Here is a 57,671-nt window from a genome sequence, read left to right as displayed (position 1 = left end):
GACGATATGCAGTTTGTTGAAATTGAATTAGATCCAGGTGAAAGCACAATAGCTGAAGCTGGTGCAATGATGATGATGGATCAATATATACAGATGGAAACAATATTTGGTGATGGCTCTGAACAGACAGGAGGCTTCATGGGTAAACTTTTCGGTGCTGGAAAGAGACTTATTACTGGAGAGAGCTTATTCATGACTCTTTTCACAAATAGCGGTAACGGAATTCAACATGTTTCATTCGCTTCTCCTTATCCTGGAAAGATAATACCATTAGATTTATCTACCTTAGGACACAAAATCATTTGTCAAAAAGATGCTTTTTTATGTGCAGCTAAAGGGGTTTCAATCGGTATGGAATTCAGCAAAAAACTTGGTGCTGGTTTCTTCGGTGGCGAAGGATTTATCTTACAAAAATTAGAGGGAGATGGATTAGCTTTCATCCATGCTGGAGGAACAATTATAGAACGTGAACTAGCTCCAGGAGAATTGATAAAAGTTGATACTGGTTGTCTTGTTGCTATGACTTCTGACGTTAATTATAATATTGAATTCGTTGGTGGAGTTAAAAACTCATTATTTGGTGGAGAAGGATTCTTCTTTGCTACACTTAGTGGACCTGGAAAGGTTTGGATACAATCTCTTCCATTCAGTAAGCTTGCTGATAAAGTAATTGCAGCAATGCCACCAGCTAAATCAAACAACTAATAAAAACAGAGAACAGAGAATAAAGAACAGATAAGGAAGTTTTGCTTTTGCAAAAATCAACCTTATTTGTTCTTTTATCTTTATTCCTTTATATTTATATGTATTTCTTCATTTTAATAAATTCAAACTCTCCACCATTTGTTTTTTGCATATATTTCTCTACACATTGAAACCCTATCTTTTCATATAAATTTATTGCGCGTTTATTAAATGAAGCAACTGCTAACATAATATAACTCTTTTTGTAATTTAACTTTTCCATTGCAAATTTAATGCCTGCAATCACAAAATCAGCTCCAAGCTTTCTTCCTGTTAATTCAGGTTTGAGACCAAACCCAATCCACATGATTTCCTCTTCAAAGTAGAATGAATAAAAGCCAATCAATTCACTCTTATCATTTAGTACTGCAAAATAATGCCCGTCCCAACTATCCTCATTAAGAAACTCTATTAAATCTTCTTCATCAGCTGTCATATCATAGAATGAGTAAACCCCATTATATTTCCATTTGTACGCAATTTCATTAGCATATTCATTATTCATAGGAACAAAGTTATACTGCTTTGTTGATATATACTCGTTTTTCTCAACACTCAAAGTATCACATGCACACTGTATAACATCCCCTAAATTTTTAAGCCATTCTTTATTTTCATCTATATTTGCAAGTGTAGGAGATTTGCGAATTTCAATGGCTTTTTCTAATGTTCCAATCCAATCATAATCACAGCTATCAACAATCCATCTTGCTGCATTTGTTTTTCCAGCAATGTCAGATGTTTTAATCCAATAAATTGATTGACTTATTAAAAATAACCAATCTATAGAATGAACATCTTCATTAGTAATTTGTGCGTGTTTCCTAATTGTTTCTATCATGGAGTTTACTTGAGTTAACATTTCTTCATTACTTGGATATGGTAGTTCATTTCTTAAATCTTTTCCATAAATTAAATAACCGTTATTTATCAATCCTCTTAATGAAAATCCTGATGTCCCATATTTCCTCTTTAATCTATCCTTTGATGTACCCCAATATATTACATTAGATTCTATATCATTTTTTATTGCACTTCTTGAAATTATTTCTCCCTCTAAGACTGAAAAATACGGATGCTTTGCCTTCTTTAATCCATCTCTCCATAAAGAGAACTTTTGAAAATCATCTTCACTAATTATACTTTCAGTGATTATAAAAAAATCCAAATCACTATACCCACTATGAAAATCTTCATAAGTTGCTGAACCAAAACAATATGCAGATAATATACTATTATTCAAAATCACATTTGCCTTATCCACAAATTCTTCAAGACTTTTAATTATTTGAACCTCCATTTTCATTCCCCCCAATTCTTAATAAACTTTACTATTCAAACATCTATATACTCTTGATTATTATAGCATACTTAACTAATATTTAATTTAATGCAATTAAATGTAATCCCACTTGTTTTACAAAAGCACTGGTTGACCAAAGTTCAACCCAGCACCCTTGTCTAACAACCAATAATTTTAAAATTTCACGGAGTGAAATATCACTCATTTTCCATTATCAATTAGATATAAAAAAAGATGAGCTTTTGCTCATCTGAGTTTGTTGACAAAGTTACAATATATTGTTTTCACTCTGTCTTCTATCTTTAGAGTGTCAGGCGTTGAAAAAGCCCAAGGTCAAGGAACAAGAGGAGCGAGCAGCGCAGTGTACAAATAGTACTCGAGCAGCACAGCGAGTCTTACTGACGATGAGATTGGGCTTTTTCAACAGCCTGAGATGAGCTTTTGCTCATCTTCTTTTATATCTTAAGTATATCAATATTAGCTTCTCTTATTTCTTCAAAATCACAATCTAATGTTAAAAGATAATTAATACCATTGTATTCAGCACATGCCAAATGATATGCATCATTAACAGATAACATAAACTTCTTCATGAATTCTTTTGCAAGATCAATACTCTCTTTGTTAATTGTTACATATTTTAAATGCATCGCTTGTTCAATTTGAGTATGCATCTCTACAGCTTTTTCATAATACACTTTTAACAAATCTCTCTTCCAAGAGTTTTTAGCAATATTATAGAAATATTTGTTAAAAGGTATATAATGAAACTTCTCTAATCTTCTCTCTTTTATAATTCTTCTATCATTTTTATTAAAACATGCAATAATCAAATTAATATTAGGTCTTGTATTAATAGGTTCTGTTTTATCCCACTTGAATTTCAAATCATTTACAAACATTTTTTTCTGTATTTGATTAATAAATTCTGCAGTTACAATATCATTTACAAATAGCTTACATTCACTGGCAAGGAGTTTTTTAAAGGTTAAAATACATTCATTATTTTTTGGATCTTTATCGTATAGAAGAGATAATAGAAAACATGTGTCTACTAATATCTTAGTATGCCTATTAAACTTAATATTTTCAAAGGGATAATTAAATGTTTTCAAATATTCCTGTTTTCATTTTAACCAACATATATCTCTCCTAAAATATAGCTATATTACATTTTATTAAAAATATATTTTGTTATGCTGATATCCTAATATTATCCTGATTTTTCTATAAAATATTTTGAAGAAAGAGTTTAATAACCTCCGCTCCACCAATTAATGTACCTACCGTACTTCCTAAATTCACGAAAATAACAACTAAAAGTATTCTTGAAACTCTATTTTTCCATATCCCTTTGATTGAACCAACGTCATCAGATAAAGCCTCAAAATCACTTACATTTGGTTTTCGTTTATATGCTTCAACAATCCCCGCAAACCACCCCGCTGCCAACAACGGGTTCAAGGAACTAATCGGAGCCACTGCAAAAGCAGTCAAAATAGCTAAGGGATGTGCAAATGCTAGGACTCCTGCAATTGCTGATAAAGAACCATTCCATATTATCCAACTTAAAATTGATTCTAAACCATCACTTCTATTTGAATAAAGAGTATATACAATTAACGATATTATACCTATTGAGATTCCCCAACCAACAAACTTACCCCATTTTTTCTTCTCTGGCTTTATACATAGCTCATCAATGTTTGTTTCGATATCATTTTTAAGCTCTTTCTTTATACCCGGAACATGTGCAGCTCCTAAAACTGCAACAACCTTATCCCCTTCTGCTTCTTTAATTTTATGAGCTAAATACACATCTCGCTCATGTAATAATGGTGTTGCAAGATCTGGGAAAGATGTAGATAACTCATTTAAAACTGTTGTAAGCATATCTTCCGATTTCAGTTCTTGAAGATCTTCTTCACTAATATCTTCATCTCCAAAAGCACTCATAATAGCCTGAAACATTAATTTTATCTTTCCCCAAAATCCAATATTTCCCCATATTCTTGAAAATGTTGTTTGAATATCTCTATCAGCCAACACAAGGTTAGCGCCTATTTCATCTGCTGATTTGATTCCTTGAATCATCTCACCACCTGGTTCTATACCGAATTTATTAGCCATTTTTTTCTGATATGATGCTAAAAGAATGTTTACTAGAAACAGCAGTGATTTTCCACTTTTAATAACTTGAAATATATCAGTGTTTTTCCACTTATCTTTATCCTTTATAGTTTCATATCTATTCTCACATAATTCAACACATACTGAATCCGGATTTTCTGTTTCAATAACCGTTTTAACTTCTTCAACACTTTTCTTTGACACATGTGCAGTTGCTATTAGAATTATTTCTTTTTCACCATACTGCACTCTATGTATGTTCTCATTTTCCACTATATCACCTCTCGAATGAATAAAAATATTTTAAAATAATTATAACATAATGTTATTAAAATTACTCACAATTTTAAGTTAACCACATATATTGGTAATATAGTTATTGTCCCCTTAACTATATGTATTTCCCCCCATACAAATTTAGCCCTCAAAATAATAAAAGGATGATAGTTGCTATCATCCATTTTTTTTCGTTTTTTATTTTTGAGCGTAAATATCTACAATCTTTAATATCACATCTACAGCTTTTTCCATAGAATGTGTTGGAATATATTCATACTTACCATGGAAGTTATGTCCACCTGTAAATATGTTTGGTGTTGGTAGCCCCATGAAAGATAATCTTGCTCCATCAGTACCACCTCTAACTGGAAGTATCTTAGGTTCTACACCTACTTCCTCCATAGCTCTCTTAGCAAAGTCTACAATATGCATTACTGGCTCAATTTTCTCTTTCATGTTCATATATTGATCTTTTATATCAATTTTAACAGTACCTTCACCATATTGTTCATTGTACTTTTCTTCAAGTGATTTCATGAACTTCTTCATTTCTTCATACTTAACGCTATCATGCTCTCTAATTATATATGTAAGAGTACTCTCCTCAACTGATCCATTAAACGAAATCAAGTGATAGAATCCTTCATATCCTTCAGTATTCTCTGGTCTATCCTTCTCTGGTAACTCATCAACAAACTTATTAGCAATGAACGTTGAATTCACCATTTTATTCTTAGCACTACCTGGGTGTACATTTCTTCCTTTTATAGTAACTTTAACTCCTGCAGCATTGAAATTCTCATATTGTAATTCTCCAATGAAACCACCATCCATTGTGTAAGCAAATTCAGCCCCAAATTTATCAACATCAAAATGATCTGCTCCTCTTCCAACTTCTTCGTCTGGTGTAAATCCAACCATTATTTTACCATGCTTGATTTCAAGATTACTCTTAAGTTCTTCCATAGCAGTAACGATTTCAGCTATACCCGCTTTATCATCAGCACCAAGTAAAGTAGTTCCATCAGTTGTAATAAGAGTCTTTCCTATATAATCTTTAAGATCTGGGAACTCATTAGGAGATAATATGATATTATTCTCCTTATTTAAAATAATATCTCCTCCATCATAGTTCTCAACTATTTGAGGATTTACATTTTCACCAGACATATCAGGTGCTGTATCCATATGTGCTATAAATCCTATTGTTGGTATCTCCTCATCACAATTCGCTGGCAACTCACCCATTACATATCCATTATCATCCATAGTAACGTTTTTAAGCCCAATCTCCTTTAATTCTTCAACAAGTCTAATCCCTAACTTCTTCTGTTTTTCTGTTGAAGGTACAGTATTTGATGTCTCATCTGATTTAGTATCAAATTTTACATACTCTAAAAATCTTTCCACAACTTTGCTCATATTCCTTACTCCCTTTCTTATAAATCATATTATTTCATTTTTCTATCAGCATATCTTCTAACAGATTCTGCAATTGAGTCTGCTACTTCCTTATTAAGTGCATTTGGAATAATAAACTCTTCATTAAGGTCTTCTTCTTTTACCATATCCGCTAGCCCTCTTGCTGCTGCTAACTTCATTTCATCTGTTATACCTTTTGCTCTACACTCCAAAGCCCCTTTAAATATACCTGGGAATACAAGAACATTATTAATCTGATTCGGGAAATCCGATCTTCCTGTTGCAACAACCCTAGCCCCTGCTTCCTTAGCTAAATCTGGCATTATCTCTGGATTAGGATTTGCCATTGCAAATATGATAGCGTTCTCAGCCATTGTCTCCACCATATATGGCTTAAGTACATTAGCAGCTGATACTCCAATAAAAATATCTGTATCCTTTATTATATCTTCTAATTTTCCTTTTTCTTTATTTCTATTTGTTAATTTAGCTAATTCCATATGAGCCTCACTAAGAGCGTTATCCCCCTCAACAAGCGCACCATTTATGTCACACATAACAATGTTTTTCGCCCCAGCTTTAAGTAACATCTTACATATAGCAGTTCCAGCTGCTCCTGCTCCATTTATAACAATCTTAACTTCATTTAGATTTTTCTCTACAACCTTTAAAGCATTATATATTCCTGCTAAGCATACTATAGCTGTACCATGCTGATCATCATGAAATACAGGAATATCAAGTTCATTTTTTAATCTCTCTTCAATATAAAAACACTCAGGAGCTTTGATATCTTCAAGATTTATTCCACCAAAACCAGGTGCTATCAATTTAACTGTTTTAATTATGTCTTCTGGATCCTCTGAGTTAATGCATATTGGAAAGGCATTAACATCACCAAATTCTTTAAATAATACAGCTTTTCCCTCCATTACCGGTAATGATGCCTCTGCACCTATATTACCTAATCCTAGAACCGCAGTTCCATTAGTAACAACGGCAACTGTATTGCCCTTCATTGTATAGTTATATACTTTTTCTTTATCTTTAGCAATTTCTTTACATGGTTCTGCAACTCCAGGTGTATAAGCTATAGACAAATCTTCTCTGGAATTCAACTTCATTTTTGATTCTATTGACAGTTTTCCTTCTAACTCACAGTGAACCCTAAGGGCTTCTTCTCTAATGTTCATACAACACCATCCTTATAACATTAAGTTCTTTCACAAAGCTATTGTATCACTTTTCCTATAACGGGTAAATACTTTCACTCTCGAAGTAATCTTTTTTATAGAATAAAAACCTATAATTTGTTATACTATTATGTAGAGATAAACAACTTCAACTATTAATTTATAAACCATGAAAAAACATTAAACATTTGTTATTTTCCTGATGTATAAATTAAGTTTCCGTATTGTTTATCTACATATGGTCAATACTTAAAGAAAAGCTAGCATTTTTCGGAGGAAAATATGAAAAAAAATATTTTTTTAGATTTATTTTATAGCGTATTCAGTATTAATAATTACTCACGCTATGCTAAAGAAAAAATTTCAAGAACAATAGTTTATGTTTTATTATTAACAACTTTATTGAGTGTATTCATTGTATACAAGCCATTTACTGAAATAAAAGGCTTCTATGATTTCCTCTCTAATAAGTATGTTTCTCATGAATTACCTGAAATTAAAATAGAAGATGGTAAACTTATAGTAAATGGATCTGATCCTTATAAAGTTAGTGAGGATGATATATTATTTTCAATTAACACAAAAATACAAGAATCATCTGTATATGAGGAATTTCTTTTCTATAATTCAGGAATTCTTTTATCTAAGGATAAAGCATATATAAAGCTTAATGGAAATCTTATGGTTTTTAATTATGAATTACCTGTTCCTCTTTTAGGAACTTCACTAGATACAGTAGATAGTGAGATAGTCAAAGATTCACTCTACTTATTGATGTGGGCACCAATTATGCTATTAATCGGTTTCGTAATTTCATTATTAATCTCCAACTTCACTTTTATTTTAATAATCTCATTTATGTTGAATATTTCAGCTGATAGAAAGTATGTTAAATTCAGTGATTTATTTAAACTTGCAGCACATGGTGCTACTCTTTCATTGATATTTAAAGTGTTAGAACTTTATATTTTTTCACCATCTATTATTACAACTTTAATAATATATATCATTGCATATATATATACTATAAACGGATTGAAATCTCTTATAAAAGAGCGCACTCAATTAGATAAAAGAGCGTAATAAAAAAGCACGGCGCGCCGTGCTTTTAAAAATAAATGGAGAGTTGATAATGTAAAATGATTGACATTATGCATTATCAATTCTCCATTATGGTTTTGTAAGTTCTCAATTATGTTTTCATCTCTTATATAAAGAACTCGCATGTGTAGTTTATCTTACAATTTTCACAATCTGGCTTTCTAGCTTTACAACATCTTCGACCATGGAATATCAATAAATGGTGCGCTCTAGACCATCTATCAATTTTAACATTCCTTCTTAATTGTTCTTCTGTAACCTTAACATCTTTCCCTTTCGCAAGCCCTATTCTATTTGCCACTCTAAACACATGAGTATCTACAGCAATTGCTGGAACATTAAAAGCATTGCTCAGTACAACATTAGCTGTTTTAGTTCCTACTCCAGCTAATTTCACAAGCTCTTCTTTAGTATTAGGTACTATTCCATTGTAATCTCTTAAAATCACTTCACTCATCTTCTTCAAATTTTTAGCTTTATTCCTGTATAAGCCAATAACTTTAATATCACTTTCAAGTTCCTCTGTTGAAGCTTCAGCAAAATCCTTAGGGCCTTGATATTTTTCAAATAATTTCTCAGTAACCTGATTTACCTTAATATCAGTAGTCTGTGCACTTAACATTGTAGCCACAAGCAATTCAAATGGAGTTCTATAGTTTAATTCACATTGCGCATCTGGATATAGTTCTTCTAATGAATCCAGTATCTGATCTATTTCTTTTTTATTTTTCATCCAACCACCGTCTTTATTGTTTTTTGTTAGTACAACATTTTATTATTTAATAATAATTATTGTACCACAAACAAGGCAATTTTAAAAGAAATTGATAATGAATAATGTAAAATGTCCATCATTCTCCATTGTACATTATCCATTATCCATAAAAAAAAAGCACGCCAATGCGTGCTTTTCATTACTCTTGTTCTAAATATTCATTGATTAGATTTTTAATAGCTGGGTCTTTTACAATAACGGATATCTCGATACGTCTATTAGCTTCCCAAGCTTCTGCATTATCTCCTTCAACTCTTGGTCTGTATGATGAGTATCCACTAGCTGCAAAATATTCACCATATTCTTTTCCAAGAACAGGATTTACACTCATTAAGTAGTCAACAACAGAAGTCGCTCTATTAGATGAAAGCATACTATTAGATATTGTTCCTGCTCTAGCATCCGCATGACCTTGAATCTCTATAGCATCGATATATTTTCTTGTTTCTTTATCCTGCAATATCTTCTGAAAAGATATTGCAAGTCTATTAAGAATTTCCTTACTCTGTTCTTTTATCTGATATGATCCAGAATCAAAGAGGATAGATTCATTTAAAATCAAGTTACCATTTTCTGCTACTGTAACAAAATTCTCTCCACTAGATTCTCCCAATTCTTTTTCAATAGCTTCCTTAACTTGATTCAATACATTTACTCTTATAAGAGCCACACTCTGAAGCTTTGCTCTTAAATTTCCAAGTTCAAGATTACTTTCAGCAATAATTTTTCTTTGCTCCTCACTCTGAATTATTGACAATTGAAGTGCCTTTTGTCCTTGTTCCACTTCAGCTTTAGTCGTTTCTAATTCTTGTTTCATCAACAATAGCTTCTCTTCTTCTTTATTCAAGGCTGCTGTAGTCAACTCAAGTTCTTGCTTTTTAACTTCCAAGTTACTTCCTGTTACTATTTGCTGAATAAATGCTAAGAATACAAGCAAGAACAAAATAAGGGCAATGGTTGAAATCATGTCTGTGAAAGATGGCCAAAAATTTTCTACTGACTCTCCTTCGTTATAACGCTTCCTTCTTTTCATATAATCACCTTCTTATCTAGAGATATCTTTCTCTTTTATATTCTCAGTAATATTCTCTTTTATATTGTCTGTGAAATCGCTAAGGGTCACATTCATTCTTGATATATTATCTTTTAAATGGTGATTAAACTCTGAAAATTCCCTACTATTAGCAACAAACTTGTCTATAGTTTTATCAAATTTATCCACACTTGTGTTGATATTTGCACCATTCGTTTCCATGACCTTAACCACTTCCAAAAGACCCGAAACAGATCTCTCAATAACTCTTTTATATCCTGATTCAACCTGTTCTGTAACTCTATCAAATAATATCTCAAATCTCTCTTCAACTTCATCAATATTATCTACTTCTTCTTTTATAAACTCTTTTGCTATAACATTATCTAAATACTCTTCAGTCATAACCATTAACTCTTCTCTAATATGTACTGGATTAATGACTACTTTGATAAGTGTTATTATTATTGAACCTATAATACCTACTAATGAAGTTGTAAAAGCAACACTCATTCCTCCAATTGAACTTAATAATCCATCAATTACACCACTTACACTTTCAATGCTTTGTTGATTTACAGTTAAAGTTGATACTAACTTACTTACAGCAATAGTTAATCCTGCAAAAGTTCCTAATAGACCAAAAATAATCATCAATGAACTTGAATGCTTCACAAACCTTTCAGCTGTATTTAACATCTTTAATCTTCCATTGAACTCCTTCTCAATAATTGCTTGAGTATTGATTTCACCTACATTGTTTTCTCCAGCTCTTCTATATTTTTTAACAATATTCTTTAAAACCTCTGACTCAAATGTCCCTGTTGGTTCACCCTCTTTAAAATCCCTTTTAAGATTATTTATAGTTTTCATTATATAGAAACTAAAACCAAGTGCTACCAACATAATAATTAATATAAGACCACTAATTGATATAGTAATACTGTTACTAAACATTTTATCTTTCTCCCTTCATCCTATAATGCGATTATCTTGATATAATAATATCAAAAAATTTGCAGAAAATAGTAACATTTTAATTACAAATGGTTACTATTTAATTACAAAGTACAACATTAAACTATATTTTCCGTAGATTAATTCATTGAAAACAAAAACCATTAAAAAAACCCAGCAATGCTGGGTTTTTGTTATTTACTCTTGATCTATTCCTTTTTCCTTTAGCTTTTGAAGCATATCAGCAGTCATCTTAGCTAAATCAAATTCAGCTTTGAATCCCCACTCTTCTTTAGCAGCAGTTGGATCAATTGAATCTGGCCAAGTATCAGCAATTCCCTGTCTCATTGGATCTACATCATAGTCCATTTCGAACTCTGGGATGTGTTTCTTAATCTCTGCAGCGATTTCACTTGGTTCAAAACTCATAGCAGTTATATTGAAAGCATTTCTATGCTTAAGTTTACTTGCATCTGCTTCCATTAAATCTATTATTGCTTGAACTGCATCTGACATATACATCATGTCCATGCATGTACCTTCAGCAATATAAGAAGTATACTTCTTGTTTTTTAATGCTTCATAGAATATATCTACCGCATAATCAGTTGTTCCGCCTCCTGGAGGTGCAACGTATGAAATAAGTCCTGGGAATCTAACACCTCTAGTGTCTACACCGAACTTATGAAAATAGTAATCACATAGAAGCTCTCCAGATACCTTGTTCACACCATACATAGTTGTTGGTCTTTGAATTGTATCTTGTGGAGTGTTCTTCTTAGGAGTGCTTGGTCCAAACGCTCCAATTGAACTTGGTGTGAAGAATTTACAGTTGAACTCTTTAGCTGTTTCTAGTGCGTTTACAAGTCCACCCATATTAATATTCCATGCAAGCATTGGCTTTGCTTCAGCAGTTGCAGATAATAATGCTGCTAAATGAATTAAAGTATCAACCTCATATTCTTTAGCTATTTCTTTCATTCTAGCTCCATCTGTAACGTCTAAAAGCTCAAATGGTCCTGATTCTACTACATTATTTCCTTCTGGTTTTCTTAAATCTGTAGCAATTACATTATCATTACCATAGATTTCTCTCATCTTCATAACTAGCTCTGTTCCTATTTGACCAAGAGCACCTGTTACTAATATTTTCTTCATGTTCTTCTCCTCCGCGAATAAGTCATATTCAAATAAATAACTAGTCATAGGACTGTAGTGTGTATCTTTGACTTCTTATTTATTCTCATAAGCCTAAAATTAGATTATGCCTAACTCTTTTCCAACTTTTTCGTATATAGCAATTGCTTTATCAAGCATCTCTTTTGTATGAGCTGCTGATGGCATATTTCTTACTCTTCCTGTTCCTTTAGGTACAGTTGGGAATACAATCGACTTAGCGTAAACTCCCTCATCGTTTAATCTTCTAGAGAAGTCTTGTGTTAATTTCTCATCACCAATTATACATGGAGTTATTGGAGTTTCACTAGCACCAATATCAAATCCTAACTCTTTTAATCCCTTTTTTAAGTAATTTCCATTTTCCCATAACTTATCATGAAGCTCAGTGCTCTCAGTAAGTATGTTTACAGCTTCAATACAAGCTGCTGCTGTTCCTGGAGTAATTGCTGTTGAGAATAAGAAAGGTCTACCTCTAACCATTAACCAGTCAATTAAGTTTCTTTTACCAGCAACATATCCACCTATAACACCTATTGCTTTTGATAAAGTTCCTATTTGGAAATCAACTTTATCAGATAAACCGAAGTGCTTAACTGTTCCTGCACCTTTACCAAGTACTCCTGAACCGTGAGCATCATCCACATATGTGATAAGGTCAAATTCTTCTGCAATTTCAACAATTTCTGGTAACTTACAAACATCACCATCCATTGAGAATACTCCATCTGTAATAACCATAATGTTGTTATACTCACCAGATTCTCTAGCTTCTTTTGCTTTCTTTCTTAAGTCTTCCATATCAGAGTGATTAAATCTGATAGCTTTTGCCTTTGATAATCTGCATCCATCAATAATTGATGCGTGATTTAATTCATCAGATAATATAGCATCACCTTTGCCCATTACAGCTTGAATTGCTGCCATGTTACAGTTGAACCCAGATTGGAAAGCTATTGCTGCTTCAGTATGCTTGAACTCAGCTAATTTTTCCTCTAGTTTAATATGGATATCTAGAGTTCCGTTAATTGTTCTAACAGCTCCTGAACCTACACCATATTTTTCTGTTGCTTTAATGCAAGCTTCTTTCATTCTTGAATTTGTAGCTAACCCTAAATAGTTGTTTGCTGAAAGGTTAATAAGTTCTTTACCATCAATTGAAATTATCGGACCATTAGCCCCCTCAACTGGATTTATTACATTATATAACCCTTTATCTCTTAAATCTTTTAACCCTTCATTTAAAAACATATCTAATCTTTTACTTGTCACAACAGTTACCTCCTAGACATATATAGATTACGTTGGTTTAAATCTTCACTCATATTATACACTATTAGTGTAGTTTTTTGTAATAAAATAATAAAATGAATTATTATTTTATTATTCTTGCACAGCCCTTTATTACTGTACTATATAACACACAAAAACAAATGATGAATTGATAATGAAGAAGGATTGATGAAACGAGTAAAACCCTCTTTTTTCTTAACCAATAGAATTTAGGTTCTGACATCAGTCAGAACCATCCTACATTCTCCATTTTCCATTCTCAATTCCTCTTTATCTTTTACTTATATATCCCTTTATATTCTTTTGGTAATAATTTCGCTATCTCGTACATAATGAAATCTGTTGCTCTCTCTTCGTATTCTTTTTTATCTTCTCCTTTTTTTCTCTCTGGCACTTTAAACTGTTCCCCAATATTTACGCTTACATCTGAATGATAAAATTTCTCTGCATTCATTTTTCCTTCTTCATTTATCGGCATTAGCTTCTCAGTACCACTCATTCCAATTGGAACAATAGATGCTTTTCCCATTCTACATAAAATAGTTATTCCACTCTTTCCTTTTATAAGACTTCCAACTCTACTTCTTGTTCCCTCAGGAAACATCATAATATTATCGCCACTTCTAAGTATCTGTATAATTTTTTTCATTGCATCCTTATCTGCTGAATTAGGCTTTATAGAAACTGTTTTAACAATCTTCATCCCAATATTTGTCATAAAATCTTTGGATAGCTTTATCCCTGCTATGAAGGTTGGATCATGATCTTTTAGTAATTTATTTAGAATGAGCCCATCAGCATTACTCAAATGATTGCAAACAAAAATAACAGGTCCTTGAATACTTTTAAGATTTTCTTCACCACTAACAATTATATTGGCATATTTTTTTATATATCTATCAACTATTTTTTTAGCAATAGGTACTAGTATACTATCCGGTATATATTTTACGAATCTTGCCATTCTAGTGAAAATCATATCTTCATCCTCCTAATTAAATTCTATAAATACATCTATTCATTATACTATAATTTTATATATAAAAAAAAGTTACTAAATTAAATCTAGTAACTTTTGGAGCGGGTGATGGGAATCGAACCCACGCTACCAGCTTGGAAGGCTGGAGTTCTACCATTGAACTACACCCGCAGGTGGTACGCCTTAAGAGATTCGAACTCCCGACCTACGGCTTAGAAGGCCGTTGCTCTATCCAGCTGAGCTAAAGACGCACATTATTTTTTTAAATGGAGCGGGTGATGGGAATCGAACCCACGCTACCAGCTTGGAAGGCTGGAGTTCTACCATGAACTACACCCGCAGGTGGTACGCCTTAAGAGATTCGAACTCCCGACCTACGGCTTAGAAGGCCGTTGCTCTATCCAGCTGAGCTAAAGACGCACGTTATTTTTTTAAAATGGAGCGGGTGATGGGAATCGAACCCACGCTACCAGCTTGGAAGGCTGGAGTTCTACCATTGAACTACACCCGCATAAGTGGTCGGGGTGACAGGGCTCGAACCTGCGGCCTCATGCTCCCAAAGCACGCGCGCTCCCAATCTGCGCCACACCCCGATACATCATCGCTTAAATTTTAAAATGTTTTTTTAAGACAATGACTATTTTATCACACAATTCTCTTTTAGCAAAGAGTTTTTTTTCCATTTTAATTAAATATCTCTTATTTTTTTTATTTTGTTCTATTTTACTCGTTTTTTCTACGTTTGATACACCTGGCATAGTTTCTTATCAATTACCACTAGAACCAAAGCCACCAATTCCTCTTTCGCTACTACTTAGTGTCGAAACCTCAATCACTTCAATATCCAAAATTGGCTTAACTACCATTTGAGCAATTTTCATCCCTTTAGTAACCTTAAACTCTTTTTTACCATGGTTTATCAAAATTATCTTTATTTCGCCTCTATACCCCTCATCAATAGTCCCTGGGGTATTTAATACTGTTAAACTATGCTTCAACGCCAATCCGCTTCTTGGTCTAATCTGAGCCTCTGTGTTTCTTGGCAACTGAATAGCTATTCCAGTGGAAACTAAGACGCTTTCTCCAGGTAATATTATTTTCTCTTCTATAGAAAACATATCAAGCCCAGCATCGCCTTTATTGGCAAAGCTAGGCAAAATTGCCTCACTTGATAATCGCTTAATATTTAATTTCATATTATCTAATTCCACAGCATTTTTTATATTTTTTACCGCTACCACATGGGCATTTTTCATTTCTTCCAATTTTTTGATTTTTAACAACTGTTTTAGTTTTAGTTTTCGTTTCACCTGCTTCTAAAGGCGTATATCCTCTTAAAGCCCACACTCTAGTAGCCCCTTGCATTTTTATAACTATATCTTCTACTTCTTTTCTTTCTTTATTAGCCTCAAAATTAAAGCATGAATTTAGAACTTCCATTGTTTGTTCTATTGTTGATCCATCTTTCAATCCATTTATTACTGCAGCAACAAGCATTTTACCTTCTACATCACTTAAACCATAGTTTTTAACTATATAGTTATATAATGCTGTATGTTCATTGTACCACTCAGAAAAGTTCGGCTGTCCCGCTTCAATTAATTGTTCTCTAGTAAATGCTTTATATCCACAATTATTAGCGTTTTGCGAATATAACATTTTAACTGGATTACTTAATTTACTATTTGCAACAAATTCATATTCTCCAACTTCATCCAACTCTGAAAGAAATTTAATCTCATGATGAATTTTTTCATTTTCTTTTATAATTGATTTCAAATTATCAACTGATATATCCATATCTAATATTTTAGTTAAGTATTCTCTAAGAGCCGTAACTTCTACTATTCCAACGTAGTATAAAACTCCTCTAGTAGCTCTTAAGATAATATCTTGTTCTTCAATTTCACTAACAAAATTCTTATCTTCGATTATATTTCTTATATCCTCAATTATATCATTTGGAATCATTGTAATTGCTTCATCATTTTCTTTACCTAAAAATATTATTCCACTGTTCTTCAAATAAAAAATTGCTTCAGTATTTAGATTTAATAATTCTTTACTTTTAACATATCCTTCATTATCAACCATATGTTTAAGAACATCAATAACACTCTTATCTGTTTTTAACAATCTATCTCTTAATTTTTTTGTAAGCGCTTCTTTAATAACATCGGCATAGTCCTTCTTTTTTAATTTAGAACATTTACCAATCTCCCATTCTTCAGCAATGCTATTCATATCATCTCTAGTTGTCAAATCACATAATTCATTAAATTTAAGATTCTTTTCAACTTTAATATTAATTTTTTTTGAAAGCAATTTCTGCTTTTCTTCCAATAATCCAACCATTTCTTGTGCTTCGCGTCCAATATTATCCATCTTTAACCATCCTTTTACTTCTTAATATTCTTTATCTCTATAATAACACTATACTATTATACCATAATTACTCAGTTTCTTAAAAATTTATTCTTGTTCTATTACTTTTTTCACGTCTCTCTTTTCTATGTAAATACTCTTAGAGAACCCTTTTCTGAAGTATCTTATTTGATAATATTCTATTCCATCTCTTTCATATTCCAATATATCAATTCTATCCCCTAATATCTCTGTAGGTTCTTTAGTATTCTTTAAATAAATTTGTACTTTCTTCATTTCAACCCCCCCAAACTTAAACAAATATTAATACTAATTACGATTTTAATTAACCACTACCATACTAAATATTTACTTTAGGCATATGAAAATAAATAACAAGTCAAAGATGAAGTATACACTATAAACCTATGACTAGTTACTTATTTGAATATACCTTAATTTATTATAACCTAAATTTCTTAATTGTATATATATACAAGAGAACAAAGAAGAAAGATTAAAAACAAATCAAGAAATTTTTCTTCCTAATGTCAGAAAAAAATATATTATAGATAAAAAAAGCACGGTATCCCGTGCTCCAGAAAACTCTTTCATTGTTTACCTTTTATCTATAATCTTTTCGTTAATTAAAAGTTTTCAGCTTTGCTCAAAAGTATCATTATTTGTTCTTTATTTCCTATTAATCTATAGCTTTATAGTATGGAATTGGGTACGGGTTATTATTATTCTTTTTATTTTGAAGAGCATTATAAAGAGCTGAACATAATTCTTCATAACATATCTCAGTGTTTGGTTTTAGATATCCATTCTCTGTTTCTAGAATACTAAACCCTAATGAAAGTGCCACATACCCCTTCATTTCCTCTTGAATATCGCCCTCATCTTTTGCATTTACTTTAAAGATGTTATTGATCTTAGCTATATCTTCATATCCTGTAAACTTAATCATAGCTTTAGCTAAATCTACTCTATCAACTTTCTGATTTAATATTTTTTCAGTTATTTCACCATCAATTATTCCATAGAATTTTGCCATTTCTATATAATCTTTATCTGTAAGGTCATAACCATTTTGAGGTGTTTCATTACTATCTTCAGATTTATCCATAGCTACTGAGTCCTCTTTAGCCATATTATATCCTCTGTTATCTTCTACAACATAAGGTCTATATCCATATGCATCAACAATTAATTTAATAACTTCTTTATTAGTAACTTCTTTATCTAGTTTAAAATCTCTAATATCAAGAAGTCCACTGTACGCTAATATTTCCAATTCCTTTTTAACTTTACTATTCTCTATTTCCTTGAAGAATGCTTCTGTATCTTCAATTATCTCTTCCCCATTGTAATTTAATATATCTCCATCAAAAGCATCAAAATCTTTGAAAGCATATATATCTTCATTTCCTTTTATTTCATATACCAAATTGATTTTATTATCTTTCTTTATAAATTTTAATTGTGGGTCATATTTATCTCTAAATATTTTATCTATTTCTTTTTCTGAAAGCTTCTTCTTTGGAGAAACAAACTCTCCATCTTTATACCAATCTTTATTCAAACTTGTTAATGCTCCGTCTTCAGCATCAATAGTAACTCTTATACTGTTCTCATTAAAAGGAATTCCATTCTCCACTCTATTAAATGTATAGTTATATCTTCTTTCCTGTCTAGGATTGCCTTTTTCATCTGTATAAACTTGTTTCTCAACATGGTAATCTAAGTTTTTAATCTTATCACCATAATATTCTCCAACTATCTCTACAGCTCTCTTATACCCTTCTTCCCATGTCACTTTAGCTTCAAACTCTTCCTCATCATTATAATAATATCCCATTCCATTTTCATTTCTTATATGACTATATTGATTCATAGATTTAATCTGCCCTGTAACAGCATCAATCCAAATGCTTACATTTGTTATTTTCTTATACTCTTCTTTCTTCTCATCTTTTTCATTAATAACATCATCTTTTATTTTCCCATCATACTTTTCTTCTTTTGTATAATTTAAAGACCAGCCCTTTTCTTTTTCTCTATCATTAGAATCAAAATATGCGTTTTTTAATGTGAAATCTTTTCCAATATTATCTTCAATAAATTTAACAGCTATTTTCTCAACTTCATTTTGAGTTAAATCCTCATCTAATTCTTTAAGCTCTTTATACTTATTCAATATTTCTTTCATCTCTTTTTCAGTTAAGTCAATCTCTTTTTTTTCATTATTTTTATTATCATATTGGAAGAAAGCTTTTCCACTAACTGCATCAATGTATACTCCATTATTCAACAGAATATCATATACCAATTTAATGTTTTTTAAATTCTCTTCATCTTGGAATCTATATTTATTTCTATACTTATTGTATACTAAATTAAACTCAATGCCATCAACAAATAAGTTTTCAGCTTTTGATACTGATATAGCCTTGTCTACTTTTGGGAATTGAGCATTATCATCCCAATTTATATTAAACTTTTTTACTTCACCAGAATGTCCATCAATTGAGAATGATATATTGTTTTGTTCATAAGCAACCTCTTGATTTACCCTAACAAAGTTAAAGGTATATTCACCATAGTTACCGTTAAAAGTCATATTATCATTTAAAATCATCGTTTCTGCTGCTTTATCTGGGCATATTTCCTTCATTTTCTTTAAAGCAATTTCCTTTGCTTCACTATAAGAAATACTAGGTATTTCTGAATTCTGTGCTCCATAATTATATTTTGACATACTTATCAGCTCACCATGAATAGCATCAATTGCAGTATTAATATTGATATTTTCTTTTTCTCTTTGAAGTGACCAATTCACATTCCACAAAGGTTTCTCCGTTCCAGTATAATTATTTAAATAAGCACTAGCTGTATATTCCTCAGTAATCTCTATACCAAAAAATTCTTTTAAATATTTCTTTGATAATTCTTTTACTTTATCTTCTGCTATAGTCTCCACCTTTTTTGTTGAAACCTTAGTTATCTTTAGTTGTTCTGATTTTACAGTAGCATTATTATCCATTGCAAATGCATTGATAGTTATTCCTGCTAACATAGTAGTAGAAATTATAATAGAAATAATCTTCTTTTTATTCATAAAACCCCTCCTATTCCCACTTTATCTCTGTATGGAATTATTTTCTCTGTAATATATACGTACTTAAAAATAATAAAGTTATTATCTTTTAAATCTTTTTTATATTTGAACAGTTTTTTATAAAACTATTGACCTATATGTGAATATTATTTTTGATACACATATAGGTCAATCTTATTAATAATTATGATTCTTTATCAATTTTTCTTTCTGATATTAATTTAATTCCTGTACCAAGTATATTTTCCACAATAACTTCCCCAAATTCTATTGGAGCCTCTAACTCTAAGGAATACACTAAATCATATACGTTTTCCCAAAGTTCCTTTGATATTTTACCACTTGTTTTTACATGAACTTTATCAAAATATCCGTACTTTATGGGGATTTTAAATGTAAGTACTCTTTTTCCCTTTACAAATTCTTCTTTTCCATATGTAGCACCTTTTTTACACAGATTTCCTTCTACACTTATGTTTCCCTCATACTCATTAACCTTGAGTTCACATCCCATAGTACATCTTTTACAATAAATTATCATTTAGAAATCCCCCTACTATTCATTAACTTCATTTACTGATATATATATTTTATCCCCACTCTTATAATCAAAAAGAGATGCTTCTGAAAGATATAGCCATTTAGTCTCACTAGGTGTAAATTCTTTCATAGACTCCTTATATATCAATTTATCAGCTAAATGAATCTTTATAGTGACATTTTCTTTCTTTCTTCTAACCTTTATTTTTAATGCATAGTTTTTCTTAGCATCAATATTCACATCATTAAGTATTATTTCTTGCGGTATTGAATATTTAATATTCTCATCATGGGTTACCTCTATAACAAATGTCTCTTTAGAAGTTTCTGATGATAAATATCTAACTACTGATTTCACACAATCCTTAACTTCTTCTCTTATACTGTCAATATAATCATGTATGTGTAGAGCATTCCCACAAACAAATATACCTTTTTTTGATGTTTGAAAATTGCTATTTATAATAGGTGATTTTGTTTCATCATTTACCCTTATAGCAGCTTTTTGGGCCAAATCATGTATAGGTTCCAATCCAACTGATAAAATTAATGTATCACACTTTATAAATTTTTCAGTTCCTTCAATATATCTATTTCGATCATCCACTTGTGCTATATAAACTCCTTGAAGTCTCTCAATACCATGTAAACTGATTATAGTATGTTTAAACTTTATTGGAATATTAAAATCGCTTAAACATCTATTATATACCTTTGCAGTTCCTCCTACATGGTCTCTAAACTCAAATATTCCACATATATTACATCCTTCAATTTTTAACTGCCTCGCCACAACCATACCAATATCTCTTGAACCTAAAACAACTACATTTTTACCTGGTAACACTCCCTGTTCATTTATGAATCGCTGTGCTGATCCAGCTGTAAAAACACCTGCAATCTTACTTCCTAAAATATTCATAGATCCTCTAGGTCTTTCCATGGCACCTGTTGTAAGTATTATAGCTTTCCCTTTTATTTTTTTTATTCCTCTTTCAGAATTAACTGTAGATACTATATTATCATCTGAAATATCATATACTGATGTATTTATCCAATAATCAATATTCAATTCCTCTATTTTCTTTACCATCTTATGGACAAATTCTGTTCCTGTAAGTTCCTTATCAAATTCTCCTGTTCCAAATCCTGAATGAATGCATTGATTTAACATTCCACCCAACTCTTTATCTCTCTCTATAAGAAGTATATTATCTAATCCCCTCTTTTTAGCTTGAGCCACTGCAAACATCCCTGCAGGTCCGCCACCAATTACTATCAAATCGTATGTTTCCATATACAACCCCTGATTTCTAAAACCATAACAAATAGTAACATGTACTATCCATATGATTTTTCACCTTATCCGACAATAAGGCGGTAGTGTCACAGGATTCAACTACTTAAGTTAGTACCGTTATACTAAAATTCCACATATAGAGATTCCATAGTGAATTTTTATTTATACTTGAATCAAAATCAGCACACTTCTAGATATTTTGTACATGTATAAATAAATTATTGAACTTGAATCTCTATAGCCTTCATACTTCAATAATAAGCAATGTTACTATCTCCATATAAAGTACAACAGAATTGCGAGTGTTACTCAGCCCCTAATAATATTTATCCACCAAAGCCTTTCCTACTAGGTGTACTTTGGCAGTTTTCATTTATATTAAAGTTAATTATAACTTGCTATCCCTAATAGTTTCTTCCTATTTACTATCCATAAATCAGGCTTGTCACCTGCCTTTCTTTTTATATTTTTATTTATTTCTGACCATTTTGCCCATTCATTTTTCTTGTTAAATTTATCTAAATCTTTTACTAATACATCTTTCAATATTTTAGAAACTTTTTCTTTAAAACCATAACTACGCCTTGCTATAACCATTCCTGCACCATTATGAACTACCATTCCGTACTGATGGCAATACTTATACAACCCTATTTTGCTTGTAAATTGTGGTTTAACTTTAACTATTTCAACCCCTTCTTTTATACAAGCTGATTCAAGCATTTTTAGTAATTTACTGTATACAAATTGATGCTTAATTCTTGAAAATTTACTATGCACATCTTTATCATTTTTAAATTTTAAATCTTCTATGGCAATTCCACATCCATAAGTTTTAGCAATTAAGGTTACTTGTTTAGTAAGCTCTCCACAAAGGTTTTCACGTCTATTACTTCTTACGTACTGCAATTCTCCTTGTTTTAGGTATGTGTGCCATTTATAATTACCTTTATTATCAATCATAGATAGAGCAAAACCATCTGGATTAGTATCTATGCCAATCATCCCATTATGTCCTGTATATACGACCTCAGATTTAGGTGATTCAAAAGTGATGTGTGCGTAACATTTTCCATTTTTCTTTATTAATTCAACTTGATAAGCTTCTCCACTTTGTAGATGATTTAAAAACATTTTTCTATAATTATTACCATTAACTTTACCTGTTTTTTTAGATAGTTTTTGTGGTAAATATATAGGTACTTGAATTTTTATTGCTCTATTTGATTTTGTCTTCATTAATGTTGATATTTCTAAAAAACTCATTCCATTATAGACAACCACTCTTAAGTTAGGATTTCCTTTTTTTGTCTTATCTCCTCTTGAATAGAATTTATTATTCCTACAATCTTTCCATTCTTGGTTGCTTATCAACCCTTTACATCTTTTAATAAACATTTCTTTACTACCAAATGTCACTGGTGGAATAGTATTGTTATCCTCAAAGGATTGAAAATATTCCAATCTTCTTTTTCTTTTATCTAGTTTGCTTAATAAAGCACTTCTTTTGTTTTTAGATAACTTCTCATTCTTTAATTTTTCTTCAATAATTTTTATTTTAGATTTATAATTATTAATATTATCTTTCAATAACTCTTTCTGAGAAGCTATTATTTGTCTTGCATTTTCAACAGCATCCTTGGATTGACGAATATTTAAATTGTATTTATTGGCTACTATTTTTTCTAATTCACCTTTTTTAATTGTTTCTTCTAGTAATCTATTAAATGAATATCTAATAGCAGTGCAAAATATTAACATCATATTATCAATTATTGATTTTTGATCATCATTCAGATTAATCAATATTGCTTTCATTGTTATTTTCATTAATCTCTTACACCTTCTGTTTTATATTTTGCTTTAAGTTTTCCCTCACTGTCCCATATTTCAAGTGTCTTTTGGGTAACACCTGTGAATTTACTTACTTCTGATATACTTATCATTATATCCATATTCATTATCACCTCAAAATAAGTATATCCGTTCTTGAAATTATTATTAGAACTATTCGTCATTAAATGTTATGATTTGTTATTATTTTTTACAGCTGATGTTACCTCATTTTGAAAGTCATTAACTCAATATATCTTTATTTTACCATAAAGATACTCATATACATCTCCTAATTTTTTCAAAATAAAAAAATAAAAAAAAAGAAAGAACTTGATTAAATCAAGTTCTTTCTTATGGCAGGGGTAGAGGGAATCGAACCCCCGATAATGGTTTTGGAGACCATGGTTATGCCGCTTAACTATACCCCTAAGGACAAGAATTAGTATATCATGAAATTTTCATACATGCAATACCTTTTTTATTTTACGTAAAATTCAAAATATTATAACTTTATAACATTCATTATAAATCAAGTACCCATAATCTATCTTTTGTTGTTTCTCTACACGATTTCTTTCTTAATTCCTTAATTAGGAGCTATATATTTTGTTGGATAATATATTACTATATGATAATATAAACTATGTATTAATTTAAATTTTTCAGAGGTGTTTTATGAATTATAATTTTGAAGAAGTTCTTAACAGTATGTCTCTAGCTCTGGATTTAGCAGAGATGAGTACTTTTGATGATAATCAAATTTTCGATAGTGAAACTAATATACATTATACTACAGAGAGTTTTCTAGATCACTCAAAGAAGACAACCTATATAGCATTAGAATTATGCAAAGAATTAGATTTGAATAAATATTTAGTAGAAGATATTTATTTAGCTTCCTTAATACATGATATTGGTGCCATTGAAGCATTAGAGAAAAGCCACGCCACCCATGAATTTATTTTAGGACATTGTATTACAGGAGCTAATCTTTTACAAAATAAGATTTTTGATAATATTTCTGAGATTATTAGGAGTCACCATGAGAACTGGGATGGTTCAGGCCCCTTGAATCTTAAAGGAAATTCTATTCCAATAGGTAGTCAAATAATACGCTTAGCAGATATATTAGCCATTAAATTTGCTACTAATTCTAAAAAACTACTTAACCGTGATGATATTATTTCTTGGGTTAAATCTAAAAATAACGTAGTTTTTTCTAGTACAATTACACAAGCATTTATGAATATTGCTTCAACTGATTCTTTTTGGTTAAACTTATCTAATATTGCTAAAATACCTAGTTTGATAAAAACCATCTCTCCAAGAATTGTAAGAACACTTACACTAGATGAGATAGAAATAATCGCTTATATTTTCTCTCAAATAGTAGATAAGAAAAGTCCTTTTACAGCCAAGCATTCTAGGGAGATTGCAGATCTTTCCTATATAGTTTCAAAATACATAGGTTTTAATGAAAATAAGTGCCAAAAAATGAAGCTAGCAGGTTTATTTCACGATATCGGCAAACTTGCGATTCCATCTAAAATTCTAAATAAAAATGGTTCTCTATCAAATTCTGAGTTTAATACAGTAAAGTCTCATGCGTACTATACAAACTTAATTTTATCACCTATAAAGGGATTTGATGATGTTAGAGTTTGGGCTAGTAACCATCATGAAAAGTTGAACGGTACTGGATACCCAAACAAACTAACCGATAAAGATCTTTCATTAGAATCACGAATATTAGCTGTATGCGATATTTATCAAGCTTTAACAGAAGATAGACCATATCGTAACGGTTTATCTCAAGAAAAAACATTTGATATTTTAAAAGAAATGGCAAGCGATAATTTAATTTGTATAAAAGCGGTTAAACTATTACATGAAGCTTTAAATAGATAAAATAGTTGTATATAATGATTCCTTTGCTTTTAAGACCTTTTAGGTTAAAATATATTGGAGGTGAAAAGATGAAGTTATTAGTTAATTCTGTAGAACAAACTTTTGATATTGGTAAACAAATAGGTGAAAAGGTTTCACCTGGAGATATTATATGCCTTGAAGGAGATTTAGGTACCGGAAAAACTCATTTAACAAAAGGTATAGCCTCTGGTCTAAGCATAGATGAACATATTACAAGTCCAACTTTCAATATAGTAAATGAATATAATGAAGGTAGATTAAAATTATACCATTTCGATGTTTACAGAGTATATGATCCAGATGAAATTGCCGCTATAGGCTTTGATGAATATATATTTAGTAATGGTGTGAGTGTTATTGAGTGGGCAAATTATATAGATGAATTAATTCCACCTTCCGCTCTTTACATAAAGATCTCAAAAGATCTTTCAAAAGGTGAAAATTTTAGAGAGATAAAATTTCAATACTCTGATACAAGATATGATTATATAAAGGAGATTACCCTATGAAGATTTTAAGTATAGATACATCTACTCAATGCGCTTCTTGTGCTTTAATAGATGATACTCGTTTACTGGGCGAAATTATTTTTAATTATAAAAAGCAACATTCAGTTATCATGATGGATATAATCCATAATCTTCTTTCTAACTGTGGTTCAACATTACAGGACGTTGATGGTTTTGTTGTTTCTAAAGGGCCCGGGTCTTTTACCGGTCTTAGAATTGGAATGTCCACTATAAAAGGATTAAGTCATGGTACTAAAAAACCATTCGTTAGTGTTTCAACTTTAGATTCACTTGCCTTTAACCTTTCTCACAGCAATGGAATAATCTGTTCAATAATTGATGCTCTTAGAGATAATGTTTATTATGGTATTTACAGATTCGATTCTCATGGCAAAATGATTAAGATTGAAGATGTATCAAGATCAGCTCTTGATAATCTTCTACAAAAGCTTAATTCTCATGAAGAGCAAGTAACATTCATTGGTGATTGCACTGAGAAATTTAAGGACAGAATCCTCAATTCAAGCCCAAACTTTGTTATTGCTTCATACAATAACAATATAGTTAGAGCATCATCTTTAGCATTCATCGGCCGTGAGTTTTTAGAAAAAGGAGATTATGATAATTTATATGATAGTGCACCTATTTATCTTATAAAGTCTCAAGCTGAAAGAGAATACGAAGAAAAGATATCACTACAAAGAAAAGAGAACAAAGAATAAAGAACAAATATTGAGGATATTCTTCATACTTCAGAATATCTTACATTTAGTCTTTTTAAGTCATCTATACATAAAATAACCGCAAAAAAATTGGAAGTGAAAACTTATGAATGAAATCGTTGTTTCAGAAATGAAACTTGAACATATTGATGAAGTATACAATATTTTTATTAATAGTCTTAAAGTAAAGTGGTCTATCGAAGATTTTAAGAAAGAATTAGAAAATAAACTTGCAAGATATTTTGTAGCTCTACAAAATGATAAAGTAGTTGGATTTGGTGGAATGTGGGTTATTATTGATGAAGCACATATAACCAATGTAGCCGTACATCCAAATCACAGACGTAGTGGTATAGGTGATAAATTATTAAGGTGCATGTATAAATTTTGTGCTGATAATAATATTATTGGCATTACTTTAGAAGTTAGAGAAAATAACCTAGTTGCTCAAAACTTCTATAAAAATTTAGGCTTCGCAGTTGAGGGTAGAAGAAAAAAATACTATCAAGACACTGGTGAAGATGCAATAATTATGTGGAATAGAAACATCAACCCTTAAAAACAAATGTATAATTGATAATGGAGAACAATAGGTTTTTACTTATTTTATCTTTGGATAAAATATTGTATTTAAATTACAATATTTTGCTAGAAGAAGACAAATAAAAAACTATTGTTTTTTTGTATTTAAAAACCTATTAATATTCCTGTGCTACTAAATTTCTTCATAAATCTTTATATAATATATTATTCCCCTATTAAGTAACATATACATATTAAAAATTATATAATATTATGACTCCTATTTTAAAAGAGGTGATTAATATTACAAATCTAAATTTAAAGAAGTATATTATAGGAGCTAATACCCCAATTGAAACTACAACAGGATTTACCCCAAGGGTTTACTTTAACAATTCAGCTACCACCTTAATACTAAAGCCTGCAATGGAGAAGTTTTGTAGCCTTCTTCCTATTTACACTTATATAGATGTACCTTCATCTAACTCTGAAATTATTACTAAAATGTACGAAGAAACTAGAGATGTCATTCTTGAATTAGTTGGTGGTGACCCAAATAAGGATATTGCTATATTTACAAAAAACTCAACTGAAGCTATTAATGTTTTAGCTCAAGTATTCTTTCAAGATGCTCCTGACCAAGTTGTACTTTCAACAACTATGGAACACCTTGCAAATTACCTTCCTTATAAAACAAGGATGCAAACCGAACTCATTAAGATTGGTGAAAATGGAAATATTGATTTAGATGACTATGTATCAAAGCTTGAAAAATATCAGGGTAGAGTTAAGCTAGTTACAGTAACCGGTGCCTCAAATGTTACCGGAGTAATTCCTCCATACTATACGATGGCAAGACTAGCTCACAAATATGGTGCAAAAATTTTTGTAGATGTTGTTCAAGTGATTCAACATTTCCCCTTCACAATGAAACCGCATGATTGTGAAGCTCACATTGATTTTGTAGCATTCAGTGCCCATAAAGCCTATTCTGGTTTAGATGGTGGTGCTCTAGTCGGGCCTTTCAATTTCCTAAAGAAATATCTACCACTTGATTTTGGTTCAGGAATCACAAAGTTTATTGATAGCTCTCAAATAATATACTCCGACCCTCCAAAAAAATATGAAGCCGGTTATCCTGATGTGCTAGGTATAATAACTATGCGTGCAGCACTTCAATTTTTAATGAAGGTAGGACTAGCTAATATAGATAAGTATGAGAGAAGACTTTATAAATATTTGTTATGCAAGATGAAAGAGGTCCCTAGTATAAAAATATACGATGATAATTCTCCTTTCGTGGGTATTCCATATATATCTTTTAATTTAAAAGGCATTAGTTTTAAAACTGTTGCTAGTAAGCTTGGATTAGACTATGGAATAGAAATAGGTAAGGGTACGGTGGGAGCAGATTTGTATGTACAATTTTTGTTAGGTCTATCTAACGAAGAGGCTTTTGAGGCATATAATAGTGGTAAAGGTTATGGCGTTGTTCGCATAAGCTTAGGTATGTATAATACCTTTGAAGAAATAGATTACTTCATATGCGCATTAAAAAAAATAGCCTGCGGATATCCGCCTAAGTAATTAAGTTGTAACACATGATTTAAGAGAGTGTGGCAACAGCTATAACTCCAATCTCATATATTTTCTAAGAAATAAAAAGACTTCTGCCCTATGGCAGAAGTCTTCTTCACTTTCGATTTGCAATTCTAAACACTCAACTTCTTTTATATTTGTACAGCTTTGCTAGCTTCTCTTCTCAAAAATACCGCTATTGGCTTATATACTAAAACAGTAACAACCGATGCAACTATTCCTTTAAGAATATTGAAAGGCACTATTGCAAGAAGTATATATCCCCAGAAATTTTTAATTGCTGGATTAACTGCTCTTCCAACTTCAACAAATGCATTCATATCCCATCCCATTACCTTCGAATATAGTGGTAATAAAATATAATAATTTGTTAATGCTCCTACAATAGCCATAAATATAGTTCCAATTACCAAACCTATAATTGCACCTTTCATTGTTCTCTTTCTTTTATAGATAACCGATGCAACTCCTACTAAAGATGCTCCTACAATAAAGTTAGCAAACTCTCCAACCCATAAAGTTTGACCTGCCATAAGTCCATGTATTATATTTTTTATTAGTACAACTAATATTCCCGCTACTGGACCAAATGCAAATCCACCTATAAGCGCAGGTACATCACTTATATCTATCTTAAGAAACTCTGGAAAAAACATTGTTAGCGGAAAATCAATAAACTGCAATATAACCGCCATAGCTGCTAAAATTGAAACCTTCATCAAAATGCTTAAACTCATTTTTCTCATAGAAAAACCTCCCTTATAAAATTACCCTTCAAGGGAGAAAAAAAGCCCTGACAAATAAATGTCAGGGCGCTAGCTTCTATTTCTTCTCACTCTCTTCTTTCATCCAGACTATAACTGTCGGCTTCGGAATTTAACCGAATCAACCAAAATATTGGTTCGCGGGCTTTACCGCCGGTGGGGAATCACACCCCGCCCTGAAGAGTATTTAATTAATTTCATTATACATCAAGATTTTTCAACTTGCAACATAAAATGAATACAAGCAAACCATGCTTTAAAGAAATGAATAATGGAGAATGATGGATGTTTCTGCTTTCGCAGAAACTACATTTTATTGTTCTTTAGGACAAGAGGTTTTTACTCGTTTTATCTCAGATAAAACATTGTTTTAGAAATACAATGTTTCATTTAAATTAAAACGAGTAAAGTTGTATTATCCATTAATTTACGCGTCTTTCATCGTAAGTCCAATTCTTTTCCTTTTATGATCAATTTCAGTTATTTTAACTGTAACAACATCTCCAACCTTTACAATATCTGATGGGTGTTTAACGAATCTATTTGCTAACTGACTAATATGCACAAGACCATCAACGTGCACACCAATATCTATGAAAGCTCCGAAATCAGCAACATTTCTTACTGTTCCTTGAAGAGTCATACCTTCTTTAAGATGCTCCATCTCTACTATTCCTGTTTTAAATATAGGTTTAGGCAGTTCTTCTCTTGGATCTCTTCCTGGCTTCTTCAATTCATTAATTATATCCTTTAAAGTCAATTCTCCTAATCCACATTCCTCAGCTAATTTATTCATTCCATAATTTTCAACTTGTTCTTCAATATTACCTAACTTTCCGTTCTTAAGATCTTCAACACTATATTGTAGCTTATCAAACATCACCTTAGCACCTTTGTACGATTCTGGATGTACAGCTGTGTTATCAAGAGGATCTTTACTTTCTCTAACTCTTAAGAATCCAGCACATTGTTCAAATGCTTTATCTCCTAATCTTTTAACCTTTTTCAGTTCCTTTCTTGATGTAAACTTACCATTTTCTTCTCTGTATTTAACTATGTTATTTGCAATAGTTGAATTAACTCCTGATATATATGAAAGGAGAGAAGGTGTAGCTATATTCAAGTCAACTCCAACACTATTAACACTGTCTTCAACAACCCCTGTTAAAGATTCTTCTAATTTTTTTTGAGTCACATCGTGTTGATATTGTCCTACCCCTAAAGATTTAGGATCTATTTTAACTAGTTCAGCCATAGGGTCCATTAATCTTCTAGCAATAGAGATTGCTCCTCTTATAGATACATCAATATCAGGATATTCTTTTGTTGCTAATTTTGAAGCTGAATAAACTGATGCTCCCGCCTCAGAAACAATAACATAATATAAATCTCTTAGTCCATTTTCACTTATCATCTGTGATATAAGCTCCTCAGATTCTCTACAAGCAGTTCCATTTCCTAAAGATATAATATCTACATTATGGTCTTTACACAACTTACAAAGCTTACTCTTAGCTTTCTCTTTATCATTATTAGGCATCGTTGCATATAGAGTATCAATTGCAACAACCTTCCCAGTTTCATCTAGTATCGCTATCTTACATCCTGTTCTAAACCCAGGGTCATATCCCAATACTCTTTTTCCCTTTATTGGCGGTTGCATAAGTAATGGCTTTAGATTCTTTTTAAACACATCTATAGCTGAATCCTCAGCTTTTTCAGTAAGCTCAGCTCGTATTTCACGTTCCACAGAAGGGTATATTAATCTTTTTAAAGAATCCTTAATAGAATTATCAATATAGAAATCTGTTTGAGTATTCCCTTTTAATAACTTGTTTTGCAGGTAAGAAATTATTTTCTCAGTTTCCGAAACAATCTTAACTGAAAGAACTTTTTCTTTTTCTCCTCTATTTATTGCTAAAACTCTATGAGATGGTATACTCTTAACCTTCTCCGAATATGAGTAATACATCTCATATATACCTTTCTCATCTTCCCCTTTAGTAGCTTTAGAAGTTTCTATTAAGCCATCTCTTCTCAGAAGATCCCTTATCCATTTTCTATAAACAGCTTCATCTGAAATCATCTCACTAATTATATCCTCTGCACCCTTTAGTGCTGCTTCTGAAGAATCCACTTGTAGCTTTGGATTACTCTGCTCATCAATATTTATGAAACCCTCTGCGAAGGTTTTTATATCCCCACTGAATTCACCACTTAAAATAGCTTCTGCCAGTGGCTTTAAGCCTTTCTCCATAGCAGCAATAGCTCTTGTTCTCTTTTTTTGTTTAAATGGTCTATATACATCCTCTACCTCTGTTAATGTTTTACACATCATTACACTTTTCTTTATTTCTTCTGTCAACTTATCTTGTTCATCGATACTTTTAATTACTGCCTCTTTTCGATCTTCTAGGTTCTTAAGATACTGTAGACGTTCATAAAAATCTCTTAATACCTCATCACTCATACCACCAGTTCGTTCTTTTCTATAACGTGCTATAAACGGTACTGTATTCCCCTCGTCTAGCATTTCAATTATGTTAGTAATAATTTTGGTATCTACTCCAAATTCACTCTTAAGAATATTTATAATCTTTTCCATTATAACTTACTCCTCCTATTTCTTCTGCCCTCTCAATAATCCAATAATAAAACCGTCTAAATCTCCGTCCATAACTCCATTAATATTAGCGGTTTCAACTCCAGTTCTATGATCCTTAACAAGATTATATGGATGAAATACATATGATCTAATCTGACTTCCCCATCCAATATCCTTTAATTCTCCTGATAGATCTTCAATTTTTTCTTTATGAGCTCTTTCTTTTAATTCAACAAGCTTTGCTTTAAGCATCCTCATAGCCATATCTTTATTAGTATGTTGACTTCTTTCATTTTGACATTGAACTACTATTCCAGTTGGAATATGTGTTATTCTAATCGCCGAATCAGTTTTATTGACATGCTGTCCCCCAGCACCACCAGCTCTATATGTATCTATCCTTAAATCATCATTGTTAATCTCAATATCTTGTTCTTTTGTAAGCTCTGGTAGAACCTCACACGAAGCAAAAGAAGTTTGTCTTTTCCCATTAGAATTATAAGGAGATATTCTAACCAATCTATGCACACCTTTTTCTGCCTTTAAGTATCCATATGCATATGCTCCTGTAACTTTAATTGTTACCGCTTTTATACCTGCCTCTGTGTCTGGTACATAATCTAACACTTCAATTTTATAATCATGGGCTTCACACCATCTACTATACATTCTGTAAAGCATTTCAGTCCAATCTTGAGCGTCATTTCCTCCTGCCCCAGTATGCAAGGATAAAATGGCATTATTCTTGTCATATTCACCACTAAGTAATATTTCAACTTTAAATGACTCAACAATTGCATCTAGTCTTTTAAACTCACTTTTAATTTCACTCAATGAGGATTCGTCATTTTCCTCAATACTCATTTCTATAAGCATAATTAGTTCTTCATGAGCTAATTGTAATCCATTAAATTTATCTATCCTATCTTTTACCCCTTTAGCTTCCATAGTAATTTCACTAGCGGCTTGAGAATCATTCCAGAAATCCGGTTCCTGCATTGCCCCTTCTAGTTCTTTAACCCTTAATTCAAGTTTAGCAACGTCAAAGTGAAACCCTCACTTCGTCTATAGATTTACTCATGGCAATTGTTTCATTTAGTATTTCTTCAAGTTTAATCACCATATTCTTCCCTCCTTGATATTGTTTTTATAAATAAAGATATAACCAATCCTTAGGATTGGTTATATGTTAACTTTTATTTAAGCTCTTCCACAACAATTTTTGTACTTTCTTCCTGATCCACATGAACACTCATCATTTCTTCCAGGCTTTTTATCCTTTTTAACAGGCTGCTTTTTAACATTGTCATCCTTAACTGCATTAGTTCCAGTCTCTTTTGCCACTCTTTCTCTTTCAATAGCAGCATTTATTGATATATGATATAAATATTTGATTGTATCGATTTTAATATTAGATATCATCTCATCAAACATATCACTACCTTCAAACTGATAAGCTTGAACTGGATCCTGTTGTCTATATGCTCTTAATCCAATTCCTTGTCTTAGGTGGTCCATATCATCAATGTGAGCCATCCACTTAGTATCTACAACTTTAAGAAGAATTACTCTCTCAGCCTCTCTTACTTCATCCTTCAATAGTTCTTCAAGTTCTTTATATTTTTGTTTTGCGATAGCAATAAGTTTTTCCTTTAATTCTTCATTAGAAAGCTTAATAGCATCTTCTAATTTAATTTCATTCTTAGGTAAATATATTTCTTCTAAAAATGCTAACAACTTATGAGTATCATCTTTCAGTGTTTCTTCTAATCCCGACATATGCTTATCTACAGATTCTGATATAACTTCTTCAACCATATCTTGAATCTGGTCTTGTAAATTCTCACCATCTAAAACTTTTCCTCTTTGAGAGTAAATAATTTCTCTTTGCTTATTCATAACATCATCATATTGAAGAACATTCTTTCTCACGTCAAAGTTATTTCCTTCAACCTTCTTTTGTGCCCCTTCAATAGCCTTTGTAACCATTCCAGCTTCTATAGGCTCATCTTCTGGTAATCCAAGTTTATCTACCATACCTTTAAATCGGTCTGAAGTAAATATTCTCATAAGATCATCTTCAAGAGATATATAAAATCTTGAATAACCTTCATCTCCTTGACGACCTGAACGTCCTCTCAATTGGTTATCTATACGTCTTGATTCATGTCTTGCAGTACCAATTACCTTAAGACCGCCAACTTCTTTAACACCTTCACCAAGTTTAATATCAGTACCACGTCCAGCCATATTTGTAGCAATAGTAACTGCACCCTTCTCTCCTGCAAGCGCTACAATTTCAGCTTCCTGTTCGTGAAATTTAGCATTAAGCACTTGATGTTTAATGCCTTTTCTCTTCAACAGTTCTGAAATAAGTTCTGAAATTTCTATACTTACAGTACCAACAAGAACTGGTTGACCTTTCTTATGGCTTTCTATAACATCTTTAACGATAGCATTATATTTTCCTCGTTCAGTTTTATAAACAAGGTCATTTGCATCTATTCTTGCAATTGGTTTATTAGTTGGAATTACTATTACATCTAAACCATAAATCTCTCTAAATTCCATTTCCTCTGTTTCAGCAGTACCAGTCATACCTGATAACTTTTTATACATTCTAAAATAATTTTGGAATGTTATACTTGCTAGAGTTTTAGATTCTTTTTCAACCTTAACTCGCTCTTTGGCTTCTATAGATTGGTGAAGACCATCACTGTACCTTCTACCTTCCATAAGTCTACCTGTAAATTCGTCAACTATTAAAATTTCTCCATCTTTAACAACATAATCTTTTTCTCTCTTCATTAAGAAATGTGCTTTTAATCCTTGACCTACGTGGTGTTGATAATGCATGTTCTCAGGATCAGCATAGTTTTCAAGTTTAAAGAAAGATTCTGCCTTTTCTATACCTGAATCTGTAAGGATAACTGAGTGTGCCTTTTCATCTACCTCGTAATCTTCATTTGTAAGACCCATCACAAAGAAATTTGCAATTTTATATAATTCTGTAGACTTTTCACCTTCTCCAGATATAATAAGAGGAGTTCTAGCCTCATCTACTAAAATAGAGTCAACCTCATCCACAATACAATAGTTCAATTTTCTTTGAACACGTTCTTCTTTATATATAACCATATTATCTCTTAAGTAATCGAATCCAAATTCATTATTTGTTCCATAAGTAACATCACAGTTGTAAGCTTCTCTTCTCTCAGTTTTATCTAAAGAATGCATTATACATCCAACACTTAACCCTAAGAATTCGTGTATCACACCCATCTCCTCAGACTGCACTTTAGCTAGATACTCATTAACTGTAATTACATGAACACCTTCTTTTGATAATCCATTTAAATAAGTTGGAAGAGTTGCAGTAAGAGTTTTTCCTTCACCAGTTTTCATTTCTGCGATTCTTCCTTGGTGAAGAATGATTCCTCCAATTATTTGCACTCTAAAATGTTTTTGTCCAATAGTTCTAACAGATGCTTCTCTAACAACAGCAAATGCCTCTGGAAGTATATCATCTAAAGTCTCACCTTTTGAAAGTCTCTCTCTAAATTCAACTGTTTTACCTTTTAGCTCATCATCTGAGAGCTTCTGCATTTCTTCATCTAAGCTTTCTATTTTTTCTACCAAAGGCATTATTTGCTTTATCTGTCTCTGGCTATACGTACCGAACATTTTCTCTAAAAGTTTCATAATTTATTCATCCTCACCTATATATTTAATAGAATCTCCCTATAATACTTATACTTATAAAATTATAACATTTATTTTATTACCCTTCAACTTTTTGAAAAATCCTTTTAATATATGTAACATATTTAAAACTTATTTAATATTTACATAAATAAAAAAAAGATTGCCTAAGCAATCTTTTTTTATTAGAATTCTGGTTCAATCAACCCATAATTCCCATCTCTTCTCTTATAAACAACATCCACTTCCTCTGTTTCTGAATTAAGGAAAACAAAGAAGTTATGTCCTATTAAATCCATTTGAAGAACTGCTTCCTCAGGATCCATTGGTTTAATTGCAAAACGTTTAGTCTTAACAATTTTACCTTCTTCATACTTTACTTCATTTGGAATTTTATCATAAATTAAAGAATTTCCATATAATTTTCTTTCCATTCTTGTTTTTTGTTTTCTAATTTGTCTTTCTAATTTATCCAATATCAAATCTAAAGCTGTATACATATCTTCATTCTTTTCTTCTGTCCTTAAGTACACCCCATTAAATGGAATTGTAATTTCAATTGAATGAGTATTCTTTACTACACTCAAGGTTATATGGGCCTCCACCTCTGGTTTAAAATATTTATCTAGCTTCGTGAGCTTTTTCTCTATCACTTCTTTCAGTGCTTTTGTAACCTTAATGTCTTTTCCTATAACTTTAACTTTCATGACTTCAGCCCCTCTCGGTATTAAATATATTATGGTTTTATAAACCTTGTTCACTTTTTTTGCAATTTCTATTTTCTTTTCTTGCAACTTATGTTTAAATATATTTTATTAGATTTACACACATACTACAAACTCAATATTTCGCAATATTCTAAAGATTCTTACCAAATATCCCGTTTACACCAACATATCTATTCCACCTTTAGCAATGCATACCACTATATCACATGATATTTAATGAATTTTATGGTATAATAGATTTATCCGAGTCAATATACTCTATGTAATGTTAGCTGAAGCTACAGCTACTATTTCTACAGAACTTGCTCCTCCTTCCATAAGTGTCTTACTACAATAATATGCAGTAGCTCCCGATGTTAAAACATCATCTATCAATATTATTTTCTTATTTTTAATTTTTCCAATGTTTTTTTTATTTACACTAAAAACATCACTTACATTTTCCCATCTTTCTAATCTACTCAATCCTATTTGATCTAAACACTTTTCTTTTTCTAACAAATTGCCTATATAAATTCTTCTATTAATCTGTTTCTTGAGACTCTCTACAATTTTCTTAGCCAGAAGCTCACTTTGATTATAATCCCGTTTCTTAATACTTTTTCTATTACCAGGTACAAAGGTTATTATATCCACTTCTAAGCTTTCTTTTATTATTAAATTTGCTAAATCATTTCCAAAAGCATTAATAACATTAAAATCATTCTTAAACTTCATTCCTTTAATAGCTTCTCTTATATATGCGTTGTAATAATAGCAACAATATGCATTAAATTTAAATCCTCCTTTTTTTATGGTCTTTTTAATGCTATATTTATTATTTTTACACTTGTCACATAATATATGATTATTATTTGTTTGCTTATTACATATAATACACAAGGCTTCATAGTAAAATAATACACTTAAAAACCCATCAGTATATTTTTCTAACTTTTTTCTTATTATGCTAAATAAGCCTTGACCTTTATCACCCTTCATTTTTTATCACCCCATATTAAATATCTTTTATTTTAAATATGGACCATATTACATTTCTTATACAAAAGTCATTTAGCTTAATTTTAGATTTTTTTATTTTATTTAGAAATAAAAAAGCCCATACTCAAGTATGGACTTTTATAATTATATAAAAGGTTATATATCGAATATACTCTGAATTCTATAACTTAGTGCGGAAAACCTTTCATATGTTTTATCATTTCTTATCATATATTTCATAGCTCTTTCTTCTCCAACAAGAACAACCATCCCTTTTGCCCTTGTTATTCCTGTATATAATAGATTTTTGTTCATTAACATAGATGGGCCCATGAACATAGGGATTACAACAACAGGAAACTCACTCCCTTGACTTTTATGTATAGTCACAGCATAAGCAAGAGTCAATTCATCTAAAAACATATCTTCATATATTACATTTTTACCATCATCAAAATTCACACTCACATTACCATTTTCATCAATATCATCAATATAACCAACATCTCCATTATATACCCCAAGTCCACTTCGAGTATTAACTCCATCAAACTTAGTCCATTTTATAGAATAATTATTTTTAATCTGCATCACCTTATCCCCAACTCTAAATCTACCCATTCTTCCATCGATTTCTTTTTTCCCCTTTTCTCTGGGATTCAATTTCTCTTGAAGTTCCTCATTAAGATTATCTACACCTAGAATTCCCTTCCTCATGGGTGATAATATCTGAATATCTCTAATGTTATTCCACTTAGGATTAAATTTAGGTAATCGCTCACTCACCAACCCTATTATTGTATCCACGGCTTCAGTTCTTGGATTTTTCTTTAGGAAGAAAAAATCTTTATCTTTATTATTCAAAACAGGCATTTCTCCATTATTAATCTTATGAGCATTTAATACGATCATACTTTTCTCAGATTGTCTGAAAATATCTCTCAACCTCACCACATGAATACACTCACTATCAATCAAGTCATGCAAAACTCTCCCTGCACCAACAGATGGTAATTGATCAACATCTCCAACTATTATAAGTCTCATCCCATATTTAACAGCTTTTAATAGGTTATTCATAAGAGTTAAATCTATCATAGAAGCCTCATCTACAATTAACACGTCACACTCTAAAGGAGTCTTCTCATTTCTAGCAAAAGCAAGTTCCTCTTCTTCTTCTCCATAACCTAATTCTAAAAGTCTATGTATAGTTTTCGCTTCTCTTCCAGTTGATTCACTCATCCTCTTAGCAGCTCTTCCTGTAGGCGCTGCCATAAAAACAGATAGCCCTATATCTTCCATTATATTTGTAATACAGTTAATAATTGTTGTTTTACCTGTTCCAGGCCCACCAGTAATTATCTCAACACCATTATCAAAAGCTCCAATGATAGCCTCTTTTTGTGACTCTGCAAAACTTATACCATTTTGCTTTTCAAATTCTTCTATCTTATTAATTAAATCTACTTCAAACTTTGGATAGGTTCCTGCAATCATATGAACTATTTTTTTAGTGATTCCTAATTCACAATAATAATATGGGATATTATAAATACATTCTTCCCCTTGGATAACTTCATTCTTTACCCTCTGTTCAAGAACAGCATTATATAATCCATTTTCAATTTCTTCTTCACTCACCCCAAGTATCTCTCTACTCTGTTGCACAAGCGAATTTTTAGGCATATATGTATTTCCATTTAAACAAAATTGATCTATTACATACTTTATACCTGAAGTTATTCTAAATGGGGAAGCCTTATCAACTCCTATACTCAAGGCAATCCTATCTGCTGTTTTAAATCCGATTCCTCTAATATCATCAATAAGCTTATATGGATTTTCTTTAATATTACTTACAGCATCTTTCCCATATACCTTATGTATTCTAATACACTGTTTTGGTGATATTCCATACCCTTGGAGCATAACTACTAAATCCTTGATATCTTTACTCTGTTCAAATGATTTCTTAATTATATCAATTTTTTTATTACCTATGCCTTCTACTTCCAATAACTTATCAATGTCATTCTCAATTATATCTAAAGCCTTATCACCAAACTTTTTAATAATTCTATGAGCAGTAACCGGACCAATTCCATTGATAATCCCAGAAGCTAAATATCTTTCTACCCCCTCTTGCGATTTAGGTTTCACTTCTTCCCAATCTTCTACTTTAAACTGTTTACCAAATTTTTTATGTTCAGTCCACAGACCCGTAGCTTTTATCTGCATTCCTTCTTTTAAAAATGGCATAGCTCCATTTATAGTTTCTAACCTATTTTCAATTTTTATTTTAGCTACCATATATCCATTACTTTCATTTTCATATATAATAGCTTCTATCATTCCTATTACTTCTTCCATAATTTCACCAACTTTACGACTAACATTTGTATATTATATTATACCATAATTATAAAAAAACATAGTGGAAAGTTGACAGTGGACAGTGGACAACGGTTGACATTTCACTCCGTGAAATCTTAATCTTATTGTCCAAGGAACAATAAGATTTTACTCGTTTCATTTATGATGAAACATTGTATGAAAACTACAATATTTTATCTAAAGATAATATAAGCGAAAAAACTGTTACCCTAAAGAACAATACAATGTAGGTTCTGTCCTAAGCCAGAACCATCCATCGTTGTCAACTGTCAATTGTCCACTCTCAACTTGTTTAAAGTTTTCACTTCTTTAGAAGATTTCTTACAATTTGAAAAATATAAAAGCACGTAAGAATCATCATTCTTACGTGCTTACTTTAGATTTATAAGTGTTTCTTTATTTCTTCTACTTTATTAAGCTCTTCCCATGGAAGGTTAATATCAGTTCTTCCAAAATGACCGTATGCAGCAGTCTGTCTGTATATAGGCCTTCTTAATCCTAATTCTCTGATTATAGCAGCTGGTCTTAAGTCAAATACACTCTTAACAATTTCAGCTATCTTTTCCTGCGAAACCTTCTCTGTTCCAAAAGTATCTACTTCGATAGATACTGGTTCAGCTACTCCAATTGCGTAAGCTAATTGAATCTCAAGTCTATCAGCTACTCCAGCTGCAACAAGGTTCTTAGCTACCCATCTTGCAGCATATGCAGCAGATCTATCAACCTTAGTTGGATCCTTTCCTGAGAAAGCTCCTCCTCCATGTCTTCCCATACCACCATACGTATCTACTATTATCTTTCTACCTGTTAGACCAGCATCTCCCTGTGGTCCACCGATAACAAATCTTCCAGTTGGATTGATGAAATATTTTGTCTCATCATCTAAAAGTTCAGCTGGTACGATTGGCTTAATTACGTGTTCCATTAAATCTTTTTCAATCTGCTCTCTAGTAACTTCTGGAGAGTGTTGAGTTGAAATAACAATTGCATCTATTCTCACAGGTTTACCATCTTCAAACTCAACTGTTACTTGAGTTTTTCCATCTGGTCTTAAGTAATCAAGAGTACCATTTTTTCTTACCTCTGATAATCTTCTTGATAATTTGTGCGCCATTGCAATTGGAAGCGGCATATACTCTTCTGTTTCGTTAGTAGCATAACCAAACATCATACCTTGGTCTCCTGCTCCTGTAGCTTCTTCTGAAGCCATACTACCTTCTTTAGATTCTAAAGCTTCATCAACCCCCATTGCTATATCACTTGACTGTTCATCAATAGTTGTCATTACAGCACAAGTCTTAGCATCAAAACCATATTTCGCTCTTGTATATCCAATTTCCTCAATTGTCTTTCTTACCACTTTTGGAATATCAACATAACAATTAGTTGATATTTCTCCCATAACCATAACCATGCCTGTTGTTACAGCTGTTTCGCAAGCAACTCTTGCATTAGGATCTTTTTCAAAAATACTATCCAATATAGCATCTGATATCTGGTCACAAATTTTATCTGGATGTCCTTCTGTTACTGATTCTGAAGTGAATATTCTTTTCATAAAACTAATTCTCCTTTCATTATTAATTCCTATTCTATAACATATTCAGTTACCATTCTTACGCAACAAAAAACCTCTCCATCTAAGACAGAGAGGTAAAATTTCAGCATTTAATTCTTATCTTACAATCATATGATTATAGGAATTAGCACCATAGCAATTATCTTGCCGGTTGCTGGGTTTCATAGGGCCGGTCCCTCCACCTCTCTGGATAAGATATATTTAATTGTTCCAATAATAAAATGGTGGGCGAAGATGGATTCGAACCATCGAAACGAAACGTAACAGATTTACAGTCTGCCCCCTTTGGCCACTCGGGAACTCGCCCATACTATGGAGCTGGCAATAGGACTTGAACCTACAACCTGCTGATTACAAGTCAGCTGCTCTACCAATTGAGCCATGCCAGCACGGTTTTAAACTTTGAGAAACTCCAATTTCTTCGTCACTTCGACTCTCTGCGTTGCTCAAGTACTTTCGTACAGTCTTGACCCTACTCATTCGTCTTGTTCCTCAATCTTGAATCTTCTCAAAATCTAAAACAATTTACGTGACAAAATTATTGTTATCCTTCTTTTTAAATTTTTTTAATATTATAAAATGGTGGGCGAAGATGGATTCGAACCATCGAAACGAAACGTAACAGATTTACAGTCTGCCCCCTTTGGCCACTCGGGAACTCGCCCATGTTATAATATTTTCAATTATGATCTAATCAATGTATAAATGTATATTTGTAATTTTAAAAATAAAGCATGGTGGGCGAAGATGGATTCGAACCATCGAAACGAAACGTAACAGATTTACAGTCTGCCCCCTTTGGCCACTCGGGAACTCGCCCATGCTATGGAGCTGGCAATAGGACTTGAACCTACAACCTGCTGATTACAAGTCAGCTGCTCTACCAATTGAGCCATGCCAGCACGATTTTAAACTTTGAGAAGCTCCAATCTCTTCGTCACTTCGACCTTGAATCTTCTCAAAGCCTAAAACAATTCATGTGACAAAATTATTGTTATTCTCTTTTAAATTTTTTATTATATTATAAAATGGTGGGCGAAGATGGATTCGAACCATCGAAACGAAACGTAACAGATTTACAGTCTGCCCCCTTTGGCCACTCGGGAACTCGCCCATGTTATAATATTTTCGGTGAATATCTTGTGAACAGCTCACCGCGTCTTACCGACAATGACTAGTATACAAGTATAATAGATTTATTTCAACCTTGTATTTTGTCAAATTTTAAAATTATTTTGCTCTAATTCTCATATTCTCTGTTTTACTTGAATATAATATTAAATCCTTTTTTTCTTTTCTACTAATCAAGCAAGAAAATTCCAAATTTTCTTGCTGCTTTTTTATTGAAATGAAGCACCAGATTTTTCAAGGTAATAATACCTTTCTACCTTGCTCATATCAACATATTTGCTCGCGGTTTCTCTTACCTTATCGAAATCTTTTTCATCAAGACAATCCTTCAATAATAGTAATGACTTTAAAACACCATACTCTTGATTATCATGATAAAGTAATTCTTTGATAGTATTGAACATATTTTTATCCACCTTTACAGCTACACTTAATATGTTTTTTTTATCTTCAAAGTTTAAACTACCTTTTATAGTGGAACATTCAACTTTAAATACAGATATTGCTTCATCTTCTAAAATTTTTTCAATTTCTTCTGATGACATTTTTTCTTCATAATCAGAAAATTTTTTTTCAATAGATTCTTTCATTTCATCACGATTCAATATTTTATCTTCAAATTTTTCAAAGGTTTCATCTTGATGTGATTTACTGTCCTTATTTTTTTTCCCTTGATCGCATTCACTTTTATTATTCCCTTTATCTTCAATGATATTATTCTCAAAATAATTATTATCCTTTGAATTAAACTCATTTTTTTCTACAAAAACAGATACACCTAGTATTAATAATTCTACAATAATTATAAAATAAAGTAATTTCAATTTATTCATTTCAAACCTCCTTTTTAAATTATTTACACATTTAAAATTATTATACTTTGAAGTATCAAATTTACTTTGAAAGGTATATATAGTGATATTCCCTTCATATATTTTATTAGGAGGTGAATTATTTGAACAAAGTTAAGGCTCATTATACCGATCCTTTTGCTTACTATAAGATAGCTAATTTTCTTAAAAACTATTTGAATGAAAAAACTATAATTATATGTATTGGTACTGATAGATGTATTGGTGATTGTTTAGGTCCGCTTGTAGGGTCATATCTCTCCGATAGTAATATACCTCTTAAAATTTTTGGTACAGTAGAAAACCCAATTCATGCTTTAAATATAGACGAAAAATTCTCAAATATAAAAAAAGAATATCCTGATTATACATTAATAGGAATTGATGCCTGTTTAGGTGATGATTATAATATAGGTGAAATACAAATACGTGACTACCCAATTCATCCTGGTAAAGGAGTGGGTAAATCACTTCCTAAAATCGGAAAAGTGTCTTTGATTGGAATTGTTGACTCTTGCGATAAGAACGAATTATTTACAAATAGAAATATACGATTAAATCTAGTAATGAAAATTGCCAAAGTAATAAGTAAGTCCATTCTTTATTCTTATAACCTATACAAGGAAGAGAATTCGTAAAAAAAAGCGCGTTTCACGCGCTCAAACTCTAAAAAACAGGCACTTATTCGCCTGTTTTTTTACTTTATTAAAATTCTTATTTAATTTTATTTCTCTATGTTTAATCTTCAAATATATAATCTAAAACTTTTCCAGTACCATAAGCTACACATGAAATAGAGTCTTCTGCAACATAAACTGGTACATTAGTATATTGTTCGATTAATTTATCTAACCCTTCTAGTAATGCTCCACCGCCAGTCATAACAATTCCTTTTTCTGCAATATCAGATGCTAATTCAGGTGGAGTTTTTTCTAAAACAGAATGGGTACTTTCTGCTATAGTATATACGGCTTCTTTTAATGCCTCTTGCATTTCAGCTGCGTTTACTACAATATTGGTTGGTAATCCATTTAATAAATCACGACCTCTAACTTCTAGAGTTTTTTCTGGATCTGCATTAAAAACACAACCAATTTTTATTTTAAGCTCTTCTGCTGTTCTTTCACCAATCATAACTTTATGTTTTTTTCTTATATATTTAATAATGGTTTCGTCAAATTCATCTCCAGCTACCTTTATTGATTGACGAACAACCATCCCTCCCAGCGAAATAACTGCAATATCTGTTGTTCCTCCACCAATGTCTATAATCATATTTCCACTAGCTTTTGTAATATCCAATCCAGCTCCAATTGCAGCTGCTATTGGCTCTTCTATAAGTTCAACTCTTTTTGCACCAGCATTTTTAGCAGCATCTTCAACCGCTTTTCGCTCTACTGCCGTCGCTTCACAAGGAATACATATTGCAACTTTTGGTGCAATCCACCGCCTTTTACCACATGCTTTATTAATAAAATATTTTAACATTTTTTCTGTTATGTCATAATCTGAAATAACTCCATCTCTTAAAGGTCTAATCGCAACTATGTTACCAGGAGTTCTACCTATCATCTGTCTTGCTTCTTCCCCAACTTTTAAAACCCTATCATTTCCTTTTTCACTCTTATCAATTGCTACAACTGAAGGTTCTTTTAAAACAATACCTTTGTTTTTTGAAAATACTAATACAGTTGCAGTACCTAAATCAATCCCAATATCAGCACTCATCCTAAATAACATTATTCAGTTCACTCCTACTCAACTCATTCATAAAAATACATACTTATCTATATTCTAGGAATATTTTCAAATTCCTCTAATATTCTTAATTTTAATTAAGAATATTCTCAAAATAAATATTAAACAGATAGCGGAGTAATTTTATAAAATATTCTTATAAATTAACGTCAAATTTTTATATAGACTTGTACTTTAACTTTGTAGCCCTTCCACCTCTGATATGCCTTTCTGACTTATTTAAATCCAAAACTCTTTTAGCTTCCTGGGCTATTTGAGGATTTATTTTAGGTAATCTTTCAGTCATATCTTTGTGAATAGTACTTTTACTTACTCCAAAAACTTTAGCAGTTTTTCTTATTGTAGCTTCCGATTCGATAATATATCTAGCTACTTCCAAAACTCTTTCTTCGATGTAATCTTTCAAAGAACGCTACCTCCTTAATCCTTCTATTAATATAATATGCAAAGATTTATTCCATTAATACTCTTAGTGCTACATAACGTAATTAAATTGTCATATCTTACAGCATATTTTTCGAAATTGCTACGTTGTCGTCAATTTGCATACAGTTAGTATTCGAATTTCCTCCGCCTTGCACTTTGAAAAAATCTACTTCAATCTATACACATTTAATTACGCCATGCAGCACTAATGACTTAATCATTGTTTTACGAATATTTTTTTGGTGAAAAGTTCAATTTGAAATTGAACTTTTCACCTTATTCATAATTAATTACTAAAATCCATATACTCTTGAGGATCAACAAAAGTATCATAATATTCGTTATAGTTTGCTATAATATCTTCATACTTTTCATTTGAAGCAATTATTTCATAATGTAAATGTGGATCATAATGAGCATTTACAAAGTATACTGCACTCTCTCCAACATTTCCTATAACATCTCCAACTTTAATTTCTGCTCCTACTGATACCTTTACCTCTTCATTAAGATTTGAATATATTGTTTTAAACATATCCCCGTGATTAATTACTACAGTAGTTCCAAATAATTTATCAATTCCTATAAATTCCACAACTCCATCACTACTAGCTTTAACCTCTGAATTGATTTCACACTTAATTCCAACACCTCTTGGTGTTTTATTAGTCTTATCAGTTTTATCAGTTATTGGCTTTCTAAATTGATAAACTACCTCTCCCACTACTGGCTCAGTTAAGTTTTTGATTTCGGGAGAATTAGCTATAACACTTACATCTAATTCCATATTTTCATCTACAACTACAACTGAAACTTCCTCTTTGGTATTTTCTCCATTTTCAACACCAACATCTTGACTTTGATCTACATTTTTGCCATTTTCGAATGCGCTATTAGCTACATTACCACTATTAACAGCTGTACTATTATTATTTCTTATTAATGTGAATATCAATATTCCCGCTACTAATACTAATCCAGCAAAAACAGCAATATAAAAACTAGATTTTTGATAAAATTTTTGTTTATTTGATTCCATCATAAACACCTCCTTTCTGTAATAATGTCCACATTAATAAAAAAAATACATTTGTTATAAAATTTTTCAAAAAAAAAGGGACTTGTTGATATCCAAGTCACAAAATACTTTTTTCATGTACCTTAAGAGTTTCAGTCATTGAAAAAACCCAATCTCAAGGTACAAACAGTATTCAAGCAGTACAGCGAGTCTTAGTGACGATGAGATTGTTTTTTTCAACATCCTCACTTGGTTATCACCAAGCCCCTCGTTATTCTTTTTTTAAAAAATTTTATTAGTATCAGTTCCTATATAGTAGTGCTTAAGTATTTCATTATATTTTTTACCTATCTTGGCCATTCCATTCGCACCCCATTGGCTCATTCCAACTTCATGACCATATCCTTGACAGTACACTATTAGATTTTCCCCTTCTTCACTTAAAATAAAATCCGCAGAATTTAGGGAAAATAATTTTCTGAATTCAGTTCCTTTCAAAGATACATCTCCTATAATAATTTCTTTAACATTCCCAGCATCCGTTCGTTCAATTATGTTAACCTGATCCATTAATGAACTTTTATATAAAGTAACACCTTTATAATTATCTTTAATTACTTTTATGAAATCCATTTTATTAATCTTAACAGTGGAACTAAATTTAGGCGCATCAGAATCTCCATAACTTTGTACACTTGTCAAATATGGTCTTGATTCTGAAAATACCTCTTTACTATTTTCTGTAAACCCACTACTTGCAGCAAAATAATATGGACTATCTATAAGTTCCCCATTATATGTTATCACTACACCTTCAGTCAACTTCACAGCTTCTGAAATTTTTTTGTAATACCTTTCATAATCTTCTCCCCATATGTTTTTCATTTCAGCTTCACTTATATAAACTTGACAATGAGTACTATCACAAATATCCGCATCATGCTCCTTTGCTTTAAGACAGGGGATTCCTTTATATTGTTTCATATGAGATAATGCATATGTTCTTGCAGCCACAGTTTGTGCTTTTAATGCCTCCAACTTGAATTCCGCTGGCATTTCTGACGCCACTACACCTTTTAGATATATTTCTAATGGTATAGTTTCAACAACATCTTTCTTAGTTAAATATACCTTTATGTATATTTCCTCTTTTTCTCTCTGTGTTACTTTATACTTATCCGAACTCTCCTTAATTACTTCTCTTTCCTCCACCATATTGCCGCCTTTACCTGCACCAAGATTAACAAGCAATGTAGTCACAAATAAAAATAAGACTATGGAAAGCACCCCAATTACAATATCAAAAAAATTAACCTTATAATTATTTTTATTCACGTTTACTCACCTTACCTCCAATATTGTATATAAATTTTCCGCCTAATATAGATAAAGAACTTCGTAGGTTTATCTATAAATAAGAATTAACAGAGAACAAAGAAAAAATTATTGTTAATATTCTTCATGCTTCAGAATATCTTAAATTTAATTTTGGTATGATATATATATGTTTTCTTATAAAACAAAAACTACTTATATTTATTATTTGTTCTTTGCTATTTGTTATTTCTCTCTATATAAATATGACCTTAATAAAAATTTATTCCAAAAATACATACTATACACTCTTGATAAAAAATCACTTTCATTGAATTTTTTCAAATCAATAATTATCCACAAGTTCAATAATTCATAATTGCCTATATAGTAAAAAATTAAATCGTCAGGATAAAATATCCTAACGATTTATCAACTTTCCATTTCCCGTCTTATATCTACACCCAATCCTTGCAATTTTTTCTCAATCTCAACATATCCTCTATCAATGTGCTTTACTCCACTTATAACTGATTCTCCCTTTGCAGCCAAAGCCGCTAAAATCAAGGCTGCACCAGCTCTTAAATCCGTCGCTCTCACTTCAGCTCCTGTGAGATTTTCTACTCCTTGTATAGTGGCAGTTCTTCCTTCAATTTTAATATTCGAACCCATTCTTTTAAGTTCCGCCACACACATAAACCTATTTTCGAATATCGTTTCTGTTATAATACTTGTGCCTTTTATGGTAGAAAGCAGACTCATCATCTGTGATTGCATATCAGTAGGAAATCCTGGATAAGGAAGTGTCTTAATATCAACAGGTAGAAGTGTATCTCTTCCATCAACTATTATACTCTCACCTTCTATCTCCATCATTACTCCTGCTTCAGCTAATTTTGCTATAACTGGTTTCAAATTGGATTCATTAATGCCATTAATTTTAATTTTACTATGTGTTATTGCAGCCGCTATCATAAATGTTCCAGCCTCAATCCTATCGTAAATAGGCGTATATTCTACTCCTGTTAGATAATTTACCCCACTTACAATTATTCTATCTGTTCCAGCACCATAAATTTTTGCTCCCATAGCTATGAGAAAATCAGCTAAATCCTCAATTTCTGGTTCCTCTGCTGCATTTTCAATAATTGTATCACCTTTTGCCAACACAGAAGCCATCATTATATTTTCAGTTGCTCCCACAGAAGGATAATCCAAATATATTTTACTCCCAATCAATCCTTTCGTTCTCGCTTCAACATAACCATGACCAATATTTATATCTGCCCCTAAAGCTGTCAATCCTTTCAAATGTAAATCAATAGGCCTTGTTCCTATATTACATCCTCCTGGCAGAGAAATTCTGAACCTACCTTTTTTAGCAAGTATTGGTCCCATCAATAAACTTGAAGCTCTCATTTTTCTAACTAGGTTTCCATTAGCTTCAATACCCATATTATAATTATTATCAATTAAGATTTTTCCCGTTTCCTTATCTATTATTACATCAACGTTCAGACTTCTTAGTATTTTACCTAATACATATACATCTTCAAGCATTGGTGCTTTATTTATTATTACTTCATCATCAGTCAGAATGGAAGCAACCATAATTGGTAGTACAGCATTTTTGGCAGTACTGATATTCACTTCTCCACTCAAAGACTTCTGCCCATTAATTATTATCTTATCCATTTTAATCCTCCACTCAATTATTACAATATTAATAATCCATAAATATCTCTTTATCTCCAACTATCATGAAATGTTCTCTACCATATTCAATTAAAATAATGTGACTTATTTTTCTCTTCTTAAGTGGTAAAATAAAAAATTTATGATATATTATTATTTCCTTTCCTCTTGCAAAGTCAATATCATCTATTTCATATCTTGTAGAATTATAATATTCTTTTATTGTTGCATATCCACTCTCTAATTCATCATTCAATTTATATTTAATATTTGTAGTTACACTCTTTATAAATAAAAACTTTTCACTGTCTATTTTCTCTAAAAGCTCCTCAATCATTACTTTATCTGAAGATATTATCTTTATCTTTCCTTGTTTGTTCTCTGAATCTAAAACTATGTATATTTTTAAATCTAGAGATTCTATATTTATGAAGCTTTTATTGTCAATTTTACGATATTTTACTTCCTTGTTATCATTCTCTTTTTTTTCTAAACTATAAAAATATTTTTCTACTCTATGAAAATCATGAAATTTAAATTTAATTTCAATTCCACGTTCATACTCACCTAAAGTAATTCCTGAAATATTTTCTTGAAATGCATCAAATTTAGGTTCACAAAAAATCAAATTACTCTCTATAACTATAATCATCAAAATAGCAACAAATCTGTTCATGTCCAAGCCTCCTACTTTTATAATTGCCATTATTTCAAAAATTAAACTATAAAGATTTAAATAATTTATAAGTTTCTATATAACTAATATATTTTTATATCAAAAAAGTGTGAAAGCGTAAGATGAACTCCTAAAAGTTCAACTTACGCTTTCAATTCTTGCTAGTGCTCTCATTAATGCCTTTTCGGCCCTTTGTATATCAATCCCATCTTTATTTTTGTCTATTCTATTCAAAGCTCGTTCTTTTGATTTCTTTGATCTATTTATATCAATATCCTTTTTCCACTCACAAGCTTCACAGGTTATTAATACATCTCCATTTTCATCAACATTCAATATCCCAAATGATAAGAATAAAGTTTCTCTCGAACTCTTCCGTACAACCTCGCCCCTACAAGGAACAATAAAAACAACTCGAGCTTCATGATTAGATAGAATAGAGAACTTTCCATCTAGATCTTTTAATTTTATTTCTTCTATCTTATCTTCCATAAAAGTTCCCTGAGTACTAATTATTTTAATGTTGAATTCTCTCATAAATTCTCTCCTTGATTTTATTCTTCTTTTAACCTTTCACCCTTTTCTCTTACCTCTTCTATGCCTCCTACATAACTAAAAGCTTCCTCAGGGATATTGTCTAGTTTACCTTCTAAAATTTCTTTGAATCCTTTAACAGTATCTTCAACTGCTACAAACTTTCCCTTCATACCTGTAAATTGTTCACCAATGTTTAATGGTTGTGAAAAAAATCTTTGTACCTTCCTTGCTCTACTCACTATCAATTTATCCTCATCTGATAATTCATCTATACCAAGGATTGCAATAATATCTTGTAATTCCTTATATCTCTCAAGTATATGTTTAACCTTAACTGAAATATTATAATGTTCTTCTCCAACAATCTCTGGATCTAATATCCTTGAAGTTGACACCAATGGATCTACTGCTGGATAAATTCCAAGTTCCACTATCCCTCTTGATAAAACAGTTGTAGCATCAAGATGCGTAAATGTTGTTGCTGGCGCTGGATCAGTAAGATCATCAGCTGGAACATACACTGCTTGAACAGAAGTAATAGCCCCCTTAGTGGTGGATGTTATTCTCTCCTGCAGCCCTCCCATTTCTGTAGCTAATGTAGGTTGATATCCTACAGCACTTGGAATTCTTCCTAATAGAGCGGAAACCTCTGAACCAGCTTGTGTGAATCTAAAAATATTATCAATAAACAATAATACATCCTGCCCCTCATCTCTAAAATATTCAGCTATACTAAGTCCAGTTAATGCAACTCTCATTCTTGCTCCTGGTGGTTCATTCATTTGCCCAAATACAAGTGCAGTGTTATTTATTACTCCACTCTCTTTCATTTCATAATATAACTCATTTCCTTCTCTACTTCTTTCACCTACTCCTGTAAAAACAGATAATCCACCATATTGTACAACTATATTATTTATTAATTCCTGAATTAGCACAGTTTTTCCAACACCAGCCCCACCAAAAAGTCCTATTTTCCCGCCTTTCGGATATGGTGCCAAAAGATCTAATACCTTTATACCAGTCTCAAACATTTCAGGCTTAATCGCTTGTTCATGGAATGGTGGTGCTTCCCTATGTATAGAATAACGTTTTTCACATTTTGGGGTTTCTCCACCATCTATACACTCACCTAATACATTAAACACTCTTCCTAATACTTCTTTTCCTACTGGAACTGTTATTGATTTTCCAGTATCAATAGCCTTCATCCCTCTACGTAACCCCTCGGTATCTTCCATAGCTATACACCTTACCACATCATCACCAATATGTTGTTCAACTTCTGCTATAATTTTTTTATGCTCAAGCTGAATTTCTATAGCATTGTATAGGGATGGTAACCCTCTAGTGTCATATTTTATATCAATAACAGGTCCGATTATTTGTACAATTTCTCCTACTCTCTTTTCCATTTCAAATCACCCTTTTAAACATTCAAATAATAAATCAAACAACTTACTCGTCTTTATAATTCTTTTCATGCCCTTTATTTCAATGCCTCTACGCCTCCAATAATCTCACTTATTTCATTAGTAATATTGCTTTGACGTATTCTGTTATACCTTTTCCTAAGATCTGCCAATAACTCTTTACCATTTTTTAGAGCATTATTTGTAGTTTCTATTCTGAAACTCAGTTCTGATGTTTTTGATTGCATTAATATATTTAATATTACACTGTCAAAATACAATGTTAAAATATCTTCAACTGAAATCGATTTTTGCTCATTCCACTGTTCTTCTTTAATATCAAATGGAAAAATTTTTTCAAGAATCAATTCTTTCTTTATTACTGATATAAATTTATAATATATAGCATAAATTTCACACTTTTCTTCTTTGAAATACCTCATAATCTTATTGCTAATAATTCGACTTTCTTTAATACTGGGATAATATGGTAACTCAACATATTCAGCTATAGTTTCTCCACCTATAGCACCTATAAAATCTCTACCTTTCGTTCCACAAACTATAAACTTACAATTTTTATTTTTTTCTTTTTCAATAAAGGCTCTCTTTGCTGTTCCACTATTAAATGCACCACATAACCCTAGATCAGAACTCATAATAATAAATAGTTTTTTTCTCTCATCAATTTCTTTCACATATTCTTTCAAATTCTCATTTGTTAAAAGCTTATTTACTCCATCCTTCATTTTTTTGGCATACTCATTATTTACATATAAATTAGACTTGCTTTTGGAGAATTTAGAGTTTGCTACCATACTCATAGCTTTAGTAATTTTCATTGTGTTTTCTATAGATTTAATTCGCCTTTTAATCAATGCCAAACTTGCTGCCACAAAAATTTTCCCCTTTTTTAATTTATTTTCATGTGCCTAAGAATATTTTTTTAAACTCTACAACTGCATCATCTATATTATTTTTGAATTCATCGTAATTATCTTCTTTTATGTAATTAATAATCTCTTGATGAGTATTATCCATAAATTTGAGAAATTCTCTTTCGAATTTGGTTATTTTTTTTACTGGAATATCTAATAAATAATCTTTTGTACCACAATATAAAATTAAGATCATATGATGTAGTTCCATAGGACTATTTTTATTCTGTTTTAATATTTCAACTAATCTTTTTCCTTTATCTAATTTCCTCTGAGCCTCTTTTTCAAGCTCAGAACCAAATTGTGCAAAACTAGCTAGTTCCCTATATTGTGCAAGTTCAATCCTCAAAGTACCTGTTATCTTTTTCATTATTTTTGTCTGAGCATTGCCCCCAACTCTTGATACTGATATCCCTGCATTAATAGCTGGTCTTACTCCTGAATGGAAAAGATCGGTTTCAAGAAAAATTTGCCCATCTGTTATAGATATCACATTCGTTGGAATATATGCAGTTACATCACCTTCTAATGTTTCAATAAGTGGAAGTGCAGTCATTGACCCTCCCCCTAAAGCATCCGAAAGTTTAGCAGCTCTTTCCAATAATCTAGAATGGAGATAAAATACATCACCAGGATAAGCCTCTCTCCCAGGTGGTCTCCTTAAAAGTAATGACATTGTTCTATATGCAACAGCATGCTTTGTCAAATCATCATATATAATAAGTACATCTTTCCCTCTATACATGAAATACTCACCTAAACTACACCCTGCAAAGGGTGCTATGTATTGTAGTGGAGCTGATTCTGAAGCAGTAGCACTCACAATAATGCTATATTCCATAGCTCCAAAATTTGATAATGTATTATATATCTGAGCTACTGTAGATCTCTTCTGACCAATTGCTACATAAATACATACTACATCTTTACCCTTTTGATTTAGTATTGTATCTATGGTGATAGCTGTTTTTCCTATTTGCCTGTCTCCAATAATTAACTCTCTCTGTCCCTTCCCTATAGGTACCATACTATCAATAGCTTTTATTCCTGTAAGCAGAGGTTCTCTAACTCCCTGTCTATCCATGATACTAGGCGCTTTCCATTCGATTGCTCTTCTCTCATTACTTAATATTTCTCCCTTTTCATCTAATGGTTTTCCCATTGGATCAATAACTCTACCAATGAACGCATCCCCAACGGGTATATCCATTATCCTTCCACAACTTACAACCTGTTCCCCTTCTTTTATATGTTCATCTGATCCTAATATTACACATCCTACATTATCTTTTTCTAAATTAAGTGCAATTCCATAGACTTCATCATTAAATTTTAAAAGCTCGCCTTCCATGCAATTCTTCAGTCCATAAACCCTTGCTATACCATCGCCAACTTGAATTACTGAGCCAACATCTTCCTTTTGCATCTCGTTTTGAAAATTTTGTATTTCTTTTTTTATTATATTCGTTATTTCTTCAGGTTTTATATGCATTTCACTCTACTCCTTGTTTAAGAACTCTACCCTGTTACATAATGAATAATCAATAAATTTATCACCATACAATAATGTACATCCACCTATCAAATTTTTATCTATTCTCTTTATAATCAAAATTTTCTTTCCCGTTTTTTTTTGAAGAACAGAAATCAATCGATTTTCCTGTTCTTTGCTCAGTTCTATTGAACTACATATCTTCACTTCTAAAATATTATTATCTTCTAAAAGGATAATTCTATATTGCTCAATTTTTTCTTTGAGGAATTTAATTCTCTTCTTTTCAATCAATACTAATAAAAAGTTCATCAAATCTTCTTCAATCTTATCCTTCCATATTTTTAAAAATAACTCTTTTTTCTCTCTTGTGCTAATTTTAGGATGCTCCAATATTACTTGAATCTCACTACATTTTTCTATATTCTCATTTATATTAACCAATTCATTTAAATACTCTTCCGTTTTTTCTTTTTCTTTTGCAATTTTATATAGAGCCAGAGCATATCTTCTATCCAAAAATTCATACATCAGTTTTTTCCAACCTATTAATAAATGAATTAATAATTTTCTTTTGAGATTCTTCATCAAGAACTTCTTTAAGAACTTTTTTACAAATTTCCGTACTCAAATCCATACTCATAGCTTTTAATCTTTTCTGAAATCTTACTTCTTCATCTTTTAGATTATTTGCGGCTTTTTCTCTTAACTCTTCAACCTCATCTTTCGTTCTAATCAAAGTTCTATTTCTCTCTTCCATTGCCTTTTCTTTATATTCTTCAATAATTTTACTTCCTTCTTTTTTAATATTAAGTTCTTCTTTATAAAGTTTATTCTTCTCTCCAATTATTTTTTTATTTTCGTCATCAATTTTCTCAAAGCTTCCTCTAATTTCTTCTTTTCTATTATCTAAAAAAATTATTAACTTAGAAAAAAATATTTTATTCAACACAAATAAAAGAATAATAAAATTCACTAGAGAAATAGCTATTACCTTTAAATTAATTTCAATCATGTCTTAATTCTCCTATAAACCTACAAAAATCAGTAGCAAAGAAACTAATAAACCATAAATAGCAGTGGCCTCCGAAAGAGCACCACCAATTATAAGCACCTTCAATATTTCACCAGATGCTTCTGGCTGCCTAGCAATTCCTTCAACTGCTTTTGATGTGGCTATTCCAGTACCAATACCTCCTCCTATGCAAGCCAGTGCCGCTATTCCTGCACCTAAAGCTCTCATGCCTAGAACAAATACATCTTCCATAAATAATCCTCCTTTCTAAGACACATTCAAATAAATAACTAGTCAGTATACGAGTTTATTTTCATACGCCTAATGCTCACAAATGATTTTCATATTTATCATACTTAATAAAATAAAAATAATAACTTGAAGCGTACCATCAAATATATCAAAAAATAAATGAAATGGAATTGGAATTCCTATTGCTGCTACAGGTGATATAGATATCAAGCCTTCATAGATAATTTCCAATATAAGATATGCTGCAAATATATTTCCAAAAAGTCGCAGACTCAGTGATATTGGTAAGAGGACTCTCTCCATTAAATTCAGTGGAAACATCAAACTCATTGGCTTTAAAAAACCCATAAAATATCCTTTCACTCCATTCCTCTTAATTGCAAAATATTGTATTAAGAAAAAATTCATTATACCTAATGCAAAGCAAAAACTATAATCAGTAGTTGGATTTTTAATTCCTATTAATCCCGTCATGTTACATAAAAACAAAAATATACTTAGCACTAGAAAATATACTGATAACCCCTTATACTTTTCTCCAATATTTGTCTCAACAATATTAATAAATTTCGCCACAACCATTTCCCAAAAATTTTGGTTTTTTCTTGGTATCTTCCTTATTTTTCTTCCAATAATTAAAAAGTACCCTATTAATAGCAACATAATCACCCACTGTATAATTACGCTCAAAGGAACCTTCATACATCCCCCTCCTTACTTGTTTATAACAAAAAAATCAGACACCCGTGGTAAAATTATAAACTGAACTGTAAACCCTAAAAGAAATATTAGACCACTCATAAAAGAGTTCCTAATTAAAAAAAATCCTATTGAAACAGTTATTGCTAATCTCAATAAATATAAGGAAATGAATGTTATAGCACTCATACTCTTTCTCAATAGAAAATAAAAATTAGCATAATATCTAATTCCACAATTTAATACTGCACACGAAATACCAAGTGAAAAAAATACTCCATACATAATACCTTCACTTGCACTCAAATATATCACTATTGCAAGAAGACCCAATATCGTCACAATCACTTTTTTGTTGGACTTTATCATTTTAGACGCCCCTTATATAAACTAAATTTTATTTTATTTTCCCTTAGATGACGACATTTTATACCCCATAACAAAAAAAGGCCGCTACAACTGTAGCGACCTTTTTATATGTTGGTGTTCTATTTACATTTTTCAAAGATAATTGCAGAACCTAATCCACCACCAATACACAAAGTGGCCAATCCTCGTTTAACTTTATCTCTTTTCATCATTTCATGAATTAATGTAACAGCTATTCTTGTTCCTGAAGCTCCTACTGGATGACCTAAAGCTATAGCCCCTCCATTTACATTCACTTTTTCCATATCAAATTTCATATCCTTAGCTACTGCAAGACTCTGAGCAGCAAAAGCTTCATTTGCTTCAATAAGATCAATATCTTCAATTTTCATATCAGCTTTCTTCAAAGCCTCTTTACTTGCTCCAACAGGACCATATCCCATAATTTCAGGATTTACTCCTTTAGAACCATAAGAAACTATTTTAACCATTGGCTCTAATCCTAATT

Annotated in this window: 51 protein-coding genes, 13 tRNA genes and 2 riboswitches (2 of these 66 running past the window's edge); of the genes, 8 read left to right on the top strand and 56 right to left on the bottom strand. The window is 31.3% G+C overall.

Annotated features, from left to right (window positions below):
- On the top strand, positions 1 to 705 hold the 3' portion of the coding sequence (locus tag KDK92_RS10280) for a TIGR00266 family protein (RefSeq protein ID WP_250859164.1). The gene continues 36 nt to the left of window position 1, outside the view; only the last 705 of its 741 coding nucleotides appear in the window; its start codon lies off the left edge, out of view; it ends in the stop codon at positions 703 to 705.
- A 94-nt stretch (positions 706 to 799) separates the two neighbouring features.
- Here KDK92_RS10280 and KDK92_RS10275 read toward each other — a convergent pair whose 3' ends face one another.
- The 5 genes from KDK92_RS10275 to KDK92_RS10255 all read right to left on the bottom strand — a co-directional run bounded on the left by KDK92_RS10275 (position 800) and on the right by KDK92_RS10255 (position 7,071).
- Complete coding sequence (locus KDK92_RS10275; RefSeq protein ID WP_250859163.1) at positions 800 to 2,044, bottom strand: GNAT family N-acetyltransferase; 1,245 nt, start codon at positions 2,042 to 2,044, stop codon at positions 800 to 802.
- A gap of 458 nt (positions 2,045 to 2,502) precedes the next feature.
- Positions 2,503 to 3,162, bottom strand: a complete 660-nt coding sequence (locus KDK92_RS10270) for a type II toxin-antitoxin system VapC family toxin (RefSeq protein ID WP_250859162.1) — start codon at positions 3,160 to 3,162, stop codon at positions 2,503 to 2,505.
- A 112-nt stretch (positions 3,163 to 3,274) separates the two neighbouring features.
- Positions 3,275 to 4,450 (bottom strand): TraB/GumN family protein, encoded by a 1,176-nt coding sequence (locus tag KDK92_RS10265; RefSeq protein WP_250859161.1) that lies wholly within the window; start codon positions 4,448 to 4,450, stop codon positions 3,275 to 3,277.
- 201 nt (positions 4,451 to 4,651) lie between these two features.
- Complete coding sequence (gene pepT, locus KDK92_RS10260) at positions 4,652 to 5,878, bottom strand: peptidase T (protein ID WP_250859160.1); 1,227 nt, start codon at positions 5,876 to 5,878, stop codon at positions 4,652 to 4,654.
- A 29-nt stretch (positions 5,879 to 5,907) separates the two neighbouring features.
- Complete coding sequence (locus KDK92_RS10255; protein ID WP_250859159.1) at positions 5,908 to 7,071, bottom strand: NAD(P)-dependent malic enzyme; 1,164 nt, start codon at positions 7,069 to 7,071, stop codon at positions 5,908 to 5,910.
- A 282-nt stretch (positions 7,072 to 7,353) separates the two neighbouring features.
- Between KDK92_RS10255 and KDK92_RS10250 the strand changes: the two genes are divergently transcribed.
- Positions 7,354 to 8,154, top strand: a complete 801-nt coding sequence (locus KDK92_RS10250) for a DUF1189 family protein (protein WP_250859158.1) — start codon at positions 7,354 to 7,356, stop codon at positions 8,152 to 8,154.
- Between the two features lie 124 nt (positions 8,155 to 8,278).
- On the opposite strand, the gene nth is transcribed toward KDK92_RS10250, so the two are convergent.
- The 21 genes from nth to KDK92_RS10145 form a co-directional block, all read right to left on the bottom strand.
- Positions 8,279 to 8,905 carry an endonuclease III gene (gene nth, locus KDK92_RS10245; protein WP_250859157.1) on the bottom strand — a complete coding sequence of 209 codons (627 nt, stop codon included), beginning with the start codon at positions 8,903 to 8,905 and terminating at the stop codon, positions 8,279 to 8,281.
- Between the two features lie 181 nt (positions 8,906 to 9,086).
- The gene (locus tag KDK92_RS10240) at positions 9,087 to 9,980 is read right to left on the bottom strand and encodes an OmpA/MotB family protein (RefSeq protein ID WP_250859156.1); all 894 of its coding nucleotides are present in this window, start codon (positions 9,978 to 9,980) and stop codon (positions 9,087 to 9,089) included.
- 12 nt (positions 9,981 to 9,992) lie between these two features.
- Positions 9,993 to 10,937: a hypothetical protein gene (locus tag KDK92_RS10235; protein ID WP_250859155.1), complete on the bottom strand. Its 945-nt coding sequence runs from the start codon at positions 10,935 to 10,937 to the stop codon at positions 9,993 to 9,995.
- A gap of 198 nt (positions 10,938 to 11,135) precedes the next feature.
- Complete coding sequence (locus KDK92_RS10230) at positions 11,136 to 12,095, bottom strand: L-threonine 3-dehydrogenase (RefSeq protein WP_250859154.1); 960 nt, start codon at positions 12,093 to 12,095, stop codon at positions 11,136 to 11,138.
- 99 nt (positions 12,096 to 12,194) lie between these two features.
- Complete coding sequence (locus KDK92_RS10225) at positions 12,195 to 13,385, bottom strand: glycine C-acetyltransferase (RefSeq protein ID WP_338115253.1); 1,191 nt, start codon at positions 13,383 to 13,385, stop codon at positions 12,195 to 12,197.
- 298 nt (positions 13,386 to 13,683) lie between these two features.
- Entirely contained in the window at positions 13,684 to 14,385 is a 702-nt protein-coding gene (locus KDK92_RS10220; RefSeq protein ID WP_250859153.1) for a lysophospholipid acyltransferase family protein, read from the bottom strand.
- Positions 14,386 to 14,482: 97 nt separating this feature from the next.
- Positions 14,483 to 14,556 (bottom strand) — tRNA-Gly (locus tag KDK92_RS10215).
- 3 nt (positions 14,557 to 14,559) lie between these two features.
- Positions 14,560 to 14,636, bottom strand: a tRNA-Arg gene (locus KDK92_RS10210).
- Positions 14,637 to 14,652: 16 nt separating this feature from the next.
- A tRNA-Gly gene (locus KDK92_RS10205) sits at positions 14,653 to 14,725 on the bottom strand.
- Positions 14,726 to 14,728: 3 nt separating this feature from the next.
- Positions 14,729 to 14,805 (bottom strand) — tRNA-Arg (locus tag KDK92_RS10200).
- 17 nt (positions 14,806 to 14,822) lie between these two features.
- Positions 14,823 to 14,896 (bottom strand) — tRNA-Gly (locus KDK92_RS10195).
- 5 nt (positions 14,897 to 14,901) lie between these two features.
- Positions 14,902 to 14,978 (bottom strand) — tRNA-Pro (locus tag KDK92_RS10190).
- A gap of 174 nt (positions 14,979 to 15,152) precedes the next feature.
- A complete protein-coding gene (gene dut / locus KDK92_RS10185; RefSeq protein WP_250859910.1) occupies positions 15,153 to 15,581 on the bottom strand; it encodes a dUTP diphosphatase in 429 nt (142 codons plus the stop codon).
- Between the two features lies 1 nt (position 15,582).
- A complete protein-coding gene (locus tag KDK92_RS10180) occupies positions 15,583 to 16,770 on the bottom strand; it encodes a YecA family protein (RefSeq protein WP_250859152.1) in 1,188 nt (395 codons plus the stop codon).
- An 87-nt stretch (positions 16,771 to 16,857) separates the two neighbouring features.
- A complete protein-coding gene (locus KDK92_RS10175) occupies positions 16,858 to 17,046 on the bottom strand; it encodes a hypothetical protein (protein ID WP_250859151.1) in 189 nt (62 codons plus the stop codon).
- A gap of 403 nt (positions 17,047 to 17,449) precedes the next feature.
- The gene (locus tag KDK92_RS10170) at positions 17,450 to 19,870 is read right to left on the bottom strand and encodes a hypothetical protein (RefSeq protein ID WP_250859150.1); all 2,421 of its coding nucleotides are present in this window, start codon (positions 19,868 to 19,870) and stop codon (positions 17,450 to 17,452) included.
- 184 nt (positions 19,871 to 20,054) lie between these two features.
- Positions 20,055 to 20,411: a DUF1667 domain-containing protein gene (locus tag KDK92_RS10165; RefSeq protein ID WP_250859149.1), complete on the bottom strand. Its 357-nt coding sequence runs from the start codon at positions 20,409 to 20,411 to the stop codon at positions 20,055 to 20,057.
- 15 nt (positions 20,412 to 20,426) lie between these two features.
- Positions 20,427 to 21,707 (bottom strand): NAD(P)/FAD-dependent oxidoreductase, encoded by a 1,281-nt coding sequence (locus KDK92_RS10160; protein WP_250859148.1) that lies wholly within the window; start codon positions 21,705 to 21,707, stop codon positions 20,427 to 20,429.
- A gap of 387 nt (positions 21,708 to 22,094) precedes the next feature.
- Positions 22,095 to 23,540: an IS200/IS605 family accessory protein TnpB-related protein gene (locus tag KDK92_RS10155; protein ID WP_250859147.1), complete on the bottom strand. Its 1,446-nt coding sequence runs from the start codon at positions 23,538 to 23,540 to the stop codon at positions 22,095 to 22,097.
- Positions 23,540 to 23,665 carry a MerR family transcriptional regulator gene (locus KDK92_RS10150; protein ID WP_250859146.1) on the bottom strand — a complete coding sequence of 42 codons (126 nt, stop codon included), beginning with the start codon at positions 23,663 to 23,665 and terminating at the stop codon, positions 23,540 to 23,542. Before KDK92_RS10150 ends, KDK92_RS10155 begins: the two co-directional genes overlap by 1 nt.
- Positions 23,666 to 23,900: 235 nt before the next feature.
- Positions 23,901 to 23,974: transfer RNA gene (locus KDK92_RS10145), tRNA-Trp, on the bottom strand.
- 247 nt (positions 23,975 to 24,221) lie between these two features.
- Between KDK92_RS10145 and KDK92_RS10140 the strand changes: the two genes are divergently transcribed.
- The 5 genes from KDK92_RS10140 (at position 24,222) to KDK92_RS10120 (ending at position 28,815) form a co-directional block, all read left to right on the top strand.
- Positions 24,222 to 25,454, top strand: coding sequence for an HD-GYP domain-containing protein (locus KDK92_RS10140; RefSeq protein WP_250859145.1), 1,233 nt, complete (start codon positions 24,222 to 24,224; stop codon positions 25,452 to 25,454).
- A gap of 68 nt (positions 25,455 to 25,522) precedes the next feature.
- Entirely contained in the window at positions 25,523 to 25,984 is a 462-nt protein-coding gene (gene tsaE, locus KDK92_RS10135; RefSeq protein WP_250859144.1) for a tRNA (adenosine(37)-N6)-threonylcarbamoyltransferase complex ATPase subunit type 1 TsaE, read from the top strand.
- On the top strand, positions 25,981 to 26,706 hold the full coding sequence (tsaB, locus tag KDK92_RS10130; RefSeq protein WP_250859143.1) for a tRNA (adenosine(37)-N6)-threonylcarbamoyltransferase complex dimerization subunit type 1 TsaB: 726 nt from the start codon (positions 25,981 to 25,983) through the stop codon (positions 26,704 to 26,706). Before tsaE ends, tsaB begins: the two co-directional genes overlap by 4 nt.
- Before the next feature lie 106 nt (positions 26,707 to 26,812).
- Entirely contained in the window at positions 26,813 to 27,265 is a 453-nt protein-coding gene (gene rimI / locus KDK92_RS10125) for a ribosomal protein S18-alanine N-acetyltransferase (RefSeq protein WP_250859142.1), read from the top strand.
- A 236-nt stretch (positions 27,266 to 27,501) separates the two neighbouring features.
- Positions 27,502 to 28,815, top strand: a complete 1,314-nt coding sequence (locus KDK92_RS10120) for an aminotransferase class V-fold PLP-dependent enzyme (RefSeq protein WP_250859141.1) — start codon at positions 27,502 to 27,504, stop codon at positions 28,813 to 28,815.
- A 143-nt stretch (positions 28,816 to 28,958) separates the two neighbouring features.
- Here KDK92_RS10120 and KDK92_RS10115 read toward each other — a convergent pair whose 3' ends face one another.
- The 15 genes from KDK92_RS10115 to KDK92_RS10045 all read right to left on the bottom strand — a co-directional run bounded on the left by KDK92_RS10115 (position 28,959) and on the right by KDK92_RS10045 (position 43,544).
- Complete coding sequence (locus KDK92_RS10115; RefSeq protein ID WP_250859140.1) at positions 28,959 to 29,573, bottom strand: ECF transporter S component; 615 nt, start codon at positions 29,571 to 29,573, stop codon at positions 28,959 to 28,961.
- Positions 29,574 to 29,660: 87 nt separating this feature from the next.
- Positions 29,661 to 29,779: riboswitch (FMN riboswitch) on the bottom strand.
- A 239-nt stretch (positions 29,780 to 30,018) separates the two neighbouring features.
- Positions 30,019 to 32,196, bottom strand: coding sequence for a Tex family protein (locus KDK92_RS10110; RefSeq protein ID WP_250859139.1), 2,178 nt, complete (start codon positions 32,194 to 32,196; stop codon positions 30,019 to 30,021).
- 15 nt (positions 32,197 to 32,211) lie between these two features.
- Positions 32,212 to 33,319, bottom strand: a protein-coding gene (gene prfB / locus KDK92_RS10105; protein ID WP_420852331.1) for a peptide chain release factor 2 whose coding sequence is annotated in 2 segments (ribosomal slippage) — positions 32,212 to 33,240 and positions 33,242 to 33,319 — 1,107 coding nt in all. Because the reading frame shifts where the segments join, the coding sequence is not laid out codon by codon here.
- A gap of 77 nt (positions 33,320 to 33,396) precedes the next feature.
- The gene (secA, locus tag KDK92_RS10100) at positions 33,397 to 35,898 is read right to left on the bottom strand and encodes a preprotein translocase subunit SecA (RefSeq protein ID WP_250859137.1); all 2,502 of its coding nucleotides are present in this window, start codon (positions 35,896 to 35,898) and stop codon (positions 33,397 to 33,399) included.
- A gap of 185 nt (positions 35,899 to 36,083) precedes the next feature.
- On the bottom strand, positions 36,084 to 36,605 hold the full coding sequence (hpf, locus tag KDK92_RS10095) for a ribosome hibernation-promoting factor, HPF/YfiA family (RefSeq protein WP_250859136.1): 522 nt from the start codon (positions 36,603 to 36,605) through the stop codon (positions 36,084 to 36,086).
- A gap of 279 nt (positions 36,606 to 36,884) precedes the next feature.
- The gene (locus KDK92_RS10090) at positions 36,885 to 37,607 is read right to left on the bottom strand and encodes a ComF family protein (protein ID WP_250859135.1); all 723 of its coding nucleotides are present in this window, start codon (positions 37,605 to 37,607) and stop codon (positions 36,885 to 36,887) included.
- Between the two features lie 156 nt (positions 37,608 to 37,763).
- Positions 37,764 to 39,977: an SF1B family DNA helicase RecD2 gene (gene recD2, locus KDK92_RS10085; RefSeq protein ID WP_250859134.1), complete on the bottom strand. Its 2,214-nt coding sequence runs from the start codon at positions 39,975 to 39,977 to the stop codon at positions 37,764 to 37,766.
- A 406-nt stretch (positions 39,978 to 40,383) separates the two neighbouring features.
- A complete protein-coding gene (metK, locus tag KDK92_RS10080; protein ID WP_250859133.1) occupies positions 40,384 to 41,559 on the bottom strand; it encodes a methionine adenosyltransferase in 1,176 nt (391 codons plus the stop codon).
- Positions 41,560 to 41,673: 114 nt separating this feature from the next.
- Positions 41,674 to 41,777: riboswitch (SAM riboswitch) on the bottom strand.
- A 25-nt stretch (positions 41,778 to 41,802) separates the two neighbouring features.
- A tRNA-Tyr gene (locus KDK92_RS10075) sits at positions 41,803 to 41,887 on the bottom strand.
- A 6-nt stretch (positions 41,888 to 41,893) separates the two neighbouring features.
- A tRNA-Thr gene (locus KDK92_RS10070) sits at positions 41,894 to 41,969 on the bottom strand.
- Positions 41,970 to 42,160: 191 nt separating this feature from the next.
- Positions 42,161 to 42,245 (bottom strand) — tRNA-Tyr (locus KDK92_RS10065).
- A 70-nt stretch (positions 42,246 to 42,315) separates the two neighbouring features.
- Positions 42,316 to 42,400: transfer RNA gene (locus KDK92_RS10060), tRNA-Tyr, on the bottom strand.
- 6 nt (positions 42,401 to 42,406) lie between these two features.
- Positions 42,407 to 42,482 (bottom strand) — tRNA-Thr (locus KDK92_RS10055).
- Between the two features lie 127 nt (positions 42,483 to 42,609).
- Positions 42,610 to 42,694, bottom strand: a tRNA-Tyr gene (locus KDK92_RS10050).
- Positions 42,695 to 42,920: 226 nt separating this feature from the next.
- The gene (locus tag KDK92_RS10045; RefSeq protein ID WP_250859132.1) at positions 42,921 to 43,544 is read right to left on the bottom strand and encodes a hypothetical protein; all 624 of its coding nucleotides are present in this window, start codon (positions 43,542 to 43,544) and stop codon (positions 42,921 to 42,923) included.
- Positions 43,545 to 43,666: 122 nt separating this feature from the next.
- Between KDK92_RS10045 and yyaC the strand changes: the two genes are divergently transcribed.
- Positions 43,667 to 44,200 carry a spore protease YyaC gene (gene yyaC, locus KDK92_RS10040; protein WP_250859131.1) on the top strand — a complete coding sequence of 178 codons (534 nt, stop codon included), beginning with the start codon at positions 43,667 to 43,669 and terminating at the stop codon, positions 44,198 to 44,200.
- Positions 44,201 to 44,300: 100 nt separating this feature from the next.
- Here the strand turns inward: yyaC and mreB are convergent, their stop codons facing one another.
- From mreB to KDK92_RS09965, 15 genes are all read right to left on the bottom strand, one after another.
- Positions 44,301 to 45,302, bottom strand: a complete 1,002-nt coding sequence (gene mreB, locus KDK92_RS10035; RefSeq protein WP_250859130.1) for a rod shape-determining protein MreB — start codon at positions 45,300 to 45,302, stop codon at positions 44,301 to 44,303.
- A gap of 175 nt (positions 45,303 to 45,477) precedes the next feature.
- A complete protein-coding gene (spoIIID, locus tag KDK92_RS10030) occupies positions 45,478 to 45,726 on the bottom strand; it encodes a sporulation transcriptional regulator SpoIIID (protein WP_250859129.1) in 249 nt (82 codons plus the stop codon).
- Positions 45,727 to 46,032: 306 nt separating this feature from the next.
- Positions 46,033 to 46,788 carry a M23 family metallopeptidase gene (locus KDK92_RS10025; protein WP_250859128.1) on the bottom strand — a complete coding sequence of 252 codons (756 nt, stop codon included), beginning with the start codon at positions 46,786 to 46,788 and terminating at the stop codon, positions 46,033 to 46,035.
- Positions 46,789 to 47,046: 258 nt separating this feature from the next.
- Positions 47,047 to 48,099, bottom strand: a complete 1,053-nt coding sequence (spoIID, locus tag KDK92_RS10020; protein WP_250859127.1) for a stage II sporulation protein D — start codon at positions 48,097 to 48,099, stop codon at positions 47,047 to 47,049.
- A gap of 411 nt (positions 48,100 to 48,510) precedes the next feature.
- On the bottom strand, positions 48,511 to 49,773 hold the full coding sequence (gene murA, locus KDK92_RS10015) for a UDP-N-acetylglucosamine 1-carboxyvinyltransferase (protein ID WP_250859126.1): 1,263 nt from the start codon (positions 49,771 to 49,773) through the stop codon (positions 48,511 to 48,513).
- A gap of 28 nt (positions 49,774 to 49,801) precedes the next feature.
- Positions 49,802 to 50,449 carry a hypothetical protein gene (locus KDK92_RS10010; protein WP_250859125.1) on the bottom strand — a complete coding sequence of 216 codons (648 nt, stop codon included), beginning with the start codon at positions 50,447 to 50,449 and terminating at the stop codon, positions 49,802 to 49,804.
- 138 nt (positions 50,450 to 50,587) lie between these two features.
- Positions 50,588 to 50,986, bottom strand: a complete 399-nt coding sequence (locus KDK92_RS10005) for an ATP synthase delta/epsilon chain alpha-helix domain-containing protein (protein WP_250859124.1) — start codon at positions 50,984 to 50,986, stop codon at positions 50,588 to 50,590.
- A 17-nt stretch (positions 50,987 to 51,003) separates the two neighbouring features.
- Positions 51,004 to 52,401 (bottom strand): F0F1 ATP synthase subunit beta, encoded by a 1,398-nt coding sequence (gene atpD, locus KDK92_RS10000; RefSeq protein WP_250859123.1) that lies wholly within the window; start codon positions 52,399 to 52,401, stop codon positions 51,004 to 51,006.
- 74 nt (positions 52,402 to 52,475) lie between these two features.
- Positions 52,476 to 53,294: a F0F1 ATP synthase subunit gamma gene (locus KDK92_RS09995; RefSeq protein WP_250859122.1), complete on the bottom strand. Its 819-nt coding sequence runs from the start codon at positions 53,292 to 53,294 to the stop codon at positions 52,476 to 52,478.
- A 28-nt stretch (positions 53,295 to 53,322) separates the two neighbouring features.
- On the bottom strand, positions 53,323 to 54,828 hold the full coding sequence (gene atpA, locus KDK92_RS09990) for a F0F1 ATP synthase subunit alpha (RefSeq protein ID WP_250859121.1): 1,506 nt from the start codon (positions 54,826 to 54,828) through the stop codon (positions 53,323 to 53,325).
- A gap of 6 nt (positions 54,829 to 54,834) precedes the next feature.
- The gene (locus tag KDK92_RS09985; protein WP_250859120.1) at positions 54,835 to 55,416 is read right to left on the bottom strand and encodes a F0F1 ATP synthase subunit delta; all 582 of its coding nucleotides are present in this window, start codon (positions 55,414 to 55,416) and stop codon (positions 54,835 to 54,837) included.
- Positions 55,352 to 55,843 (bottom strand): F0F1 ATP synthase subunit B family protein, encoded by a 492-nt coding sequence (locus KDK92_RS09980; protein ID WP_250859119.1) that lies wholly within the window; start codon positions 55,841 to 55,843, stop codon positions 55,352 to 55,354. The genes KDK92_RS09985 and KDK92_RS09980 overlap by 65 nt, the downstream gene beginning before the upstream one ends.
- A 12-nt stretch (positions 55,844 to 55,855) precedes the next feature.
- On the bottom strand, positions 55,856 to 56,095 hold the full coding sequence (gene atpE, locus KDK92_RS09975; RefSeq protein WP_250859118.1) for an ATP synthase F0 subunit C: 240 nt from the start codon (positions 56,093 to 56,095) through the stop codon (positions 55,856 to 55,858).
- Between the two features lie 69 nt (positions 56,096 to 56,164).
- On the bottom strand, positions 56,165 to 56,797 hold the full coding sequence (locus tag KDK92_RS09970; RefSeq protein ID WP_250859117.1) for a F0F1 ATP synthase subunit A: 633 nt from the start codon (positions 56,795 to 56,797) through the stop codon (positions 56,165 to 56,167).
- Positions 56,798 to 57,282: 485 nt separating this feature from the next.
- A protein-coding gene (locus KDK92_RS09965; RefSeq protein WP_250859116.1) for an acetyl-CoA C-acetyltransferase crosses the window boundary here: on the bottom strand, positions 57,283 to 57,671 show its 3' portion. The gene runs 799 nt beyond the window's last position; 389 of the gene's 1,188 nt are visible here — the last part of the coding sequence; its start codon lies beyond the right edge, outside the window; its stop codon occupies positions 57,283 to 57,285.

Origin of the sequence: Oceanirhabdus seepicola (genome assembly GCF_023684385.1) — a bacterium.
GTDB classification, from domain to species: Bacteria; Bacillota; Clostridia; order Clostridiales; family Clostridiaceae; genus Oceanirhabdus; species Oceanirhabdus seepicola.
The sequence above is the reverse complement of the archived record's forward strand: the minus strand, read 5'-3'. Positions and strand labels throughout refer to the sequence as shown.

Bases quoted from the DNA above. Each gene is read 5' to 3' on its own strand.
- KDK92_RS10180 (WP_250859152.1), bottom strand. From the start codon at position 16,770: ATGGATAATATTGGACGCGAAGCACAAGAAATGGTTGGATTATTGGAA.
- KDK92_RS10115 (WP_250859140.1), bottom strand. From the start codon at position 29,573: ATGAGAAAAATGAGTTTAAGCATTTTGATGAAGGTTTCAATTTTAGCA.
- KDK92_RS10235 (WP_250859155.1), bottom strand. From the start codon at position 10,937: ATGTTTAGTAACAGTATTACTATATCAATTAGTGGTCTTATATTAATT.
- tsaB (WP_250859143.1), top strand. From the start codon at position 25,981: ATGAAGATTTTAAGTATAGATACATCTACTCAATGCGCTTCTTGTGCT.
- KDK92_RS10250 (WP_250859158.1), top strand. From the start codon at position 7,354: ATGAAAAAAAATATTTTTTTAGATTTATTTTATAGCGTATTCAGTATT.
- KDK92_RS09980 (WP_250859119.1), bottom strand. From the start codon at position 55,843: ATGATTGAAATTAATTTAAAGGTAATAGCTATTTCTCTAGTGAATTTT.
- mreB (WP_250859130.1), bottom strand. From the start codon at position 45,302: ATGTTATTTAGGATGAGTGCTGATATTGGGATTGATTTAGGTACTGCA.
- KDK92_RS09970 (WP_250859117.1), bottom strand. From the start codon at position 56,797: ATGAAGGTTCCTTTGAGCGTAATTATACAGTGGGTGATTATGTTGCTA.
- KDK92_RS10230 (WP_250859154.1), bottom strand. From the start codon at position 12,095: ATGAAGAAAATATTAGTAACAGGTGCTCTTGGTCAAATAGGAACAGAG.
- KDK92_RS10045 (WP_250859132.1), bottom strand. From the start codon at position 43,544: ATGAATAAATTGAAATTACTTTATTTTATAATTATTGTAGAATTATTA.
- metK (WP_250859133.1), bottom strand. From the start codon at position 41,559: ATGAAAAGAATATTCACTTCAGAATCAGTAACAGAAGGACATCCAGAT.
- dut (WP_250859910.1), bottom strand. From the start codon at position 15,581: ATGAAATTAAATATTAAGCGATTATCAAGTGAGGCAATTTTGCCTAGC.
- tsaE (WP_250859144.1), top strand. From the start codon at position 25,523: ATGAAGTTATTAGTTAATTCTGTAGAACAAACTTTTGATATTGGTAAA.
- pepT (WP_250859160.1), bottom strand. From the start codon at position 5,878: ATGAGCAAAGTTGTGGAAAGATTTTTAGAGTATGTAAAATTTGATACT.
- atpE (WP_250859118.1), bottom strand. From the start codon at position 56,095: ATGGAAGATGTATTTGTTCTAGGCATGAGAGCTTTAGGTGCAGGAATA.
- hpf (WP_250859136.1), bottom strand. From the start codon at position 36,605: ATGAAAGTTAAAGTTATAGGAAAAGACATTAAGGTTACAAAAGCACTG.
- KDK92_RS10160 (WP_250859148.1), bottom strand. From the start codon at position 21,707: ATGGAAACATACGATTTGATAGTAATTGGTGGCGGACCTGCAGGGATG.
- secA (WP_250859137.1), bottom strand. From the start codon at position 35,898: ATGAAACTTTTAGAGAAAATGTTCGGTACGTATAGCCAGAGACAGATA.
- KDK92_RS10220 (WP_250859153.1), bottom strand. From the start codon at position 14,385: ATGATTTTCACTAGAATGGCAAGATTCGTAAAATATATACCGGATAGT.
- KDK92_RS10275 (WP_250859163.1), bottom strand. From the start codon at position 2,044: ATGGAGGTTCAAATAATTAAAAGTCTTGAAGAATTTGTGGATAAGGCA.
- KDK92_RS10170 (WP_250859150.1), bottom strand. From the start codon at position 19,870: ATGAATAAAAAGAAGATTATTTCTATTATAATTTCTACTACTATGTTA.
- KDK92_RS10150 (WP_250859146.1), bottom strand. From the start codon at position 23,665: ATGGATATAATGATAAGTATATCAGAAGTAAGTAAATTCACAGGTGTT.
- KDK92_RS10110 (WP_250859139.1), bottom strand. From the start codon at position 32,196: ATGGAAAAGATTATAAATATTCTTAAGAGTGAATTTGGAGTAGATACC.
- KDK92_RS10120 (WP_250859141.1), top strand. From the start codon at position 27,502: ATGACTCCTATTTTAAAAGAGGTGATTAATATTACAAATCTAAATTTA.
- KDK92_RS10255 (WP_250859159.1), bottom strand. From the start codon at position 7,071: ATGAACATTAGAGAAGAAGCCCTTAGGGTTCACTGTGAGTTAGAAGGA.
- rimI (WP_250859142.1), top strand. From the start codon at position 26,813: ATGAATGAAATCGTTGTTTCAGAAATGAAACTTGAACATATTGATGAA.
- atpA (WP_250859121.1), bottom strand. From the start codon at position 54,828: ATGCATATAAAACCTGAAGAAATAACGAATATAATAAAAAAAGAAATA.
- recD2 (WP_250859134.1), bottom strand. From the start codon at position 39,977: ATGGAAGAAGTAATAGGAATGATAGAAGCTATTATATATGAAAATGAA.
- KDK92_RS10010 (WP_250859125.1), bottom strand. From the start codon at position 50,449: ATGAACAGATTTGTTGCTATTTTGATGATTATAGTTATAGAGAGTAAT.
- KDK92_RS10005 (WP_250859124.1), bottom strand. From the start codon at position 50,986: ATGAGAGAATTCAACATTAAAATAATTAGTACTCAGGGAACTTTTATG.
- murA (WP_250859126.1), bottom strand. From the start codon at position 49,773: ATGGATAAGATAATAATTAATGGGCAGAAGTCTTTGAGTGGAGAAGTG.
- KDK92_RS10155 (WP_250859147.1), bottom strand. From the start codon at position 23,540: ATGAAAATAACAATGAAAGCAATATTGATTAATCTGAATGATGATCAA.
- atpD (WP_250859123.1), bottom strand. From the start codon at position 52,401: ATGGAAAAGAGAGTAGGAGAAATTGTACAAATAATCGGACCTGTTATT.
- nth (WP_250859157.1), bottom strand. From the start codon at position 8,905: ATGAAAAATAAAAAAGAAATAGATCAGATACTGGATTCATTAGAAGAA.
- KDK92_RS10165 (WP_250859149.1), bottom strand. From the start codon at position 20,411: ATGATAATTTATTGTAAAAGATGTACTATGGGATGTGAACTCAAGGTT.
- KDK92_RS10240 (WP_250859156.1), bottom strand. From the start codon at position 9,980: ATGAAAAGAAGGAAGCGTTATAACGAAGGAGAGTCAGTAGAAAATTTT.
- KDK92_RS10175 (WP_250859151.1), bottom strand. From the start codon at position 17,046: ATGAAGAAAGTACAAATTTATTTAAAGAATACTAAAGAACCTACAGAG.
- KDK92_RS10090 (WP_250859135.1), bottom strand. From the start codon at position 37,607: ATGAAGGGTGATAAAGGTCAAGGCTTATTTAGCATAATAAGAAAAAAG.
- KDK92_RS09985 (WP_250859120.1), bottom strand. From the start codon at position 55,416: ATGAAGAATCTCAAAAGAAAATTATTAATTCATTTATTAATAGGTTGG.
- KDK92_RS10140 (WP_250859145.1), top strand. From the start codon at position 24,222: ATGAATTATAATTTTGAAGAAGTTCTTAACAGTATGTCTCTAGCTCTG.
- KDK92_RS10025 (WP_250859128.1), bottom strand. From the start codon at position 46,788: ATGATGGAATCAAATAAACAAAAATTTTATCAAAAATCTAGTTTTTAT.